Source organism: Erythrobacter sp. (assembly GCF_038133525.1).
Lineage (GTDB): Bacteria > Pseudomonadota > Alphaproteobacteria > Sphingomonadales > Sphingomonadaceae > Qipengyuania.
The window spans coordinates 7,742-55,125 of the sequence record NZ_JAYPTL010000018.1 but is presented as its reverse complement, the minus strand read 5'-3'; the positions used below and the strand labels follow the sequence as shown (position 1 = coordinate 55,125).

Below are 47,384 nucleotides of genomic sequence, written 5' to 3'. Positions count from 1 at the left end.
CTGGTGATGCTCCTCGGGCTCGTCGCCGCGATCACCTGGGTGCTGTTCTGATGGAGTTCCCCATCCTTTCCCTGATGCTCGCCGTTCCGCTGGCCGGGGCGATCGCTTGCCTGTTCCTCAACGCGCCGACTGCGCGCATGGTTGCGCTGGGTGCCACCCTGTTCGACCTTGCGTTGGGTATCCTGCTGTGGATGAACTACGACATCGGCGGCGCGCAGTGGCAGTTCACCGAACGCGCCGAAGTTTTTGCCGGGTTTAGCTATGCCCTCGGTATCGACGGCATCGCGCTGATGCTGATCATGCTCAGCGTCTTCCTGATGCCGATCTGTATCCTTGCCAGCTGGGACAGCATCACCAAGCGCGTTGGCGAATACATGAGTGCCTTCCTGTTCATGGAAGTGCTGATGCTCGGTGTGTTCATGGCGCAGGACCTCTACCTGTTCTACATCTTCTTCGAGGCCGGCCTCATCCCGATGTACCTGATCATCGGCGTGTGGGGTGGTCAGGACCGTATTTACGCGAGTTACAAGTTCTTCCTCTACACCCTGCTCGGCTCAGTGCTGATGCTGATCGCGATGATGTGGATGGCGAACACCGCAGGTACCACCGACATCCCGACGCTGATGAATTATGACTTCAGCCCGGCAGCGCAGACGTGGCTGTGGTTGGCATTCTTCGCCAGCTTTGCGGTGAAGATGCCGATGTGGCCGGTGCACACCTGGTTGCCTGATGCGCACGTTCAGGCGCCTACCGCTGGCTCCGTCATCCTGGCCGGGGTGCTGTTGAAGCTTGCCGGTTACGGTTTCATCCGTTTCAGCTTGCCGATGTTTCCCGAAGCAAGCGCGCAGTTCGCATGGCTCATCTTCGTGCTGTCGATGATTGCAGTGGTCTACACCTCGCTGGTGGCGCTGGTGCAGGACGACATGAAGAAGCTGATCGCCTATTCGTCCGTCGCGCATATGGCGATCGTGACCGTCGGCCTCTTCGCATTCAACGTGCAGGGGATCGAGGGTGCGATGATGGTCATGCTCGGCCACGGCCTGGTTTCGGGCGCGTTGTTCCTCTGCGTCGGTGTGATCTACGACCGGCTGCACACGCGCGAAATTGCACGCTATGGCGGGCTCAGCATCAACATGCCTAAGTATGCGTTGTTCTTCCTGCTCTTCACAATGGCCTCGGTCGGGCTGCCGGGGACCAGCAACTTCGTTGGAGAGTTCCTGGCGCTTGCGGGCATCTACAAGGTTTCGACCCTGGTGACGCTGGTTTGCACCACGGGCATTATCCTTGGCGCGGCTTACATGCTCTACCTGTATCGCCGCGTAGCCTTCGGCGCGCAGGTCAATGAAGATGCCGCGCGCATGACCGATCTCAACGCCCGCGAATGGGCCATGCTCGCCCCGATTGCGGCTGCTGTGCTGTGGATGGGCGTCTATCCGGAGAGCTTCCTGGCACCCATGCGACAGGACATTGCCACGCTCGAGGCCCGCATCGCACGCGCTGCGCCCTCGTTCGATTCCGCCAACGAAGTGGGTGAACCACGCGAGCACAATGCGAATTATGTCGCCGCCGCGCATGGTGAAGAAGCATCCGAAGAGGGAGCGCACTGATGGCTTTGCTAAGCTCCCTGTATTTCACGGCAGTCGAGATTACGCTCTCGCTTACCGGGCTTGTCCTGCTGCTGGTCACCGCCTGGGGCGGGGCACGGGTGGTGCGTCCGGTCACAATAGTCGCTGTCGCAGCTCTATTCGCTGGTGTAATCTTTAGCGCCGACCTGCTGACCAACCCTTCGTTCGAACTGGGCGGAGACGCCTTCGGTGGGCTGTACCGCGTCGATGGCTTCGGCAGCTTTGCCAAGATTCTGATCTATCTGGCCTGCATTGCCTGCCTCATCGTATCGGGTTCCTATTTCAAGGAACGCGGGGCCTGGCGTGGGGAATACCCCGTCTTGATGCTGTTCAATGCCGTCGGCATGGGCATGATGGTCTCCGCGGCCGACCTGATGACTCTCTACATCGGGCTCGAGATGTCGAGCCTGTCGAGCTACGTGCTTGCCAGCTTCCTCAAGCAGGATTCCCGCTCAAGCGAAGCAGGCCTCAAATACTTCGTCCTGGGTGCACTGGCTTCGGGCATCATCCTGTACGGTATGAGCCTGGTCTACGGCTTCTCCGGCACGACGAACTACCTGGCGATCCGCGCTGCTTTCGATGGCGGGCTTTCGACCGGAGCACTGTTCGGGGTTGTCTTCGTCCTTGCCGGCTTGGCCTTCAAGATCGCGGCCGTGCCGTTCCATATGTGGACGCCTGATGTCTATGAGGGTGCACCGACCCCAGTGACCACATTCTTCGCCAGCGCGCCCAAGGTGGCCGCCGTGGCGATGTTGGTTCGCATGGCGATGGACCCCTTCGGCGGTCAGGTCGATAGTTGGCAGCAGATCGTGATCTTTGCCGCCCTTGCGTCCATCGTTGTGGGCGCGCTGGGTGCAATCGGCCAACAGAACCTCAAGCGCCTGCTTGCCTATTCCTCGATCAACAACGTCGGCTTCATCCTGATTGGTCTTGCTGCCGCGACCCCCGATGGGGTTGCGGGCGTGATGACCTATCTTGCGATCTATGTTGCCATGACGGTTGGTAGCTTCACTGCGCTGCTGATGCTCCGCGACCCACAGGGCAACCCGCTCGAAACCTTTGCCGATATCTCGGGCCTGTCGACCAAGAGGCCTGCCCTGGCCTGGTGCCTTCTGGCGCTGATGTTCAGCTTGGCGGGGATTCCGCCGCTGTTCGGCTTCTGGGGCAAGTTCGTGGTCTTCCAGGCGGCAGTTCGCGCCGATCTGATTGCGCTGGCCGCTATCGGTATTGCCGCCAGTGTGATCGGCGCGTTCTATTACCTCAAATTCATCAAGGTAATGTTCTTCGACGAGCCTACCCGCGAAGTCGAAGCCAAGAGCCCGCTGGGCCATTGGGTCGTGCTGGCCCTTTGCGCGGCGTTTATCTCACCGCTGGGGTATTTGCTCACGATCCCGCTGGGTGACTGGGCCGCGCGCGCCGCAGCGGCATTCGCTATCCTGGTGTGATCCGCACCGTCACAGAGACCGGTTCGACCAATACCGACCTCGCTGCCGCATTGCGTGCGGGCGAGGCATTGGCCGAGGGCTACTGGCTTGTTGCCGATCGTCAGGTTTCGGGGAGAGGGCGGCAGGGCCGCACATGGTTCGATGGGTCGGGCAACTTCATGGGCTCGACCTTGGTGCGGATTACGTCGCACGATCCCAACCCGGCTACACTGGCCCTCGTCGCAGGGCTGGCAGTCTATGAAGCGGTCGTTCCACTGCTTGCAGAACCTACGGCTTTGCAGCTCAAATGGCCGAACGATCTGATGCTGGGCGGCGCCAAGCTTGCGGGGATCCTGCTCGAGCGCGAAGGCGATGCGATTGTTGTCGGGATCGGCGTAAACCTTGCTCGCGCGCCCGATTTACCCGATCGGCGCACGGTCGCCTTGGCGAACTTGGGACCTGCTCCTGATCGCGACCTGTTCGCCGCGGGCCTCGCCGCAGCATTTGATCGTGAACTGGAACGCTGGCGGACTTACGGGCTCGGGCCTGTCGTGCGCAGATGGGAAAGCGTGGCGCACCCACAGGACACTCTACTAGAGGTGCATCCGCCGGGCGAGGGTATGATCAAGGGTGCTTTTGCCGGTCTTGCACCGGATGGTGCCCTGTTGCTGCGCTTGGCGGATGGCTCCAGTCGTGCCATCCACGCGGGCGACGTGATGCTTGCAATCGAGGAGAGGTGAGGGATGCTGCTCGCAGCCGATGTCGGCAACACCAACGTGGTCTTTGCGCTCTATGACGGGCGCGAGATCAAGGCCCGCTGGCGGATCGCTACCGATCCCCGGCGTACTGGCGATGAGTATGCCGTGTGGCTTCTCCAACTGCTCGAAATAGAAGGCTATTCGCGCGACGATGTGAAGCAGATCATCGTCGGTTCGGTTGTGCCCCGCGCGGTCCACAATCTGACGGTGCTCGCGGAGAAATACTTCGGCGTATCCCCGCTGATTGCAGGGCAGGGGCAAGCTCAATGGGGTATCAATATCGACGTCGATCTGCCCAGTTCGCTTGGTGCGGATCGGGCGCTCAATGCCATCGCCGCGCATGAGCGGTATGAAGGCGATCTGATCATCGTCGATTTCGGCACTGCCACAACTTTCGATGCGGTCGACTTCAATGGTGCCTACAAGGGCGGCATCATTGCTCCGGGTATAAACCTGTCGCTCGACGCCTTGGTTGGGAACACCGCCAAGCTCCCACGTATCGCGATCGAGAAGCCGCGGAGCAACAGCGTAATTGGCACCAATACCGAGGACCAGATGCTCATCGGTGTGTTCTGGGGCTATGTCGCGATGATGGAAGGATTGATTGCCCGGATGAAGGCCGAGATTGGGCGCCCCAGCAAGGTGGTGGCGACAGGCGGCCTGGCGATTCTGTTCGACCTGCACACTGATATCTTTGATGCGGTCGATAGCGACCTTACCCTCGATGGCCTCGCCATCCTGGCGGAGCGGTCTGCTTGAAGAAGGATTTCACGCCGGAAGACGAACTGCTGTTCCTGGCCCTTGGGGGTTCGGGAGAAATCGGCATGAACGTCAATCTGTATGGCTGTCAGGGGCGCTGGCTGATGGTCGATCTTGGCATGACCTTTTCCGGTGACCAGTATCCCGGGGTCGATCTGGTCTTTGCGGATCTTGAGTTCATCGAGGAGCGCGCCGGACAGCTGGAAGCGATCGTCCTCACCCATGCGCATGAGGATCATATCGGCGCGGTACCCTATTTTGCTGCGGATCTTGGTGTTCCCATCTACGCCACTCCGTTCACCGCCGATCTTGTCCTGCGAAAGCTGGAAGAGGCGGGCATCGCAAATGATATCGAGCTGATCGTGATCGACGACGACCACGGCAGCTTCGCAGTCGGTCCCTTCGAGATCACCTATATCCCGCTTGCCCACTCGATCGCCGAAGGCAATGCGCTGCTGATCGGCACTCCGCATGGCCGCATCTTTCATACAGGCGATTGGAAGCTCGACGAGGATCCGATCATCGGCGTGCCGACCACTGAGGAAGAACTGGCGGCGATCGGCGATGAAGGCGTCCTCGCGCTGGTGTGTGACAGCACCAACGTATTCAATCCCGTGGCTAGCGGTTCGGAAGGCGCAGTGCACAAGGGCCTTCTTGAAGAAGTGCAGAAGCACACAGGTAAGAGGGTGCTCGTTACAACCTTCGCCAGCAATGTTGCCCGATTGCAGACTCTGGGTGATGTTGCGCGTGAGACAGGTAGGCAGGTGTGCGTGGCCGGCCGCTCCCTTGATCGCATTATCGAAGTGGCCCAGGCGAACGGCTACCTTCAGGAATTCCCCGAACTCGTCGATTTCGATACGGCCATGGGCCTGCCTCGCGGGGAACTGTTGATACTGGCCACAGGTGGTCAGGGCGAACCCAGGGCCGCACTAGCCCGGATTGCCGAGGAAAACCACCCGCTTGAACTGTCGAGCGGGGACGTTGTGCTGTTCTCGAGCCGACAGATCCCGGGGAACGAAATATCGATTGGCGTGGTTCAGAATCGCCTGGCCGCGCGCGGGATCACGATGGTGACCGACCGGCAGAGCATGATCCATGTTTCTGGCCATCCGGGGCGGCCGGAGCTCGAAGCTCTTTACAGCTGGCTGAAGCCCGAGATCCTGGTACCGGTGCATGGCGAGATGCGCCATATGCAGGAACAGGGGCGCCTTGGATTGGCGAGCGGCATACCGGATCAGGTTGTGCAGCAGAACGGCGACATCGTGCGGTTGGCTCCTGGTGCCCCAGGCAAGATTGCCGAGGTGAGGGCGGGGCGTCTGGTCCTCGACGGCGACATCATCGTCCCCGCAGATGGAGATGCGATGACCATGCGTCGCCGCATCATGCGCGATGGCGTTGTCATCGTCGCGCTTGATGGTGACTTGAATCCAAAGATCGACAGCCTCGGACTGCCGCTTGATGAGGATTATCCCGACTTTGTGGCTGAAGCGCGAGCGGATGTGATAGAGGCGATCCGCAAGCTAAGAGGCCCAGCACGAAAAGACGAAGCTGCTATTCAGGAGGCGGCCCGGCTTGCCGCCCGTCGCGCGGCGCAGCGTTGGTGCGGCAAACGCCCCCAGGTGCGCGTCATAATGCCAAACTTGTGAGGTGAAGCACGATGCAATGGACCAGCGTTCTTGCGATCTACTTCCTGTTCCTGGTCTTCAGTGCTTTCGTCCTGCTGCCATTTGGCGTCCGGACCCATGACGAGGTTGGGGTCGAAAAGATTCCCGGTCAGGCTGACAGCGCACCGGTGAACTTTCGCCCCGGCCGCCTCATGCTTCGTGCCGTCGTGCTGGCTGCTGTTTTGACCGCAGCCTATGTCGCCAACTACCTCAACGGGTGGATCACCGCGCAGGACTTGATCTTCTGGGGGCCGACGGTCCGTTAGCCTATTGGCGCAGCCGCTCCAGTGCCTGTGCCAAGGCCACGTAGAGCTTGCCCATGTCACCTGACAGCAAGGTTACGCTAACCGCATGGCCATCGCGGGTGGATAGCATCGTGCGCAACATTGATTCAAAATCATGGATGTAGCGGCTGACATGTTCGCGGAAATCATGATCCGTGTCATAGAGTTCAGCGATCTCACGAGCCCTGGTGTTGTCGAGCAGCCTCACCGCGCGGCGGGTAAAGATCCCGCGATCGCCGCGCAGATAGCTTGCCCAGGCGGTATCGGTGACTTCGGTAGAAAGTGCCTTGGCAATATCGATCGCGTTCGAGTTTAGGCTCTCGGTGATGAGAGCGACGCGCCGCGAGAAATCATTGTCGACTTCCTGCATCGCCCGAGAGCGGGCATGTGCAATCCGGCTTTCCAGATTCCCCGTCAGTTCGTTCACCTTGGCAAGTTGATCACGCAGCTGCCGCGTTACTTCGCGCCCGGCTTCGCTCGATCGCGCGGTGGCGCTATCCAGCTTGGCCAGGGCTTGTTCGGTGTGCGCAGCAAGCGCGTGATCAATGGCTTGGGCACTCTGTTCACCGACCTTAGCAGCGATTCCGGCGATCCGTTCGGATTGTTCTGACTCGATTGCCGTGAGCGCTTCGCGAGCGCTGGTTTCCAGGGCTGTGATCGCCGTCTGCAATTCCTTTTGGGCGCGCGTGGCGACAACATCGTTTTCATAGCTTAGCGCTGCAACGCTGGCCCGCAGCCTTTCCATCGCTGCTACTTGCTCGGCTGCAGTTTCCCCGAAGCGCGCCTGGAAGCCGTCGACCTCTTCCATGACGGTCTTGGCGCGATCGTCCGCGCTTTCGATCGCCTTGGCAGCGCCTTCACCGGCGGAGCGGGCCTGATCGAGTAGGCTGTGAACCGCAGTTGCGCGTGCTTCGATCGCAGCCAGTCGGTTCTCACTCGCCTGCATCGCTTCGGGCAAGGTTTCGCGGCTCTGCTTGGCGCTCGCCTGGATCAGTTCAAGCAAGCGAACGCTGGCGTCGGTAAGAGCGGAAACCGCCGCGTCCGTGCCGTCGATTGTCTCACGCGTCTCACCCAGCTTGCCCGAAAGATCCTCGATTCCCTGTGCGATTGCGTGCGATGCATCGCGACCCTGTTCCTTTGCCTTGGCGAAGGTCTCGCCAAGTTGGGCAATCCGCTCGCCAAGCGCATCGCCTTCTCGGACCAAGGCTGCAGCACGGTCGAGGTGAGCTGCCCTGCGTTCGTCCAGGGCCTTATCCAGGGCCACCAGTCGATCGCGCATGAGCGAAAGGGCAGCCTGCTCGGCCGCGTCCAGATTGGCGCGCCGCTGGATCGCTTCTGCATCGAAGGTCCGATTGCGCTCAGCGATCCGTTCGTCGACCGCCTCGGCTTCTTCGAACAGCGCCTTCAGTTTTGCATTGGCGGCGGCCAATGCGGATTCGTCGATTTCCCGGATCTCCTCGATCGCTTCTTCGAGTCCTTTGCGCATAACTTCGATTTGGTTCGTCCACGCGGCGATGGCTGCACGTTCGCCGCCACGGACCGAGCTCGCAATGGAGGCCGCCTCGCTGCGAAGCGAGTCGAGCCTTTGCTGGAGCGCAGCGACTGCCGAGTCTTGCTCTGTCGCCGCGACGCGACTGGCTTCTTCCAGCTCTGCGCGAAGCGCATCGGCTCTGGTACGGATCGCAGCTAGGGCATCGACTTCACGGCCGTCCAATTCTGAACGGAAGCTCTCGCTGCTTTCGCGCAGGGCAGCGAAGCGCTGTTCTGCGACTGTTCCCAAATGATCTGCCTGCTCACCGAACGAAGTAAGGGCGTCATCAATTCTATCGCGCAGCGAAGCTACTTGCCGTTCGCTAGCGCCGCCGAAGTCGTTGAGGCGCTTGAAGCCAGCAATAAGCTCATCAAGCTGCGCCTTTGCCACGCGACCGGCCCCGCCGATCTGATTGGAGACGTCCTTTGCCGAGTTGGAAATGACGGGAAGATTGTCGCGCAGCCGATCCATATTCTCGAGCGCCGTACCGCTGACGCTTGCGATTGCGTCGATCTGGGACCCGTTGTCCTTAACCAGTTCTTGTAGGCGATCGGCATGTTGGGACAGCCTTTCAGTCGCCGAACGTCCCAGGAATTCGAGCTCGCGGGTTTGAGTCGTGAGAAACTCACGGGCGAGGCTCAATTCGCGATTGACCGTAACTAGCCGCGTTTCGAGACGTGCCGATTCCTCAGCAAGGCTGTGGGCAACCAGACCGAACCTCTTTGCTTCCCGACGCGAATTTCTTGTCGCGAGCATCCACAGCGAAACGATGAGGAGTACAGGCAGGGTCCAGGTTGTAATCCACCCGATCCACTGTTGCGGTGTTCCGCCAGAAAGCAGATCCTGCTGGTATGCCCATGCAAAGAAACCAGTCCACCCCGCGATGGCCAACTGGGCGAGGGCGGGAACAACCCAACCGAAGTTGCGCGGCTTGGGCTCTTCCCAGTATTCCTCTTCAACTGCTTCGAGTTCACCCGAGGTCTCGTCAGCAAGCATTTCAGAAGTTGTAACTTCGACTGCTTCCGTATCGGCTTCAGATTCGACTGCCTGGATCAGGGTGCGCTTTCTCATGCATGAAATCTATCACGATTCCTGACTCCTTACACCCACTTTAACCATAGTTATGCAGCGCAATGGTCGAGAACTGTACGGGTTGAGTGCCAGATGAACGGCGCGACTGGGTGTGGTGGTCCATCGGAGCGACAGTGGCCTGCGGGAAAGGGGGCCAATAGGGCTGGCAGATCAGTGTTCCGAACCGTAGGATTATGTTTCGTCCCCTGACGTCGATTTTCGGAGAGCGTTTTGCGCGTCGCCCTGTTGTCCACGCTTGATAGATTGACCGCACCGGGCCATCTGCGCGCGCCCTTTCGACAATTTGCGGGTTCGCGGATCGTTGAGCGGCAAATCGATCTTGCCTTGGCGGCCGGTTGCGAGACAATTGCTTGCCTGGTCGATGGTATTGGCAGGGAGGTGATCGAAGCCCAGCGTCGCGCCGAGCGCGGTGGGGCTCGCTTCGTTGCACTCCAGGACCCACGACCGCTATCCGGCCTGATTACGACCGCAGATGAACTCCTGGTTCTTTCGTCAGGTGTATTGCCGGACGAGGATGCGGTGTTGCGGCATGTTGCGCGACCGACGGTGCTCGTTTTTCCCGCGGAGATTGCGGTTTCGCGTGGATATGAGCGGATCGATGCAGAGTTCGCATGGTCTGGTGCAATGCTGATCCTGGGGGCAAATGTTGAGCGTCTTGCCGAACTGGCGCCCGATGCGGACATAATTTCGGCACTCTTGCGCATCGCGCTCCAATCAGGCGTTCGCATTCACCCCCTGGAGAAGAGGCTGATCGAAGAGGGGGCCTGGCATCTCTCCCCCAACGAGAACGAGCTTGCCGAGCGGGAAGCCCGGTGGATTGGTGCACATGCGACACCGGCCCCATTCACCGCACCGGGACTGGCAATTGCCGAGCGGATCGGAGTCCGGCTCGCGCGTGACATAATTGGTGGAAAGGGCGCGCGAATTCCGGCAATCGCGGCCGGGTTTTCGGGAATCTTGGCGCTGTCGTCCGGCATCCTTGGATATCCGTTGGCTTCGTTTGGATTCGGAGCCTTGATGGCCATGCTGGGAGTTGCAGGCGAGACAGTTGAACGAATTGCGCAGGCGGGGCAGATCGGTAGATCGCGTTCTGCGCTCACCAAGGCAATCGACTGGCTACTGGACCCGATCCTTGCCATCTTGATAGCCTTGGCATCACCCGAAGATACCGAATGGCTTCGTCTTTTCGTGCCGACGGTGCTGTTCGGCCTGTTGAGGCTGGCGCAGTTTCGCGGAAGCGGGAAATGGCGCGAGAGTTACCGCGACAGGGTCGCCCTTGCATTGCTAATGGTTCCCGCGGCTTTCCTGGGCATCGTTCAGCCCGTTGTCGCAGTTATGGTTCTGATTGTGCTTCTGTCGCTTTTTCGCCTGTCAGACCGTGCGGAATAACGACGAATTAACCATGTGGATGCTAATTCCCAGCCATGACTTTGTGGAACGCCGTGCCTGATACCGGGGACAAGGACCGAGTGGCTGCCCTGCGCGACGGGCTCGCGCGCGGGAACGCTATTCTGGCGCGTGTTGGACCGATCCTCACGCATTTGCTTGCAACCCCCGATACATCACTGTTTTCCGATGAGCTGGTCGCGCGGATCAGGGGCATGTGCCACGATCTTGCATGGCAAGTCCTGCGGGCTCAGGCGGAGGCGACGGGGGAGGCGGGGCGTGAGGCCTTTGCCGATCGCAATGGCGAGGCACTGGCCGAGCACTTCTTCAGCAGCCCCCTGATCCTCTCACATTGCCATGCTTTGGCTCTGGAATGGCAGCTGTCGGCACGCCTGGAGGCCCAGTATGGCCTGGATCCGGTGCTTTCACCCCTCTTGCAGCAGTTGATCGCGACGGCCGATACGAGCCAGTCGAGCGCCGCAATGGCAGCCTTGGCAGCACAGTCGCGCTTTGCAAAATCGCAACGGCGAATGGAATTGCCGCTCAGTTAACTGCCGGGCGACCTGTTTCACGAACTCTTGCTGGGCTGGAGGGCCTTCAACGGCCCACGCCGGTCGGATGCGATGATCCGGGCTGAAGCCAAGTTGCGCAACGGGTTTGATGAAAGTGCCGGCAGATTGGCGCTGCTTGCCCGTCTGGTAGCAGGCATGGGGGAGAGTGCTTCCGAAGCACTTGATCTCGAGCAGGCTGGCGTACCGTTGTTTTTGACAGCGCTAGCCGTTGGATCGCGGCAGTCGAGAGTTATGGCGGTCCTTTCGACCAATGAGAAACAGATCGTTCGTCTGGCGCTTGGCCTTCGTGCCGCAGGAATGGCCGGTGCAGCGATCGAAGCGCAAATATTGCGCCTTCATCGGTCGGCAGATCCAGTGCGTGCAGTAGACGCGCTCGATCAAGGTGATGCCCTGCAGATGATTGCCGAAGCCGGCACCTTGGGGATCGTCTGATATGGCCAGCGTCGGCACCCGCTACATCGCGCATGGTCGCACGGATACTGCTGGGCATCTGGTGGAGGCAGGCGATCCGCTTATCGGCTTGCAGGAGGCATGCGGAGGCAAATTGGGAAGCCCGATCGCTATCCCGGAGCTGCATGCCTTGGTCGAGAAAGCGGGCCATTATGGACTCCGGCTTGCGCGCCAGTTCAATGCGATCGATGGCGAAAACCGTATATCGGCTTGGGTCGAGGTCGCTCCGGAACTGAGCGATGAAGGCGCTCTCGAAGCGTGCTCTATCGACGTGGTGAGCTGGCATTCGGAAGAACTTCCGCCGGAGAACGAAATTGAATCTGCACGTCGACGTGTGGAGATTAATCGGCACCTTGCAGATTGTACTGCGCGCCTTGACCCGCGACAGGGGATTCTTTCGGTCGTCACCGAGGCGCCGGACCTAAGCGAATTTGTCGAAGCGACAAGGGAAGCGATCGGGCGGCCCTGGACCGATTTTGTGCGCCTGCCCGGGAACGCGCACGAACAGCCGCTGCATTGGCGTCTTCTGGATGGCGCGCATTGCGAGATAGCCGGTTCATCAAGACGATGGACCGCCCATCTCGAACCCCTGGGACAGGGGCAATCTGGCAGCGCAGGCTTCGTTCTATACCTTACCGCCGATACCCCCGATCCGGCACAGGCTGATTCTACTGGTGGTGGAGCGATCGAGGGCGCTTCCTTTGGTCGCGATTTGACGCCCGTCCTGCGTCAACCAATCAACCGCATAATCGCAAATGCGGAGACCATTCGTACGAAGCTGGCAGGTCCGATCGCCGATGAATATTCGAACTACGCGGCCGATATCGCGACTGCTGCGCAGCACCTCTTGGCGCTGATTGACGATCTGTCAGATCTTGAGGTGGTCGAGTCGGACCAGTTCGTAACGGCACCGGACCGCATCGAATTGGCTGATGTTGCACGCCGCGCCTGCGGTATTCTTGGAGTAAGGGCGCAAGAAAAAGGCATCACGCTGGTGCCTCCCGTCGAAGGTGAGAGCCAGTTGGCAATCGCCGAATTCCGCCGGGTGCTCCAGATCCTTCTGAACCTGGTCGGCAATGCGATCCGCTACTCGCCGGAGGACAGCCAGGTCTGGATAAGGCTCGATCGGATCGGGAATCGCGCTTTGATCACCGTGGCGGACCAGGGGCATGGGCTCGATGAAGCGCAACAACAGAAGGTCTTCGAGAAATTTGAACGCCTGGGCCGCAGCGGTGACGGTGGTTCCGGGCTGGGGCTGTATATCTCACGCCGGATTGCCCGGGCGATGGACGGCGACCTGACGGTGGAAAGCGCCCCAGGGCAAGGTGCGCGGTTTACTCTTTCCGTCCCCGCTGCGGATGAACTGCGCAGCGAAGGCCGTTGAGAGGCTGGCTAGGCACCCAATGAAAAGGGGCGCCGAAGCGCCCCTTGAACTCTGGTTGCAAAGGCGAGCTCAGCGCTTGCCGATTGGCACGTAATCGCGCTCGGTCGGGCCGGTATAGAGCTGGCGCGGCCGGCCGATAACCTGGGCGGGATCGGAAATCATCTCGTTCCACTGAGCGACCCAGCCGACGGTACGGGCGAGTGCGAAGAGCGCGGTGAACATGGTGGTCGGGAAACCGATCGCATTGAGGATGATGCCCGAGTAGAAGTCCACGTTCGGGAACAGCTTCTTTTCCTTGAAGTAATCGTCGCTCAACGCGAGCTCTTCCAGCCGCAGCGCGGTTTCGAAAACCGGATCATTGACGTTGAGTGCGTCGAACACCTCGCGCAGGGTCTTCTGCATAACCGTCGCGCGCGGGTCGTAATTCTTGTACACACGGTGTCCGAAGCCCATCAGGCGGAACGGATCGTTCTTGTCCTTGGCGCGCTCGATATAGTGTGGGATGCGGTCGGGCGATCCGATTTCCTGGAGCATGTTGAGCGCGGCTTCGTTCGCGCCGCCGTGCGCCGGGCCCCACAGGCAGGCAATACCCGCCGCGATGCAGGCGAACGGGTTGGCACCGGAGGAACCGGCGAGGCGCACGGTCGAAGTCGATGCGTTCTGCTCATGGTCGGCGTGGAGGATGAAAATCCGGTCCATCGCGCGTTCAATGGCGGGATGGATTTCATATTCCTCGGCGGGGACGCCGAAGGTCATCCGCAGGAAGTTGCCGGTGTAGCTCAGCGAGTTCTTTGGCTGCAGAAACGGCTGACCAACGGAATACTTGTATGCCATCGCCGCGATCGTCGGCATCTTGGCCAGCAGGCGGTGGCTGGCGATCTTGCGCTGTTCAGGATCGGCGATGTCGGTGCTGTCATGGTAGAAGGCCGAAAGTGCGCCCACTACGCCGCACATGATTGCCATTGGATGCGCGTCGCGGCGGAAGCCCTGATAGAAGCTGCGCAGCTGTTCGTGCACCATGGTGTGGCGGGTAATCGTGTAAGTGAAGTCGTCGAGCTCTTCCTGCGTCGGCAGTTCGCCGTTCAGCAGCAGATAGCTGACTTCCATGAAGCTGGAATGTTCGGCCAGCTGGCCAATGGGGTAACCGCGATGAAGCAAGATACCTTCTTCACCGTCGATGTAGGTGAGGGCGCTCTCGCAGCTTGCAGTTGATTTGTATCCGGGGTCGTAAGTGAATGCACCGGTCGCACCGTAAAGCTTGCGGATGTCGATCACATCAGGACCGACGCTCCCCTTCAGTACCGGGAATTCCTGGGCTTTTCCGCCCAGATCGAGAGTTGCCTGATTGTCGGCCACACGTGTCTCCTCAAACGTCTTTTGCGGTTCTCGGGGAAGGTCAGGCCTGCGCTTCGATACGAGCGAGCGCCTCTTCCCTTCCCAGCAGGACCAGCACATCGAAAATACCGGGCGACGTCGTCGTACCGGTAAGTGCTGCACGCATCGGTTGCGCGAGCTTGCCGAGCCCAACCCCAAGGTTCTCGGCATACGATTTCGTAGTGGCTTCGAGAGCCTCGATTGTCCAGTCATTTTGCAGTTGCAGCATTTTACCGAGCTCGCCCAATCGCTCGCGAGCTTCGGCATCGAGCAATGCCGCCGCTTTCTCTGTCATCTCAAGTGGACGTTTTGCGAAGAGAAATGCTGCACCTTCAACGAGTTCATTGATAGACTTCGCACGGACTTTGAGTACAGGCATGGCTGCGGTCAACAGCGCTATGTCCGCCTCAGGACCAATCCGTTCAGCGACAAGGCCGGCCAAGCGGGCGTCATCGGCTTCGCGAATGTAATGTCCGTTGAGATTCTGGAGCTTCTTGATGTCGAAACGCGCTGGGCCTTTGCCAACGCCGTCCAGGTCGAAAAGTTCAACCGCTTCCTCGCGGCTGATCTCTTCACGGTCGCCGTAGCCCCAACCGAGACGTAGCAGGTAGTTTACCAGTGCCTCCGGAAGGATGCCTTCCTCGTCGCGATAGGCCTCGACCCCGACCGCGCCATGCCGCTTGGACATCTTTGCTCCGTCTGAACCGTGGATCAGGGGAACATGCGCGTAGACAGGATCGGGCCAATTCCCTTCGATCTCGTTCATTGCGCGGATGATCGGCAGCTGTCGGAAGGCATTGTTGATATGGTCGTCGCCGCGGATGATATGGGTGACGCCCATATCGTGATCGTCGACCACTACGGCGAGCATATAGGTCGGCGTGCCGTCCGAACGGAGGATGATGTAATCATCGATCTCCGAATTCTGGACGGTGATGCTGCCCTGGACTGCATCTTCGATTGTGGTTGCACCTTCGATGGGAACCCTCAGTCGGATGACATAGGGCGCGCCCTCCGGCGCCTCAGCCGGATCGCGGTCGCGCCACCGCCGATCATAACGCAGGGGTTGCTTGGCCGCACGCTGGGCCTCGCGCATCTCTTCGAGCTCTTCGGGGGTGGCGAAGCACTTGTAGGCATGGCCAGCGGCAAGCAGCTGGTGCGCGACTTCGGCATGGCGTTCGGCGCGGTCGGACTGGAAGACAGGGGCTTCGTCGAAATCCAGCCCTAGCCAGGCCAGTCCGTCGATGATCTTGTCGATCGCATCCTGCGTGCTGCGTTTGCGGTCCGTATCCTCGATCCGCAGCAATACGCGACCGCCATGGTGGCGCGCGTAGAGCCAGTTGAACAAGGCGGTCCGCGCTCCCCCGATGTGCAGATAGCCGGTGGGTGACGGTGCGAAGCGGGTAACGACTGGCCCGGCCGACCCGGCAGCGGTGCTCACACTATCGCTTGCCATTGTCTCTCGCTTCCTTTCAAACACTTACATGGCGACGCAAGGGACGCCTTTGGTACCGTTGGGGGAGGCGGGCGATGCCGCCCGCACCATAGTGCGGCGCCCTTGGCGCATGCGCGAGCTCTTGTCCAGATTCGCCGACTGGATCGAGCATTCCCTGGCCACCTCGGAATTCGATCGTGGACCGTGGCTTGGCGTGGCACTGGCCACGGGAATAGCGCTATGGTTTGGCCTTGTAGATGAGTGGCAATGGGCGGCGGCGATCGTCGCCTCGCTGCTGGCGGCATCAGCAGCGTTCGCGATTTGGCGCGATCGAGCCGATCGTTCGTTGATCTCGACGGCGGTTGTGCTGGCCTCGCTCGCGGTTGCGCTCGGAATAGCAATTGTATGGTCTCGCTCCGAAATCGTCGGGGCCGAACCATTGGCTACGCCGCGCTTCGAGCAACTTGACGCGCGAATTCTGGAGCGGGAGGATCAACCTTCGGAAGGGCGCGTGCGCTTCACATTGGCGGCGCGTGATGCCGCAACAGGGCGAGCAGTTGCCTACCGCGTCAACCTGCCGCTCGAACTGGACGATGACGGTCTGCGGGAGGGTGCCCGGGTTCGCCTGGCGGTCCGGCTCTTGCCGCCGGCACCGCCAATTGTGCCAGGGGCGTATAATTTCGCGCGAAGGGCCTGGTTCGAGGGACTCGCTGCAACCGGTGCAGTCGTTGGCTCGGTCGAGATCCTGGAACCTCCAACGCCGGGTGAGGCGCATCTCGTGCGGATGCAGCGGGGGCTGTCGCTTCACGTGCGGAGCCGGATCGATGGGGCTGCGGGTGCCATTGCCGCAACCTTGGCAAGCGGAGATCGTGGCGCCATCCCGGTTGAGGATGAGGAGGCGATGCGCGATGCAGGGCTCACGCACCTCCTGTCGATCAGTGGCCTTCACGTGAGCGCGATCATTGCGGCAGCCTACCTTCTGACGCTCAAGGCGCTGGCTCTCTGGCCTTGGCTGGCATTGCGCGTGCGTTTGCCGCTGGTTGCTGCGGGTGCAGCCGCTATGACCGGCATTGGATATACCTTGCTGACCGGGGCCGAGGTGCCGACGATCCGTAGCTGCATCGGAGCGGTCCTCGTCCTGTTGGCGCTCGCACTGGGGCGCGAGCCCTTGTCAATGCGTATGGTCGCCGTGGCGGGGATCGGCGTGTTGGTGCTCTGGCCTGAATCTTTGGTGGGGCCCAGCTTCCAGATGAGTTTTGCCGCAGTGCTGGCGATCGTCGCTTTGCATGCCGCCAAGCCAGTACGGGAGTTTCTGGCGCCGAGGAACGAAGGTTGGGGCATCCGCTTCGGGCGGAAGATGGCAGTGCTGTTCCTGACTGGCCTGGTGATTGAGTTGGCATTGATGCCAATCGTGCTGTTCCACTTTCACCGAGCCGGCGTTTACGGGGCCCTTGCGAACCTCATCGCAATTCCACTCGTGACCTTCGTGTCGATGCCGCTGATCGGCCTGGCGCTCTTGTTCGACCTGGCGGGGGCGGGCGGCCCATTCTGGTGGCTGGCAGGTCAATCGCTCGATGCCTTGCTTGTCTTGGCACGGTTCGTGGCGAACCTGCCGGGTGCGGTAAAGCTTGCTTCCCCCGTTCCGATCGCCGCGCTGTTGTTTTTTGTCAGCGGAGGGCTCTGGCTTGCCCTGTGGCAGGGTCGGCGTAGGGTCTGGGGGCTGGCGCCGGCCGTGATCGCAACATTGTGGATGCTCACTGCACCGTCGCCGGATGTCCTGATTTCCCGCGACGGTCGGGACATCGGGATTACCGGGGAAGGCGGGCGCCTGCTGGTCCTGCGGCAAGGGCGGGGTGGCTATGCCCAGGAAAGCTTGCTGGAGATAGCGGCAAGTAGTGCCGAACCTCTGGCCTTGGCAGACTGGCCAGACGCACGTTGCAGCGACGACTTTTGTGCGCTGGAACTCGAACGCGGTGGGAGGACATGGCGCCTGTTGATTTCCCGCAGCCGAAATCTCGTCGAGGAGCGCGCTTTAGCTGCGGCATGCGAGAAGGCGGATATCGTGATCTCGGATCGTTACCTGCCGCGCGCTTGCCACCCGGCGTGGCTCAAATTGGATCGACGATTCCTGCAGCGTGAAGGTGGCGTCTCGCTATATTTGACCTCAGGCCACATCGACACGGTCGCACAATCGCAAGGCGAGCACGGGTGGTGGCGGCCACGCGAGGGTCCGCCCCGCAGGCCGCCATCGCCAAATCAGTGATAGCGCCGCAAGAGACCGGCGAGCTTGCCCTGAACCTTGACCCGATGGGGCTCGTAGATCTGGGGTTCGTAAGCACCATTGGCAGGATCGAGGCGAATGCGTCCGGCCTCACGCCGCAGGTACTTGAGCGTCGCTTCCTCATTGTCGACCAGCGCGACCACGATTTCGCCGTCGCGTGCGGTTTCGGTCCGCTTCACCAACGCGAAATCGCCGTCGAAAATACCCGCTTCGATCATCGAATCGCCAGAAACCTCGAGCGCGTAGTGCTCGCCCGGGCCGAGCAGGGCAGCCGGGACCGGCATGCTGGCTTGTCCCTCGATCGCCTCGATCGGTGCGCCTGCCGCGATGCGCCCATGCAAAGGCACCTCGATGATATCGTTGGCCGGTTCCGGCGCGATGGCCTTCGGAGAGATCGCAGCCGACACGGCATCGTTCGCAGCACGCGGCCGGGAGCCTCCGGTTACTGCATCTTCAGGCAGCTTGACCACTTCAAGCGCGCGGGCGCGGTTGGGCAGGCGACGAATGAAGCCACGCTCTTCCAGCGCAGAGATCAGGCGGTGGACGCCCGACTTGCTCTTGAGATCGAGCGCTTCCTTCATTTCCTCGAAACTGGGTGAAATGCCGGTCTCTTCCAGCTTCTGCTGGATGAAGCGGATCAGTTCGTGCTGCTTGGCCGTCAGCATTGATGCGATACTCCCGTGCCGCCGTTCACAATCGGTGAACGAATGCGGAACAATTAGGCAACCGCGAATCGTAAGTCAAGCAATCCAGCCATTTTCACGCTTTTTCGGTGGAACAAGTGTTCTCTATACGATCCGCTTGGGTGCGGAGCCCATTCAGAATTCCAGCCAATCAGCTGAATCCTGGAGCAGGTGGAACACAGTCCTGAATCTCACCTTCTACCTACCGAACGGTGTGAGGCGGCGAGGCACCTATCGCCAAAGGCTAGCGCATTGTGCTGGCGTAGGACAGGATCACCCAAGCAGCAGTGTGCGGGTAGCCATCGCGACATCGGCCTGACGCATGAGACTTTCGCCCACCAGGAAGCTGCGCACGCCTGCCGCGGCCAAGCGTTGGCAATCCGCATGGGTTGCGATCCCGCTTTCACCCACAAGCAAAGCGCCCTCGGGCGCAAGTGGGGCGAGCCGTTCGGTGGTGGCAAGATCGGTCACGAAGGTTCGAAGATCGCGATTGTTGACCCCGATCAGGCGCGAGCGAAGGCGCGCTGCGCGTACCATTTCAGCTTCGTCATGCACTTCGACGAGGACATCCATGCCGCGTTCGATCGCCGCCGCTTCGATTTCCGCCATCTGCCCATCTTCGAGCGCCGCGACAATGATCAGGATCGCGTCGGCGCCGATGGCACGGGCCTCGGCCACCTGCCACGGATCGACCATGAAGTCCTTGCGCAGGACCGGAAGATCACAGGCTGCGCGCGCTTCAACCAGGAAATCCTCATGGCCCTGGAAGTAGGGGGCATCGGTCAGAACCGAGAGACAGGTCGCCCCACCAGCGGTGTAGTCCCGGGCGTGCTGTGCAGGATAAAAATTCTTTCTGATCAATCCTTTGGATGGAGAAGCTTTCTTCACTTCTGCGATCAGTCCGAAGCCCTCTTGCTGCGCGCATTCCAGCGCCGCCCGGAATCCCCGCGGAGCCGTCTGTTGGGCGGCAAGTGCCTCAAGCGCGTCGAGTGAGTGAGTGGTCTTGCGCGCGGCGACTTCCTCACGCTTGGTAGCGCAGATCTCGACCAGCTTGTTCATCGTCTCACTTCGCCATTTCAATCCAGTTGGCCAGAAGCTCTGCGGCCTTGCCGCTGTCGATGGCTTCGCCAGCCATCGCTGCGCCGCTTTCCCAGCTTTCAGTGGCACCGGCAACCAATAGTGCGGCCGCCGCATTGAATTTCACGGTATCACGATAGGGACCGCTTTCACCTGCGAGCAGTGCGGCGAGCGCCTTCGCATTATGTCGTGAATCGCCACCGCGTATCGCCTCGAGAGGGGCATGCTCGATCCCGGCTATGCCCGCATCCACCCGCTTCATCTCGAAATCATGACCGACGACATCGGCCATTTCATTTCCGCCCGCCAAACTCAGTTCGTCCAGACCCTCGTCGCCGGAGACGATGAAGGTACGCTCGGTACCCAAGCGCGCAGTCGCGTCGCCGTAGATCGAGACATATGCGGGACGGGCAATGCCGATCAGCTGTCGCTTGATTCCTACCGGATTGGCAAGCGGCCCCATAAGGTTGAAGATTGTCCGTCGACCAAGCTTCTTCCGGATGGGCTGGATACGCCCCATCGCGGGATGGTGGTTTGGCGCAAATAGGAAGCAGATGCCGATTTCCGCGAGCGTCTTCTCTGCCGTCCGTCCTGCAGCGACCATGTCGAGCCCCAAGACTTCTAAAGTATCGGCCACGCCCGACAGCGATGAGATCGCGCGGTTGCCGTGACGCGCAACCGGAATGCCACAGGCGGCTACTACCAGACCGACCGCGGTCGAAACGTTGAGCGTATGGTGCCCGTCGCCGCCGGTACCGCAAACATCTATGGCGTTTTCAGGCCCGGCCACTGGAATATAGCGCGCCCGCAGCGCGCGTGCGGCACCTGCAATTTCTTCGGCAGTTTCGCTACGCTCGGTTATTGCCAACAGGAAGCGGGCGATTTCCTCATCGCTGGTCTCGCCATCGAGGATCCAACCGAAAACCTCTTCGGCTTCAGCTTCGGTAAGATGGGGTTCCGCGGCGGGTAGTGTCTTCATGCTGGGAGCTTCGCGTCGATCCCGCACAAGGCGAGGAAGTTGGCCAGCAGTGCATGGCCATGCTCGGTCGCGATGCTCTCAGGATGGAATTGCACGCCGTGGATTGGCAATTCGCGATGGCGGAAGCCCATCACGCTACTGCCGTCGAGGCCCGGGGTGTCGCTGGTGGCATTGACCACGAGACTGTCGGGAATTTCCTCGACCACCAGCGAATGGTAGCGGGTCGCCGTGAAAGGCGACGGCAATCCGGCAAAGACGCCGCTGCCGTCATGCGTGACCGGTGACGTCTTACCATGCATCAGCCCGCCGCGTACCACATTGCCACCAAAGTGCTGCCCGATCGACTGGTGCCCCAAGCACACGCCGAGGAGGGGTTTGCCTGCATCCGCGCATGCCGCCACGAGGTCGAGGCTGACGCCAGCCTCGTTCGGGGTGCACGGGCCGGGCGAGATCAGGAATCCCGCAGCGCCGCTGGTGATCGCTTGCCCTGCCGAAATGGCATCATTGCGCACAACCTCCACACCCGCGCCCATCTCCATCAGGTAATGGACGAGGTTGAAGGTGAAGCTGTCGTAGTTGTCGATGACGAGGATGGTACGGCGGTTGGTCATGGTGGGGTCAATGGGCGCGCGACGCCGCGCTATCAAGCAAGTTAAGCTCGCCGTGGCGTCACGCGGGCTTGCCAGCAAACCTGTCACTGGCGCGGATCAGGCCATCGGTGATGCCCGGTTCGGTATAGAGATGGCCGCCATCGGGCACGATCTGAAGCTCGACCTCCGGCCATGCCTGCTTGAGATCCCAGGCAGAGCGGGGTGGGGTGCAACAGTCGTGGCGTCCCTGCACGATGATCCCCGGGACGTCTGCCAGCTTCCACGCATTATCGAGCAGCTGACCTTCCTCAAGGAAACACCCATTGCGGAAATAGTGGTTCTCGATCCGGGCCGTAGCGACCGCGTTTTCGCCCTCTGCCATGTGATCGATTGTTTCGTCTTCGGGCAGCAGAGTGACCGTCGCACCTTCCCAGCGATTCCAGGCGGCCGCCGCTGCCTTGCGTACTTCGGGATCGGGATCATCGAGCAGTTCGCGATAGGCTTCGATCAGGTCGTCCTGCTTGTCCTCGTCGATGTGGCCGATGAAATCGTCCCACGCCTCGGGGTAGAGCTCACTGGCGCCGAAGCTGCACAGCCAGTCGTTTTCGATCTGGCGACCCAGGAAGATGCCGCGCAGAACCAGTTCGCTGACCCTGTCCGGGTGTGTCTGGGCGTAGGATAGTGCGAGCGTGGAGCCCCAACTGCCACCAAAGACCAGCCACTGTTCGTGCCCGCACATTTCGCGCAGCTTCTCCATGTCGCGCACAAGATGCCAGGTTGTGTTGTGGAGCAGCGAGGCGAAAGGAGTCGAACGCCCGCAGCCGCGCTGGTCGAACAGCAGCACGTCGTAAAGGTCAGGATCGAACTGGCGGCGCTGGCCAGAGCTGCATCCTGCACCTGGGCCACCATGGAGGAAAACCGCCGGCTTGCCGCCCGGCTTGCCGACCTTTTCCCAGTAGATCGTGTGCCCGTCACCGACTTCGAGCATGCCGGTCTCATAGGGTTCGATTTCTGGATAGAGTGTGCGGCGATCTTGCGTCATTCGCTGTCCTTTTTCGTCACGATGACGATGGGCCCAATCGGTTCACCGGTGTCCAGACGGTCGGTCGCAGGATTCCACAGCTGCGAAACCGTTCCGTCGAGATAGAGCGCGTCCTTCACCTTTAGCTCGTCGCGGTAGAAGCGTGCGAGCTTGCCGAAGGAGATCGGCGCGTTCGAGATGACGAAATGTGCACGGCCCTGCTCATCGACGCCGACCGCGTTGCGTACGAGCTTTGATGGGCCATCATGGGTGATCTCGGGATGGATCTTGCCGCCGATGACCAGCATCGGCCCGGACTGCGTGCCGAACTCGGGGCGATCCTTGACGTTGGCCAGGAATTCCTCGGTCGTGCGCACATGCCATTCGCCGCCAGTACCGTAGAAGACCCCATTAGGCTTCATGTGGAAATTGCCTTCGCCGTCGGCTGTGTTGAGTTCTTGCAGGCGCTCTGAGTTCTCGACGAAATAGCCAACCGGCGTTCCGTCTTCATCAAACATGCCCGCATTCATCGCGAAGGCGATGCCCTGTCCGTTATGTGCAGCGGCAAAGGTCGTGAGGCTGCGATAGGGGGCCTCTCCGCTCGGCCCCAGATCCATGGCGATTGCGTGCCGGGTGGGGATCGCGACGCAGTCGGTTAGCGGTGCGTCCTCGAAAATAATCGAACGGCAGGCGCTTTCGACCGAGCTTGCCACGGTCTGGGTCGGCACTGGCGTGGGTGTTTCGCCCTTGCCATCGATGCGCGTGCGCGTGACTGGTTCGCCCTCGGGCTGCGGGTTGCAGGCGGCAAGTGCAAGCAGGGCGAGGGCGGCGAAACGTGCGGTCATTGCCCAAACCCCGGTTCTTGCGCCAACCGCACCGCTTCGCGCGCAGCAGCCAACAGGGCACCGGCCTTGGCCTCGCATTCGCGCTGCTCATAGGCGGGCTCGCTGTCGGCGACGATGCCAGCGCCGGCCTGCACGTGCATGGTCCCATCCTTGATTACTGCGGTGCGCAGCACGATGCAGCTGTCGACCGAACCGTCGGGGGCGAAGTAGCCTACCCCGCCAGCATAGGGCCCGCGCGTTGCCGGCTCGAGTTCGGCGATGATCTCGCATGCACGGATCTTCGGTGCGCCGCTGACCGTGCCCGCAGGGAAGCCGGCAAACAGCGCCTCAAGCGCATCCTTGTCGCTTGCGAGCCGCCCGACGACATTGCTGACGATATGCATGACGTGGCTGTAACGTTCGACGGTGAAGCTCTCGGTGACGGTGACAGTACCGGATTCGGCGACCCGACCGACATCGTTGCGGCCAAGGTCGAGCAGCATCAAGTGTTCGGCACGTTCTTTTGGGTCAGCCAGAAGCGATTGTTCGGCGAGCCGATCCTCGGCAAGCGTGGCCCCGCGCGGACGCGTACCTGCGATCGGGCGGATCGTCACTTCACCATCGCGCACACGCACGAGGATTTCAGGGCTTGATCCTACAACAGCGAAGCCGGGGAGATCGAGGAAGTAGAGGAAGGGGGAGGGGTTCACCCGCCGCAGCGATCGGTAAAGTGCCATCGGTGGCAGCTCGAAGGGGGAAGTGAAGCGCTGCGAAAGCACAACCTGGAAGATATCGCCTGCTGCGATGTAGTCCTTGGCTCGTAAAACCATCGCCTCGAAATCGGACGCTGCCATGGTCGGCGACAGTTCCGGCTCTGGGTGATCCTGCGCATCCAATCTTGCCACGGGCAGCGGCGAAGCGAGCTTGCGCAACACCTCGTCGATACGCTCACCCGCGAGTTCGATCGAGCCATCGGGCCATACCGGGGCGATGCAGAAGAGCGAGTCGCTCAAGCGGTCGAATACCAGGATTACAGTTGGTCGAACGAACAGCATGTCGGGCAGGTCGAGCTCGCCCTGCGGTGCGCGCGGCAGCGATTCAACAAGTCCGATGGTTTCGTAGCCGAAATACCCCACCAGGCAGGCTAGCGCCGGGGGTAATGCTTCTGGCACGTCGCAGCGGCACGAAGCGGAGAGGGCGCGCAGCGCCTCGATGGTCTCGTTCTCGCAGGGCTCGAAAGCCTCGCGATCCTCGCGCCAGCGGTGATTGACGGCGGCCTGCGCGCCTGTCGCCCTGAATACCAGATCGGGATCGAGCCCGATCAGACTGTAGCGGCCGCGTACCTCGCCTCCCTCGACCGACTCGAGAACGAAGTCGCCGCGACCTTCCTCGAACAGCTTCAGTGCTGCGCCTACCGGTGTTTCCGTATCGGCGACGACCTTGCGCCACACCAGTGCAGGCTTGCCTGCTGCCAATGCGGCATGAGCTGCCTCAACCCCTTCAAGTGTCGGTGCCAAGCGCGCCTCAGTTCCCGCCGATGAGCTGCTTGCGCACGGCGGCGATGGCTGCCGGGTTGCGTTCGACGCCCATTTCGGTGCGGATCGCGGTCCGCAGCAGTTCTCCGTACTCGTCGCCCACCAACTGCGCCATCTGGCCGCGAGCCTGGGTGACCAGCGGATCGTTCCGGTCCAGCTCATCCATCGTGATAGCGTCCAGATCGACAACGAAGAAACCAAGCTTCTGAGCCGCTTCGAGTTTCTTGGCCGTGCCCTGGGCCATGCTGAACATCAGCGCCAGCGGCGGAGGAATACGACGCTCCCGCTGGGCGGCCAACTGTTCGCGGGTCAGATCGATCGAATCGACTGCGGGCAGCGGGACCTTTTCAGCGGCGAGTGCGGCAGCGAGAGAAGTGCCACCCCGTACGCGCTTCAGTACACGGTCGGCCGCAGCCTGTGCGGCCTTCAGTCCTTGCGACTGCCGCCAGTTTGCTTCGACCGCTTGCTTGATCTCGGCAAACGGTGCCGTTGCCGCCGGCGTGATATCCCCCACGTCGTAGATCAGGTAGGTTTCCCCGCCAGCGATGGGTGCGATCTCCGGTTCTTCTTCGTCCATCTGGAATGCGGTTTTCAGCGCTGGGGCGAGGACCTGCGAAACCGTTTCACCAGCCGTCTGGTATATCTGGCCATTGGCCAGTGCAGGTTTGGTGGTCTGGAGTTCGAGACCAAGATCCTTGGCAACTTCGGTAAGCGTCGCACCGTCGCTGAGCTGGTCTTCGACCTCGATCGCCAATTCGGCAAGGCCGCGTGCGCGCTTTTCTTCGCGCAGCGTTTCAGTGATTTCCCCGCGCGCCTGGTCGAGGCTACGTGCCGAAACTGACTTTATCGCATCGATCCGCGCGACGTGCCAGCCAAGCGCGCCGCGGGCTGGCGCTGAAATGGCGCCCTCCGCAGCTGAGAAATAGGCATTCGCTACCGCCGGCGACGCTTGGGTGGAGAGAGCTTCACGGGTCGTGGCGGTAAGCTTCGCAACACGCAGGCTGGCCTCGCGCGCGACCGTTTCGAACGACGAACCTGCCGCGATACGTTCCCGGATGGACTTGGCAGCCGCTTCAGTTGGCACGATCAGCTGGGTTATGTCACGCGTCTCTCTCGCCGCGTACTTGGCTGTGTCTTGCTTGTAGCGGGCTGTAATCTCCGCCTCGGTCGGAATGATCCGGTCACCCAGATTGCTACTGTCGAAGGTGGCATAACGAATGATCCGGCGTTCCGGCCGAACGAATTCGGATCGGTGCGAATCGTAATAGGCCATGAGCGTATCGTCGGGCGCGCCCGTGGGCGGGGCAAAGGCGACCGCAGGAAGCAGCGCGATTGATCCCTTGCGCCGTTCCTTGAATAGCTGGGCATAGCGATAAGCCATTCTTTCGGGGATGCTTGCTCCCAGCCCGGCGGGCACGAAGAGCTGCTGTGCGAGTAGTCGCGTAGCGAGGTCGTCGCGTGCTTGGGTGTCGGTAATGCGCTGCTGCGCCAGAACCTGGCGATAGGTATCTTCGCTGAAGTTCCCGTCGGGACCACGGAATGCGGGAATCAGGCGAATTTCGCTGTTAACGAGATTGTCGCCTACACGGATGCCATATTCATTTGCGAATGCCCTCAGAGCGAAACGGTCGATCAAAGCATCGAGTGACTGATCCAGCCCCTTGTTGGCGATGAATCGAGGCATCGTCAGTGTTGGATCTTCCTCGCGCATGCGATCCAGCCCGTTGTTGACCCCGCGCAGCAAATCGGCGGTGCCGATCTTCTCGCCACCAACCACGGCTACGCGGTCGCCACCTGCTACGCCGCCAAACGTTGATCCCCCCGAAATGTCGCCGAGCGCGAATGCGAAGCCGATCAGGCCGATGAAACCAAGCACGATTGCCAGGCCGATCTTCGACTTGAACATGTTGCGGAAAAACTGAAGCATGCTGACGGGGGGTCCCGATTGTTGGTTCTGACTGAGGCATGGCGGAGGTAACGCCATCACCGGAGAGCGCGCTTTATCCGGCCTGCGACCTCGCGGCAACAGGTCGCAAAGGCTTTTGACGCACAAACAAAGCTTGGCTACCGGGGCGCCAGAAAACGCCCATATGTAGGGCAATCAAGTTTAGTTACCGCAGGAAGAACCAATGGCCATTAGGCCCTATATCGTTGGAAACTGGAAGATGAACGGTACCCGCGCGATGCTTTCGGAAGCACGCGCGATTGACCGGGCAGCTCAGCGTTACATGAAGGTAGAGGTGGCCGTGGCGCCGCCATATACCTTGATTCATGCCGTCCATCGCGAGGCCGAGCAGATCGGCGTAGGCGCTCAGGATTGCCATCCTGGGAACGAAGGCGCCCATACTGGGGATATCTGTGCTTCTATGATCGCCGATGCGGGGGCGAAGTTCGTCATCCTCGGCCACAGCGAGCGCCGCCAGGACCATGGCGAGACTAACAAGCTCGTCAATGCCAAGATCGAATCGGCCCTGGATGCCGGGCTTCGGGTGATCCTGTGTTGCGGTGAGACCTTGGAAACTCGCGATGCCGGCGACGCGGAGGATTTTGTCCTGCGCCAGCTGAAGGTTGCCTTGCCTGCATTTGCCGACCCCTCAGAACGCCTGACTATCGCCTATGAACCGATCTGGGCCATCGGGACCGGTCGAACCGCCACGGTCGAAGATATTGCCGCGATGCATGGTGCGATCCGCAAGCTGCTCGACGAAACTTATGGCGAAGAAGCTTCTTCGGGTGTGCGCATCCTCTATGGCGGCTCAGTCAAACCGGAAAATGCACGTGAAATCCTCTCGACTCCGGAAGTCGGTGGCGCGCTCGTCGGCGGTGCCAGCCTTTCGGCTGAGAGCTTCCTGGGCATCGTCGTCGCTGCTTCTGAGAGCGAAGACGCTTGACCTGGCGCAGCCTTGTCGTTTTGCCGTTCTACTACTAGATGCGCGTCTCACGCAGAATTTCCGATTCAAGAGTAGCCAGACCCGATGTTCCTATTCCTTACCGTCGTCCAGGCGATCATCGCCGCCGCTCTAGTCGGCGTCATCCTGATGCAGCGCTCGGAAGGCGGCGGGCTGGGAGTGGGCGGCAGCCCAACCGGCATGCTGAGTGCGCGGGGCGCGGCTGACTTCCTGACGCGGTCGACCCGGTGGTTGGCAACGGCCTTTGTTGTGTTGTCGATTGCGCTTGCGGCAATTGCCGTGAGCAATTCAGGCAGCGATGGAGTTGAATCGACGCTCGACCGCACCGTGGCCCCTGCCGCGCCGGTCGATCCACTGGGCGCGGCGACCACCAGCGATACCGCTCCCTCGGAAGGTTCGGCAGCCCCGGCCGGAGCCGCCGATCCGCTGTCAGACGCGACCGAATAACCATTCCATCAGCGCGAATTGTGGATTGCGCCGCCTGCGCGGGGCAATTCGTTCGGCTTTGCGCTTGCCTCGACTCCATTCATCAGCTTAAGGCCCGACTCCCATGGCGCGGTATATTTTCATCACCGGCGGCGTGGTCTCCTCGCTTGGCAAAGGTCTCATGGCGGCATCGCTTGCTGCCCTCCTCCAAGCGCGCGGCTACAAGGTCCGCATTCGTAAGTTCGATCCCTACCTGAACGTCGATCCAGGGACGATGAGTCCCTATCAGCATGGCGAAGTCTATGTGACCGACGACGGGGCGGAGACCGACCTCGACCTTGGGCATTACGAGCGCTTCACGGGCGTATCGGCCCATCAGGGCGATAATGTCACCTCCGGGCGAATCTATCAGCAGATCATCGCCAAGGAGCGGCGCGGCGACTATCTGGGTGCGACGGTCCAGGTCGTCCCGCATGTTACCGATGCGATCAAGGAATTCGCGCTGGCGGACCAGGGCGATCACGATTTCATCCTGTGCGAGATCGGTGGCACGGTAGGTGACATCGAAGGCTTGCCCTTCATGGAAGCCATCCGCCAGCTGAGGAACGAGCTGGAACCGCTCCAGACGCTGAGCGTCCATGTGACACTGGTGCCCTACATCAAGGCTGCGGGCGAGCTAAAGACCAAGCCCACACAGCACTCGGTACGCGAACTCGCCAGTCTCGGGATCAAGCCGGATGTGCTTCTGTGCCGCGCCGAACATCCCATCCCGGACAGCGAACGGCAGAAGATTGCCAACTTCTGCAACGTTCGGAAGGAAGCAGTCATCCCGGCACTCGATGCGCCATCGATTTATTCGGTGCCCCTGCAGTACCATGCTGAAGGGCTCGATACGGAAGTCCTGCGCGGCTTCGGGATCACCGACGCGCCCGACCCGGATCTGTCGCGCTGGTACGATGTGGTTGATCGCCATTCGAACCCCGAAGGCGAGGTGACGATCGGCGTGGTCGGCAAATATGTCGGCCTGCAGGACGCATACAAGTCGCTGAACGAGGCGCTGGTGCATGGTGGGATGGCCCACCGGGTCAAGGTCAACATCAACTGGATCGACGCCGAGGTGTTCGAGCAGGCCGAGAGCGATATTGCCGCCCAGCTTGAGCCGATGCACGCGATTCTAGTGCCCGGCGGATTTGGTGAACGCGGCAGCGAAGGCAAGATCGCTGCAGTTCGCTTCGCGAGGGAACGCAACGTTCCGTTCCTCGGGATCTGCCTTGGTATGCAGATGGCCTGTATCGAGGGAGCTCGGGCTGCCGGCTTCGAAAATGCCAGTTCGACCGAATTCGGGGAAACCGATCACCCCGTGGTTGGTATCATCACGGAATGGATGACCGAAGAGGGTCTGCAAACCCGTGAAGCTGGGGGCGACCTGGGCGGAACCATGCGGCTTGGTGCCTATGATGCGAAACTGGCGGCGAATAGCCATGTCTCGAGCATCTATGGGGGGGCATCCGTTATCTCGGAGCGCCACCGCCATCGCTACGAGGTCAATTCAGCTTTCGTCGATCCGCTGGAAAAACAGGGACTGATCTTCTCGGGCATGTCGCCCGACGGCTTGTTGCCAGAGATCGTCGAACGCCCCGATCACCCTTGGTTCGTGGGGGTACAGTTTCACCCCGAACTGAAGTCCAAGCCATTCGATCCGCACCCTCTTTTTGCCGGATTCATTGGCGCGGCGCTTGAACAGGCCAGGTTGGTTTAGGCTTTTTTTGTAAAAAGCTTCTAGTGCAAGTATCTGATTAGATTGAGATCTGGGCTTAAGTACTTGTAAGAGCGCGACAAGTCCGACGATCAATGCGATATTCTGGTTTATCTCTCGACATAAATGGTGCAGTTTGTTTTTGGCTCACCCGTAAAAGGGTGGACTTTCGAAACACTTGCATCGCCGAGTGGGATGGGCTTGCCTCGAAGCCGGTTGTCTTCTGCGACCCGGACGACCGTTTTTGGGGGCTTGGCGGCGGTAAACGTCGCGGGGGTGGAACCTGAGTTCCACCCCCTACGTTTTTCATACAGTCCTCTGACGAAAACGCTCGTCAGGCGGCCTTCGTGTCGCCGTCGTTGTCCTTGACCACTTCGAGCGTTGCCTGGCCACCGATCGCAATCTTCTTCGGCTTCATCGCTTCAGGCACTTCGCGAACGAGATCGATCACCAACAGACCGTCGGCGAGATCGGCGTTCTGTACGCGAACGTAGTCGGCAAGTTCGAAGCGGCGTTCGAAGCCGCGATTGGCGATACCGATATGCAGCATTTCGCCTTCGACATGCTCGTCGCGCTTGCGGCCCTGAACCACCAGAAGGTTCTGCTGCGCGGTAATGTCGAGGTCATTGGGGCGGAAGCCCGCTACAGCGAGGGTGATGCGATATTCTTCTTCGCCACGGCGCTCGATGTTGAACGGTGGGTAATTGTCGCCACCGGCATTGCGCGCCTGGCGCTCCATCAGGTCGAACAGGCGGTCGAAACCGACGGTCGAGCGGCGATAGGGGGTAAAATCCATACGATTCATCGTTGCAAATCCTCTAATGAGCAATTTGTACTGGTCAGGCCCGTGCTCGGCACCTCACCGCCTTTGCGAATGCTCAGGCAACTCCTAGATAGGGTAGGCAAAAGCGCTTTCAAGATTGCCACTCCAACGCTAGCGCGGAGTCGTAACAAGAGGAAATTCCATGACTAATCCCCCCGTCGTCATCTACACCAAGTTCGGTTGCGGTTATTGCCACAGGGCCAAGCGGTTGCTTGCGCAGAAGGGCGTCGACTACACCGAGCACGACATTACCATGGGCGGACCGAAGCGTGCGGAAATGCTCCAGCGCGCACCCAATGCCCGGACGGTGCCGCAGATATTCATTGGCGAAACCTATGTCGGCGGATCGGATGAGCTTGCTGCGCTTGAGCGTGCGGGCAAGCTGGATCCGTTGCTGGCGGGCTGAATGACACGCGTCGCCGTTCTCCAGATGACCGCGGGGATTGACCCGCATGCCAACGCGGCCGTGCTCGCAGATGCAATTGCGGACGCTGCCGGGGAGGGGGCGGCGATGCTCTTCACACCGGAGATGTCGGGATTGCTCGATCGCGACCGCAAGCGAGCAGCGGCATCGATCGTGGCGGAAGAAGACTCGACACCGCTTCAGCGGGCCCGCGAAGCGGCGGCGCGAGCGGGAATTTGGGTAGCGCTTGGGTCGCTTGCCGTCAGGCTGGAAGACGGGCGCTGGGCCAACCGCGCCTTCCTTATCGATGCCGCAGGCAATGTCGCTGCTCGCTATGACAAGATGCACATGTTCGACGTCGATCTCGCAACAGGCGAAAGCTGGCGAGAATCGAACGCCTATGCGGCGGGTGGCGAGGTGGTCACGGTGGAAGGCACGCCGATCGGTCATCTGGGGCTGACGATCTGTTACGACTTGCGATTTCCCGCTTTGTTTGAGGAGCTTGGGAATCGTCATTGCGACGTCATCTCGATTCCCGCTGCCTTTACCGTCCCAACGGGGAAGGCGCATTGGCACGTCTTGCAGCGCGCCCGTGCCATCGAAGCAAGCGCCTTTGTCGTGGCTGCGGCGCAGGTCGGTGAGCATGCCGACGGACGGCGCACCTATGGTCATAGCCTGGTGATCGACCCCTGGGGTGAAGTTCTGCTCGATATGGGCGGTGACGAAACGGGGATCGGCTTCGCAGAGATCGACTCCGCGCGGATCGCCGAGGTCAGGGCGCAGGTGCCGAGTCTTGCCAACCGCCGCCCGATCGCCAAATAGGCAGATGCAATGATCGTTTACGACCTTTCCTGCAGCGAGGGCCACCGCTTCGAAGGCTGGTTCGGTTCTTCGACCGACTTTGCCGACCAGCAGGCGCGCGGCCTTATGTCTTGTCCGCAATGCGGGTCCGAAGACGTCACCAAGGCGCCTATGGCTCCGGCGGTTCCAGCCAAGGGAAACAGCAAACCCAATCAACCTGCTCCCACGCAAATGGCGCGCGGAGAAATGCCAGCAGAGGTCAAACAGGCATTGAAAGCGCTGGCAGAGGCACAGGCCAAGGCACTCGAATCGAGCACCTGGGTTGGCGAAGACTTCGCCGAGCGTGTCCGCTCAATGCATTATGGAGAAGTCGACGAGGCTCCGATCCATGGCCAGGCGACCAAGGATGAGGCGGCCGAGATGCTTGCCGAAGGCATCGCGGTGGCACCCTTGCTATTTCCGGTCGCGCCTCCCGACGAACTCAACTGATTGCCTCACGAGTCCGAGCCGCTATACGGGGCCCGGAAGCGCCCGTAGCTCAGCAGGATAGAGCACCAGATTCCTAATCTGGGGGCCACAGGTTCGAATCCTGTCGGGCGCACCACTATTCCCCGAACTTCCGCCCGAATGTCGCCAGCAGGCTCAATGTCAGCGACATCCCGGCCAGAACGATGCAGGTGCCGCCCCAACCAAAGGCGTCGAAAGCGGCAGTTCCAGCGAAGCTCCCGATACCACCGCCGACAAACATCAGGACTACGTAGATCGTCGTCAGTCGCGTGCGGAGCTCTGGCCGAAGGGTCAGGAATGTCATGCGCGAGGTCACGTCGATTCCCGGGCCGACGAGATTGGCGATGAACAGGGGCACCAGCAATGTGGCGAGCGAGCCGCCCAGCGGCCAGAACAGGGAAATTCCCAAGAGCTGGATCAGGGCGAAGATCGCACGTGCCTTGCGCGGACCAATACGGTCAGCCCAGATGCCAAGCCGCGGTGTCGAGATGATGCTGACGGCTGCAATGCCGGCCAGATACCCGACTGTGTCGGTGCCATAACCCATGGATGGCGACGTCAGGTAGAGCGAAAGCGCCAGCCATAGCGCGATGAACTGACCGAAATTCAATGCCTGGATGACGCCCGCCAGCAATATCTCTCGGTGCTCGCGGACCATGGGGAATACCGACAGCAGCAGGGCAGGGTAGGAATGATGGGCCGCCGCATCGCGTTCACCCGGTTCCATCATGCGTGGTAGGAACAGCGTGACCAGCAGCATCAGGGATGTCGCGATCCAGTAGACGGTACGCCATCCGAAATGCTCTGCGACGACCCCTGCGCCAACCCGAGCCACAAGGATGCCGAGGATCGCCCCAGCGGCAATCAAGGCGGTGACCTGTCCCAGCCGTTCGGGCGCAACGCGCTTCGATGCGTAGGCTGGAAGCAGGTAGGGTGTGATGGTGAAGAAGCCCAACAGCGTCGATCCTGCCACGAATGGCAGGAAGCTTCCCGCCAATGTCATGAGCAGCATGGCGAGCGTCTGGCCCGACACGAAGAGGATCGCCAGGCGACGATTGGAGAAGCGATCGCCCAAGGGCAGCAAGAGGAAGATGCCGAGTGCCAGCGCCAGCTGGTTCAGTGCGGGGACCAGGCCGATCCGCGCATGGCTGACCCCAAAGTGATCGGCAACCTCACCGATTATCGGGTGAATGTAATAGGCATTTGCAACTACCACGGCGGCGACGGCTGCCAATAGCTGCTCCTGCCGCCGTGATAGATATGCCGTCATGCTCAAACGAGATGGCCGGCCTTGCGCGCCATGTCGATGATGCCTTGGGAGAGTTCCTGTGGTCGGTCTTCCTGGCTGAAATGGCCACATTTGCTCAGCATGGCGTGGGGCAGGCCCTTCGCACCCTCGATCCGAGTGTTGAGCGCAGGTGCCGCTGAACCGAGAACCGGATCGTCTTCCCCGAACAGGGTCAGGAACGGCGCAGTGAACCCGGCCAGGCCTTCCCATGCCGCCACGTTCTCGGCGATACCGTCCATTCCGTCCTCCACCGGGACGAGCTGGGGGAAGGCGCGGGCGCCGGCCTTGCTGGCTTCGTTGGGGAATGGCGCATTGTATGCTGCCACTTCGGCATCGCTCAGTGGGGTTTGCGTTGCGCGCTGAAGCAGGTCTCCGATCACGAAATCCGGGGACGTCCGGGCAAACTCGCGCCAGGCAAGGAATGCATCGGTGATCTTGCCACCGACCGGAAGCGCAGCGTTGCTCGCGACCACGCAGGTGAAGCGTTCGGGTTCCTGGCCAACCATGCGCAGGCCCAGCAGGCTACCCCAATCCTGGCAGAACAGCGCAGCAGGTCGCGGCTCCACCGCATTGCGCCACTGCTTCAACCAATCGACGTGGCGGGCATAAGTGTAGAACGAAATGTCGTCCGGCTTGTCGCTCTTACCGAAGCCGATGAGATCGGGGGCGAGCACGCGAAATCCCGCATCGACCAGGATGGGAATCATCTTGCGGTAAAGGAATGACCAGCTCGGTTCACCATGGAACAACAGGACAGGCGGGGCCGATTTGTCGCCTTCGTCCAGATAGTGCTGGCGCGCTGTAAGCCCGTCGCCAAGGTCGACCGTGAACCAGTTCTCGGCAAACGGGTAGTCTGGCAGGTTCGCAAAACGTTCAGCTGGGGTGCGCAAGATTTCCATGGGGGGCTCTCCTCGTCGACCGGGAATCCGGTCTCGAATCGAAACCCTAAGGAGTCTTCTTTCGCGTGTCACCTAACTGACTGACGGGCACCGTTTCCTTGAAGGTGTGTGTTATGTGCGGGAACGGGATTTCGATGTGCGATTCATCCAGCCCCGCTTTGATAGCGCGAATGACCTTGTCCCTGCTTTCCCATCCGGCCCGCGGGCTTGAACCCGCCCACCAGCGCACGAGGAAATCGACCGAGCTGCTGTTGAATTCCTGCGCAAAGATGTCGACACCCTTGCTGGCCAGCACATCCTCCACACCTTCGACGGCGCGACGGATGATGTCCGCCGCGTGATCGAGGTTAGTGTCATAGGATACGCCGACAGCGATCTGGTACCGCCGAAAATCCTCGTCGGTGAGGATCTCCACCGGGTTCTTGAAGAGTACGGAGTTCGGAACGACGAGAAGTTCGCCAGATTGCTTGCGGATATGGGTTTCACGCATGCAGATGTGTTCGACCTTGCCGGCAATCCCCTGACACTCGATAACGTCACCGATGCGCATCTTCTCGCGCACCATGATGAGGACGCCGGCAAGGAAGTTCTCGAAGATGTCCTGGAATGCGAAGCCGATCGCCACCGCGCCAATACCAAGGCCGGCGAGCATGCTGGCAAAGGTAAGATCGGGGAGCACGACCACTGCGGCGGCAAAGAGCCCGAAGATCCAGATCGCCAACCGTACAAGTGTGTCGAGCAGTGATTTCAGGCTTGCCCGCATTTCGGTGCGCCCAACCAGCATGTCGGAGATACGCACGGCGAAGCGCGCAACGATCCACGTTGCGAAGAGGATTAACAGGGCGATGCCAAGTGCGGGCAGGGTCTCGACCAGACCCTTGCCCATTTCTTCCAGCTGGCCACGTAGCGTGCCGATGTAATTCACGCGTGAGGAACTCCCTTTCGAGGCCAACGGTATGGCGGGAAGGTAGTTCCGAATTCCTCAGGAGGATTGCTTAGCCGATATTAGCCAAGACCGTGTTCCTTGCGGGCGATCTCATGCAGCCAGTCGGCGTGGCGCGGGGCCTTCTTGGTCTGACTCCATTCCTCGAGCATCACCGGGGCGACACGCTTCAGTTCGGCATATTGCTCGGCGGTGCCGATATCGGTCGCCAGTTCGACGCGGTGGCCGTTGGGATCGAAAAAATAGATCGACTTGAAGATGCCGTGATGCGTGGGGCCGAGTACATCGATGCCGAGGCTTTCGACATGCGCCTTCGCCGCGAGCAGTTCTTCTTCGGAACCGACACGGAAAGCAAGGTGTTGGACCCAAGCTGGGGTATTCTCGTCGCGGCCCATATCGGGCTGGTTGGGCAGTTCGAAGAAGGCGAGGACGTTGCCGTTACCCGCGTCGAGGAACACGTGCATGTAGGGGTCATATTCCCCGGTCGAAGGCACGTGGTCTTCCGCAAAGGCGGTGGTGTAGTCCATGCCCAGGACTTTGCCGTACCATTCGACGGTCTCTTTCGCGTCCTTGCAGCGATAGGCGGTGTGATGAATCCCGCCCAGTTTTACCGGGTGCGCGCTCATTCCGCTGGCTCCACTTCCAACACTCCGCGACGAATCTGGTCGCGTTCCATGCTTTCAAACAACGCCTTGAAGTTGCCTTCGCCGAAGCCCTCGTCACCCTTGCGCTGGATGAATTCGAAAAACACCGGCCCGACCTGCGCCTCGGCAAAGATCTGGAGCAGCAGGCGCGGGGTGCCACCTTCGGTTGTCCCGTCGAGCAGGATGCCGCGCATCTTGAGCTGGCCTTCGTCTTCGCCATGGCCTGGCAGTCGCTCAGATAGCATCTCGTAGTAGGTTTCGGGCGGGGCGGTCATGAAGGGAACGCCGAGCTGCTTGAGGTTGTCCCAGCAGCCGATAAGGTCGTCACAGATCAGCGCGATATGCTGGATACCTTCACCGTTGAATTCGCGCAGGAATTCTTCGATCTGACCCTTGCCGCCTTCGCCTTCCTCGTTGAGGGGAATGCGGATCTTTCCGTCGGGTGCGGTCAGCGCCTTGGAGGTCAGGCCGGTATATTCGCCCTTGATGTCGAAGAACCGGATTTCGCGGAAGTTGAACAGCGTCTCATAATAATCCGCCCAATACTTCATGCGGCCATTGTAGACGTTGTGGGTGAGGTGATCGATCAGCTTGAAGCCTGCGCCAACCGGATGTTTCTCAACCCCGGGCAGGTATTCGAAATCGATATCGTAGATCGACAGGCCATTGCCTTCCTCATTCTCATAGCGATCGATGAGGTAGACGATCGCGCCGCCGATGCCGCGGATAGCGGGGATGTGCAGTTCCATCGGGCCGGTCTGGACGGCAACTGGTTCTGCGCCACGCGCAAGCAACTCAGCATAGGCCTTACGAGCGTCACGCACACGGAAGCCCATGCCGCAGGCTGACGGGCCGTGTTCGCGGGCAAAGAACCAGGCGGCGCTGCGCGGTTCGTAGTTGAGGATCAGGTTGATCTGCCCCTGACGCCACAGTTCGACATCTTTCGATCGGTGGGTGGCGACGTGGGTAAAGCCCATCGCTTTGAACACCGGTTCGATCACGCCCTTTTCCGGAGCGCAGAATTCGACGAACTCGAAGCCGTCGAGACCGATGGGGTTTTCGAAGAGATCAGCCATTGTCACCCTCTGGAAGCTGGATTGGTTTCAAGGGAAACTAGTTACACCTGAAACCGGTTGGTGTCAAGGAAACCCCCGGGATTTGTTACGCATGGTTCCGATTGCGTGATGGACCGATGCTTGGCATCCTGCGAGGACAGAGGAGGGCCTGGCATGTTCAAGGTGAAGGGGATTAATCATATCGCGCTGGTCTGTCGCGACATGAAGGAGACCGTCGAATTCTACAGCGGCGTGTTGGGCATGCCGCTGGTGAAGACGGTACAACTGCCCGATGGCGGGCAGCATTTCTTCTTCGATTGCGGGGGCGGGGCGGCGGTCGCCTTCTTCTGGTGGAAGGACGGCCCTCCTGCAGCACCGGGTATAGCCTCGGTCAAAAGCTTTCCCTATGATTCAAAAACCGCGGTCGGCTCGATGAACCACATCGCTTTCGACATGGAGGAAAGCGAACTCGAAACGGCTGTCGACAAGTTGGAAGCCGCAGGCATTCCGCACACCCATGCGGTGGTCAACCATGACGACAGCCAGATGGGCGTTGCCCGCGATATGCATGACGGCGTGTTCGTCCGCTCGGTCTATTTCACCGACCCCAATGGGATCATGATGGAATTCGCCGCCTATACCAAGGCGTTCACTGCGGAAGACGTTCGCCACGAACCGGCAACGGTGGACGCCTGATGCCCCGCCTGCGCGAAGTCCCCCGCAACGAAGCCGATGCCGAAGTCGCACTCCCGCTTTACAAGCTGCTGTTCGGCGAACGCGATCCAGTGGTGGATCCGGGAACCGATACCGGTACGCCGGGAGATTGGTGGACCGTCTTTGCCAATTCCCCCGACACGCTGAAGCATGCGGCGCAAGGTTTCGGTTATTATCGCAACCCTGCGCGCCAGATCGATCCAGTCCTGCGCGAATTGGGGCAGACCTGGGCGGGTTACGCGGTAGGCAGCCAGTTCGTCTTCTCCCAACACTGCAAGAGCCTGCGCGGGCTCGGTGTCAGCGACGAAAAGATCGCGGCGTTGCCGACCTGGCAGACGAGTGATTTGTTCAATGCGCGTGAGCGGTTGGTCCTGGCTTATGCGGACCGGCTGGTAACGCATCGGGGGAGGGTGCCCGATGCGCTGTTCACTGAGCTGAAGGCGGAGTTCTCCGACATCGAGATTCTCGAGCTCACCTACATCACCTGTCTCTACGATATGCATGCGGTGATGAGCAAAGCGCTGCGGACCGAATTCGACGACCGCGACGACCCCATTGTCGAGGTTGCGGCGCCCGAGGATTTCTCGGCTCGCGACTTCCTTGATACGGGGCGCTAGAATCACATCGGAGGAAATTCGCACCGGGTCGCCGCTAAGCCTCTTGCGCGCGACTCGGCTTTGTGATTCTGTGTCACTATGCAGCGGGGCAAATCCATGGTGACATTGCGGAGGGCTAAGGCGACCCAGCACGGTGCGCTGGCAGCTCTGCTCGTCATGGCGGGTATCGCCATTGCCGGGCCTTCCGGGCTGTTGGCGTGGAGCGAGAACCTGCGCTTGCTTGATCAGCGCCATGCCCAATTGGCCAAGCTGGAAAAAGAGCGCAAGGCGCTGGCCAATCGCGTCGCGCTGCTCAATCAGGATCACGCCGATCCGGACATGGTGGGCGAGCTGCTGCGCAGCCAGCTCAACGTCGTTCACCCCGACGAGGTTGTGGTCAAGCTCGACGACTGACGCCCTAGCGCACAGGTTTCCGTAAGGGTTTTCGTATGCACCGATGCGCACACCGTTGCGCGGGGTATGCCGCTGTGCCTATAGGCCACGACATATTCCTCCCCGGAAGAACAAGGATTGGATGTCTTGGCCAAAGCCCCCAGGAGCAAGAAACCCGCAGCGAAGTCCCCGGCTGAGGATATCGCCTTCGTCCTCCATTCGTTGCAGGAAGCGCTCGAAAAACAGCGCCGCTACGATGCCAGCAAGGACGAGATGCTGCACTTCTATGAGCAGATGCTGCTCATCCGCCGCTTCGAGGAGCGTGCCGGCCAGCTCTACGGGCTGGGACTGATCGGCGGCTTCTGCCACCTGTATATCGGCCAGGAAGCCGTTGCGGTCGGCCTACAGTCAGCCCTCAACGACGGTCTCGACAGCGTCATCACGGGCTATCGCGATCACGGTCACATGCTCGCCTACGGCATCGATCCCAAGGTGATCATGGCTGAGTTGACCGGCCGCGAAGCCGGTATTTCGAAGGGCAAAGGCGGGTCGATGCACATGTTCTCGACCGAGCATAAATTCTATGGCGGCCACGGTATCGTTGGCGCGCAGGTTTCGCTGGGCGGTGGGCTAGCGCTCGCGCACCAGTACAACGGTGATGGAGGCCTTTGCCTCGCATATTTCGGCGATGGTGCCGCAAATCAGGGCCAGGTCTACGAGACGATGAACATGGCGGCGCTGTGGAAGCTGCCGATCGTGTTCGTGGTCGAGAACAACCAGTATGCCATGGGCACTGCGGTAACACGCAGCTCGGCTGAAACCGAATTCCATCGCCGCGGCACTGCATTCCGAATCCCGGGGATGGACGTCAACGGCATGGACGTGCTCGAGGTGCGTCAGGCAGCGGAGATTGCCTTCAAGCATGTCCGCGAAGGGCTCGGACCTGTGCTTATGGAATGCAATACCTATCGCTATCGCGGTCACTCCATGTCCGACCCGGCAAAGTATCGTACGCGTGAGGAAGTGCAGGACGTGCGCGAACACAAGGACCCGATCGAGGGTCTCAAGAAGATCCTGCTCGAGAATGGCTCGACCGAAGAAGACCTCAAGGCCATCGACAAGGACATCCGCAAGATCGTGACCGACGCCGCAGACTTTGCCGAAACCTCGCCAGAGCCGCAGCCTGGAGAACTCTACACCGATGTTCTGGTGGAGGAGTACTGAGCCATGGCTATCGAACTCAAGATGCCCGCGCTTTCGCCCACCATGGAAGAGGGCACGCTGGCCAAATGGCTTAAGCAGGAAGGCGATACCATCGCCGCTGGTGACATCATCGCCGAGATCGAAACCGACAAGGCGACGATGGAGTTCGAGGCGGTTGATGAAGGCACGCTCGGCCAGATCCTGGTGCCCGAAGGCACCGAGGGAGTGAAGGTTGGTACTGTCATCGCGATGATCGCAGGCGAGGGCGAAGATGCTTCTGCACCTGCGCCAGCTCCGGCAGCTGAGACCAAGCCTGCCCCTGAACCTGTCGAAGCTCCGGCTACGGCAACCTCCGCCCCCGTCCGCAAGGATGGTGTGCGCGATCCCGAAGTTCCCGAGGGTACCGCATTCACTGCCACCACCGTGCGCGAAGCATTGCGCGACGCCATGGCCGAGGAGATGCGCCGCGATCCGCGTGTCTTCGTGATGGGTGAGGAAGTCGCGCAGTATCAGGGTGCCTACAAGGTCACACAGGGCTTGCTCGACGAATTTGGTCCCAAGCGCGTGATCGATACGCCGATCACAGAATACGGCTTCGCCGGTATCGGTACCGGTGCCGCGATGGGAGGCCTGCGTCCGATCGTCGAATTCATGACCTTCAACTTCGCCATGCAGGCGATTGATCACATTATTAACTCAGCGGCCAAGACCAACTACATGTCGGGCGGGCAGATGCGTTGCCCTGTCGTGTTCCGCGGCCCCAATGGTGCGGCGAGCCGCGTCGGTGCACAGCATAGCCAGAACTATGGGCCCTGGTACGCCAGCGTTCCCGGCCTGATCGTGATTGCTCCCTATGACGCCGCCGATGCCAAGGGGCTGATGAAGGCCGCAATCCGTTGCGAAGACCCGGTGGTCTTCCTCGAAAACGAACTGGTCTATGGCCGCAGTTTCGATGTGCCAGACCTAGACGACTACGTTCTGCCCATCGGCAAAGCTCGTCTCATGCGCGAAGGGTCCGACGTAACGATCGTGAGCTATTCGATCGGGGTCGGCCTTGCGCTCGAGGCTGCCGATCAACTGGCGGGTGAGGGTATCGGCGCCGAAGTTATCGACCTGCGCACGCTGCGCCCGCTCGACAAGGAAGCGATCCTGACCTCGCTCGCCAAGACGAATCGCCTGATCGTCGCGGAAGAGGGCTGGCCGGTCTGCTCGATCGCTTCCGAAGTGATGGCGATCTGCATGGAAGAGGGCTTCGATCACCTGGACGCGCCGGTCCTTCGAGTGTGCGACGAAGACGTCCCGCTGCCATACGCCGCGAACCTCGAGAAGTTGGCGCTTATCGGCACACCGCGCATCGTCGCGGCTGCAAAGAAGGTCTGCTATCGCGATTGAGCGCAAGCGGACCTTCACAGTCCTATTCGTCGATCACGAAGATTGGCCGGCTGTAGCTCAACTCGGGCATCGTGATTGCCATGATCGGCATGAAGTTCGGCGGCGTGTAAGTGATTGTGAGGGTCTTTTCAAAAGTCCCGTCCACGCGCGGCGTGGCAACGGGATCAACCGCGATCAAAGGCGGTGTACCGCGAAGCGCGTAGGGTGGCGAAGCAGCGAGATTCTGCGCGTAGCTCTGCAGCGCAGCGTCGCTTACCTCATTCTTCTTCATATATTCGACGGTGGCGTATCGGGCGGTGTCGGACGCGATCGAGCGCATTGCGTTGTACGATTGCATGCTCGCACCGATCTGTATCACGCCGAAGATCATGCCGAAGACGACCGGTGCGAGAATGGCGAACTCGACAAGGGCAGAGCCGGTCTCGTCGCGCCAAAGCTTGGGAAGATAATGTCGCATCAAGACACCTGTACCCGGCGAGTGATGTCAAAATTGACCGGATTGCCGACGCCGAAGCTCGTCCAGACGGGCGTATAGGTGTCCCGCATGCGAATCTCGATGAACTCGGAGATTTCCGCACCTGTCGCGCAACTGGCCACCGAAGCGACCAGCGACGTGTCGGCATTGCAGCGGAACCTCTGGGTTAATGTTACCTTATCGGTCGCAAGCCCCGTAGATGCCTCCACGATCGATTCAATCATGTCCCGGTCTGACTGATTGTCCGGTGCGTTGGCCATCACCACCGCAGCTGCCTCGGCAGCGGCTGCCTGAAGCTCATTGTTGCGAGCAACGATTCTGCTCACCTCGAACCCGCCGAATGCGAGCGACGCGAGCACCGGGAGGACGAAGGCCGTCTCTATGACAACCGAGCCAGCCTTGTCGTGGATTAGGGAGCGAAGGCGATTCATCACGAAACCAGCCTAACTCTCGTACCGCCGCCGCCGACCACGACATCGTGCTTCGCACCTGGAGGGCAAAGTGTGGTGAGGTCGGTCGTGCCGCTTAACTGTAGCGTGTTTGAGAAGATCGAGAGGCACTCACTGCTTGCGCGCATGGTACCGGCAAGCTGCAAGTCGCTCTTGGGCAGGTAGATGATGCCATTGAGGTCAACGTTGGCGTTGCCGGTAATCTTGCTGTTGCTGGAACCAGACGAGCTAGGGTCTTCGAAAATCAGGATGCCTTCGATCTTGTCGGCCAGGTCCATCGAGACGCCGGCAGCGACCAGTTCGGTCGAGCTCATCGGTGTCAGGTTGATCGTTCCACCCGTGATCTGAATCTCGGCACCGTCTTTCAGCACGAACATCACGCCGGTGCCGGTAAGGCTATGGCCGGTGATCTTGATCTTGCCGCCGTTGATTACGTAAATTCCGCTCGACAGCACTGTATCGCACGAAATCTCGAAGTCGGAGTAGGTGCCAGGAAGCATCGCCCCGGCATTTACCGACGCCTGGACTTTGTTGGTGTAGACATATGCCGTTGTAGAAAGCTTTTCTTCCCAGATAGTGTCCGGGCCGTTGCCGGTCTTCTTGTAGAGACCGCTGCTGGCTTGCGCAGAAACATAGTCGTACGGCTCAGTGTTGAACGACATGTTCATCGTGTTCACGACACTCGTAGTCGGTGCGAGTGCACCCGCATAGACGATGACTCCGTTGCCCTCTGCTTTGGTCGCGTTCTGGCCTTGGAAGTAACGATACGTCGCAGTTTCTGTTGCGCGCTCATCGGCCGTCCAGTTGGCACTGGATGACCCACATGACAAAGTACGCGGTGTCGGATTGTCGGGCGGGCTGTATCCATCGAACGGATCAGTCAGGTCCTCGAGGTTCTCGACGATGTCCGAATTAGCGAACGCATCCATCCCGTCGCTGACGCCGCCGCCAGAGATGGCAAAGGTGATGTTCTGTGGGCCTGAGCTGCCGTTCGTACGCACTGCGTCACTTGCATTGGATCGCGCACCAACACCACACGCAGCATCGACTGTGGGACCACCATTGAGCCACAATGCCTTGCTGGCCGAAGGGTTCAGCGCATAGAGGCAGGGCGTGTAGCTTTCCAGATCCTCGAAGGAGGCCTGTGCATCGACCGCGATGACTGTGGAGCGACCCAGCATGAAGTTGGAGAAGGGAAGGTTGGTCGTGATCGAGGCCGTAACAACCACGCTGTTCTGCGTCTTCCCGTCGTAGTCCGCGACGGCCGATGTGACCGCCGGTGCATAAGTCGAGGTTGTTGAGAGGTTCGCCGTGAATTCCTGCAGTGCCCGAGTTTGATAATAGGTGCCGGAGTCACCGTTGCCGCGCGCCCAGGCTCCGGCAATGGCCGCCTGGTCGGCGGCATACTGCAGCTCTCGCTGGAACATGTAATACTGTGCCACGTCGATGCCCAGGCCAGCTGCCCCGAAGATAGCCGGAGCGGCCATGGCGGTCAGCATCATGGCGTTACCCGTCGTGTCCTTGCGAAGGCGACGCCAGAAACCTTGATTGTGCATCTCGAGAGACTCCGAAAGACAACTCTTGCGCAGGCTATCTACTCATTGCGTATCAAGGACATGTCGACAAACACGGTTAAGATCAGATAAATTGGGGTATATTCGGCGCGCTTCAAACTGGCGAAGTGATAGAGCTTCGAGCGCCCTTGATCGTTACAGGGTTGCACGTACCCGATGGTCGTGCCTGATAATAAAACACATAAAAACAGTGATATAATGGGCCTTGATCGTGCCAGTTGTGTGATTTTCGGCACCCTTGGCGATGAGAATCTTCTCGATATAGCCAGCCATTGGGACCGAGTTTTGAACCAGACCACGTTGGCCTGTTCACCGCTAACGCAAATGATGAACGGCGCGGCAACCTTTGGAGTCCCTGTCTGGGGTTTCGCCATGGACGGGCTGGCGGCATAGGGTGTGGGATGTTTCATGATGCGCAGACTTTCGGGCCCGAGCTAGAAGTGGCGCTCGCCTATGCGATGGGTCGTGATCGCCCCTTGCTGGCAAGTTTCCTAGGCTTCGATCACGCACTCGCGCGGGCACTGGCGGTGGCCAGCGAGCCGATAGTCGGGCAGCTTAGATTGGCCTGGTGGCGCGATGCGTTGATTGCGGAGCCAGCGGTTCGATCTCAAGGGAATCCCCAGTTGACCGAACTGTCGGCTCATTTCGGTCGGCATCTTGGCCATCTCGTATCGATGGTGGACGGATGGGAGGCTCTCTTACTGGCTGAGCCCTTGGACGTCGTTGCAATCGAGGCCTTCGCTACTGGGCGGGCCGAAGGGTGGCAAGTCATAGCCAATGCCTTGGGTTGCAAGGATGATGGCACCGCCGTTTACCAGGCCGGGCGATTGTGGGCATTGGCCGACCTTGCATCAAAGCTGGACGATCCGGGTGAGCGCGATCTCGTGCTCGGCTACGCGAACGATTTGGGCACCGGCTTGGCTCGGTTTTCTCGCAGACTCAGGCCTCTGGCCGTGCTCGCGGTGCTTTCGCAGAGGTCGATCAAGGAGCGAGGAACCGCCTTGATGAGTGGGCGGCGAAGTGCGTTGACCGCATTGCGCGTTGGCCTGTTTGGGATGTAAACCCCTAGAAACGCTCGGCAAAGGAATCGGCGGATGAAGGGCGTAGTCCTTGGCAGTGCGGTCAGCCTGACACTGGCTGGCGTTGGCTTGTTCTGGTGGTCTGGACGCGCGCAGATAGAAGATGCGGCACCACCTCCTCTGGTGGATCGGCCTGCTCCAGCGCAGAGCGACGTACCGGTCGCTGGAGCGGGAAATCTGATTGGCCCGGAGCCGCCCGAAGCCAGCGAACTGTCCAAGGAACAACAGCGCTTCTTTCGGTATGATCGCAACCGCGATTGGAGGATCAGCCGGACCGAGATGCTCTCGACCCGGACCGATGCGTTCCGAAAACTGGACAAGGACGGCAATAACTTGCTCGACTTCGAGGAATGGGCTGTGGCGACGGTCGACAAGTTCGAGGGGGCGGACGTGGATGGAGACAACCAGCTTTCGCCAGCCGAGTTTGCCAAGACCGCACCCAAACCGGTGAGGAAAAGGGCCTGTGCCTGTTAGGCGAGAACCGTTTCTTCCGAATTGAGCCACGCTTCGAGATCGGCCTTGGCCCGGGAGGTATAGGCCTCCTTGCGCACCTTCTTGCCGACTTCGTGTAAGGGCGGAAACAAGCCAAAGTTGACGTTCATAGGCTGGAAGGTTTCTACTTCGGCGTCGCCGGTGATATGCGCGAGCAAAGCACCGAATGCAGTGGTGCGCGGCAAGGCGCGCCAGCTTCGCCCGGCCAGTTCGGTGGCTGCCATGATCCCGCAGAGAAGGCCGATCGCGGCACTTTCCACGTAACCTTCGCACCCAGTGACCTGACCTGCAAAGCGGATGTGCGGCGCGCTCTTGAGCCTAAGCTGCCGGTCGAGCACCAATGGTGAGTTGAGGAAGGTATTACGGTGTAAGCCCCCGAGGCGCGCAAACTCGGCATTCTCGAGGCCCGGAATGGTCCTGAAAAGCTCGACCTGTGCGCCATGCTTCAGCTTGGTCTGGAAGCCGACCATGTTCCACAGCGTGCCCAGCTTGTTGTCTTGCCGCAGTTGGACCACGGCGTAGGGCCAGCGGCCCTGCGGAAACTCAGGTGTGGTATCGCGAGGATTGTCGAGCCCGACCGGTTTCATCGGCCCGAAGCGCAGGGTATCAACGCCGCGCGCAGCCATGACCTCGATCGGCATGCACCCATCGAAATATGGGGTATCGGCTTCCCACTCCTTGAATTCGGTCTTTTCGCCGTCGAGCAGGCCTTGGTGGAAAGCGAGATACTGCTCCTTGGTCATCGGGCAGTTGATGTAATCCCCTTCCGCGTTCGAGGCTTCGGTCCGCTTGTTCCAGCGCGACTGGATCCAGCAGACATCCATGTCGATGCTGTCGCGATGGACGATTGGGGCGATCGCGTCGAAGAAAGCCAGCCGGTCCTGCCCGGTTGCGCCAACGATGCTTTCCGCCAGCGATTGTGCCGTGAGTGGACCTGTGGCGACAATCGTCGGGCCTGAAGAGGGGAGGGCATCGATACGCTCGCGGACGATTTCCACATTGGGATGACGTGACAACGCCTTCTCGACCTCTGACGAGAACACGTCGCGGTCGACGGCCATCGCTGATCCGGCCGGTACCCGCGCAACTTCGCCGGCTCGCATGATCAGGCTGTCCAGCCGACGCATCTCGTGGTGGAGCAGTCCCACAGCGTTCTTTGCATCGTCGTCGGAACGGAAGCTGTTCGAGCAGACCAGTTCGGCCAATCCGTCGGTCTGATGCGCCGGGGTCACGCTACCGCTGCCGCGCATTTCCGACAGGCGTACGCGGAAGCCGCGCTGAGCGAGTTGCCAAGCGGCCTCGCTACCGGCGAGCCCGCCGCCGATGATGTGGATATCGTGGGTCATCAGGGGCGCCCTAATGCTTGCATGGGCCGTTCGACAAGGCCTAGCGTCCGGCCATGCCGCGCCGCGCCCTTATCAACCATCGCCCCTGGCTGCTCCTGAGCCTGCTTTTCGGAGTAACCTACTTCTTTGCATCTGAGGAGCCGATTGGCGGAATCTGGTTGATCTTGTGGAAGGGTGCGGGGGTCGGCTTCCTTGCCGTCTATGCGGCTTTGCGTGGCAAGGGTGTCGATGGCGCGCTTGTTGCATTGGCTATGGCGCTGGGTGCGGCCGGGGATATGGCGCTGGAATTGGACTTCCTTGTCGGCGGTACATTGTTCGCCTTGGGTCACTTCGTGGCGATTGGGCTCTATCTTCGCAATCGGCGGGCAAAGATCGCATCAAGTCAGTTGTTGGCGGGTTTGGCGCTCTTGGCTTTGACCCCGTTGATCGCCGCATCGATGGTCTACCCATTGCCCAACTGGGGTGTCGCAACGATCTACTCAGCGATAG

The 47,384-nt window shown here is 60.5% G+C and carries 47 protein-coding genes and 1 tRNA gene; 27 read left to right on the top strand and 21 right to left on the bottom strand.

Annotation, left to right across the window (positions count from 1 at the left end; genetic code table 11):
* Nucleotides 1-50: 50 nt before the first annotated feature.
* From AAFM29_RS06635 to AAFM29_RS06610, 6 genes are read left to right on the top strand one after another with little or no spacing between them, the layout of a single operon-like run.
* Nucleotides 51-1,607 carry an NADH-quinone oxidoreductase subunit M gene (locus AAFM29_RS06635; RefSeq protein ID WP_341712019.1) on the top strand — a complete coding sequence of 519 codons (1,557 nt, stop codon included), beginning with the start codon at nt 51-53 and terminating at the stop codon, nt 1,605-1,607.
* Nucleotides 1,607-3,070, top strand: a complete 1,464-nt coding sequence (gene nuoN, locus AAFM29_RS06630; RefSeq protein ID WP_341712018.1) for an NADH-quinone oxidoreductase subunit NuoN — start codon at nt 1,607-1,609, stop codon at nt 3,068-3,070. The genes AAFM29_RS06635 and nuoN overlap by 1 nt, the downstream gene beginning before the upstream one ends.
* The gene (locus AAFM29_RS06625; RefSeq protein ID WP_341712017.1) at nt 3,067-3,789 is read left to right on the top strand and encodes a biotin--[acetyl-CoA-carboxylase] ligase; all 723 of its coding nucleotides are present in this window, start codon (nt 3,067-3,069) and stop codon (nt 3,787-3,789) included. Before nuoN ends, AAFM29_RS06625 begins: the two co-directional genes overlap by 4 nt.
* Before the next feature lie 3 nt (nt 3,790-3,792).
* Nucleotides 3,793-4,566, top strand: a complete 774-nt coding sequence (locus tag AAFM29_RS06620) for a type III pantothenate kinase (RefSeq protein ID WP_341712016.1) — start codon at nt 3,793-3,795, stop codon at nt 4,564-4,566.
* Nucleotides 4,563-6,212: a ribonuclease J gene (locus AAFM29_RS06615; RefSeq protein ID WP_341712015.1), complete on the top strand. Its 1,650-nt coding sequence runs from the start codon at nt 4,563-4,565 to the stop codon at nt 6,210-6,212. The genes AAFM29_RS06620 and AAFM29_RS06615 overlap by 4 nt, the downstream gene beginning before the upstream one ends.
* An 11-nt stretch (nt 6,213-6,223) precedes the next feature.
* Nucleotides 6,224-6,496, top strand: coding sequence for a DUF1467 family protein (locus tag AAFM29_RS06610; RefSeq protein ID WP_341712014.1), 273 nt, complete (start codon nt 6,224-6,226; stop codon nt 6,494-6,496).
* A 1-nt stretch (nt 6,497) separates the two neighbouring features.
* Here the strand turns inward: AAFM29_RS06610 and AAFM29_RS06605 are convergent, their stop codons facing one another.
* The gene (locus AAFM29_RS06605; protein WP_341712013.1) at nt 6,498-9,116 is read right to left on the bottom strand and encodes an ATPase; all 2,619 of its coding nucleotides are present in this window, start codon (nt 9,114-9,116) and stop codon (nt 6,498-6,500) included.
* 246 nt (nt 9,117-9,362) lie between these two features.
* Here AAFM29_RS06605 and AAFM29_RS06600 point away from each other — a divergent pair, with 246 nt between their 5' ends.
* The 4 genes from AAFM29_RS06600 to AAFM29_RS06585 all read left to right on the top strand — a co-directional run bounded on the left by AAFM29_RS06600 (nt 9,363) and on the right by AAFM29_RS06585 (nt 12,929).
* A complete protein-coding gene (locus AAFM29_RS06600; RefSeq protein ID WP_341712012.1) occupies nt 9,363-10,526 on the top strand; it encodes a hypothetical protein in 1,164 nt (387 codons plus the stop codon).
* A 35-nt stretch (nt 10,527-10,561) separates the two neighbouring features.
* Complete coding sequence (locus tag AAFM29_RS06595) at nt 10,562-11,074, top strand: hypothetical protein (protein WP_341712011.1); 513 nt, start codon at nt 10,562-10,564, stop codon at nt 11,072-11,074.
* A 72-nt stretch (nt 11,075-11,146) separates the two neighbouring features.
* Nucleotides 11,147-11,527 (top strand): hypothetical protein, encoded by a 381-nt coding sequence (locus tag AAFM29_RS06590; protein ID WP_341712010.1) that lies wholly within the window; start codon nt 11,147-11,149, stop codon nt 11,525-11,527.
* 1 nt (nt 11,528) lies between these two features.
* On the top strand, nt 11,529-12,929 hold the full coding sequence (locus AAFM29_RS06585; protein ID WP_341712009.1) for a HAMP domain-containing sensor histidine kinase: 1,401 nt from the start codon (nt 11,529-11,531) through the stop codon (nt 12,927-12,929).
* 69 nt (nt 12,930-12,998) lie between these two features.
* Here AAFM29_RS06585 and AAFM29_RS06580 read toward each other — a convergent pair whose 3' ends face one another.
* Nucleotides 12,999-14,285, bottom strand: a complete 1,287-nt coding sequence (locus tag AAFM29_RS06580) for a citrate synthase (protein ID WP_341712008.1) — start codon at nt 14,283-14,285, stop codon at nt 12,999-13,001.
* Nucleotides 14,286-14,325: 40 nt separating this feature from the next.
* Nucleotides 14,326-15,759 carry a glutamate--tRNA ligase gene (gene gltX / locus AAFM29_RS06575; protein WP_341712007.1) on the bottom strand — a complete coding sequence of 478 codons (1,434 nt, stop codon included), beginning with the start codon at nt 15,757-15,759 and terminating at the stop codon, nt 14,326-14,328.
* A gap of 28 nt (nt 15,760-15,787) precedes the next feature.
* On the opposite strand from gltX, the gene AAFM29_RS06570 reads away from it, so the two are divergent.
* Nucleotides 15,788-18,001 (top strand): ComEC/Rec2 family competence protein, encoded by a 2,214-nt coding sequence (locus AAFM29_RS06570; RefSeq protein ID WP_341712006.1) that lies wholly within the window; start codon nt 15,788-15,790, stop codon nt 17,999-18,001.
* Here the strand turns inward: AAFM29_RS06570 and lexA are convergent.
* The 8 genes from lexA to AAFM29_RS06530 all read right to left on the bottom strand — a co-directional run bounded on the left by lexA (nt 17,995) and on the right by AAFM29_RS06530 (nt 26,655).
* Nucleotides 17,995-18,684 (bottom strand): transcriptional repressor LexA, encoded by a 690-nt coding sequence (lexA, locus tag AAFM29_RS06565; RefSeq protein ID WP_341712005.1) that lies wholly within the window; start codon nt 18,682-18,684, stop codon nt 17,995-17,997. The two genes, AAFM29_RS06570 and lexA, sit on opposite strands and share 7 nt — an antisense overlap.
* 291 nt (nt 18,685-18,975) lie before the next feature.
* Complete coding sequence (trpC, locus tag AAFM29_RS06560) at nt 18,976-19,761, bottom strand: indole-3-glycerol phosphate synthase TrpC (RefSeq protein ID WP_341712004.1); 786 nt, start codon at nt 19,759-19,761, stop codon at nt 18,976-18,978.
* 4 nt (nt 19,762-19,765) lie between these two features.
* Nucleotides 19,766-20,758: an anthranilate phosphoribosyltransferase gene (gene trpD / locus AAFM29_RS06555; protein WP_341712003.1), complete on the bottom strand. Its 993-nt coding sequence runs from the start codon at nt 20,756-20,758 to the stop codon at nt 19,766-19,768.
* Nucleotides 20,755-21,369 carry an aminodeoxychorismate/anthranilate synthase component II gene (locus tag AAFM29_RS06550; protein ID WP_173214709.1) on the bottom strand — a complete coding sequence of 205 codons (615 nt, stop codon included), beginning with the start codon at nt 21,367-21,369 and terminating at the stop codon, nt 20,755-20,757. The genes trpD and AAFM29_RS06550 overlap by 4 nt, the downstream gene beginning before the upstream one ends.
* Nucleotides 21,370-21,427: 58 nt before the next feature.
* Complete coding sequence (pip, locus tag AAFM29_RS06545) at nt 21,428-22,390, bottom strand: prolyl aminopeptidase (protein ID WP_341712002.1); 963 nt, start codon at nt 22,388-22,390, stop codon at nt 21,428-21,430.
* Nucleotides 22,387-23,214 (bottom strand): phosphodiester glycosidase family protein, encoded by an 828-nt coding sequence (locus AAFM29_RS06540; protein ID WP_341712001.1) that lies wholly within the window; start codon nt 23,212-23,214, stop codon nt 22,387-22,389. The genes pip and AAFM29_RS06540 overlap by 4 nt, the downstream gene beginning before the upstream one ends.
* Nucleotides 23,211-24,710 carry an anthranilate synthase component I gene (gene trpE / locus AAFM29_RS06535; protein WP_341712000.1) on the bottom strand — a complete coding sequence of 500 codons (1,500 nt, stop codon included), beginning with the start codon at nt 24,708-24,710 and terminating at the stop codon, nt 23,211-23,213. Before trpE ends, AAFM29_RS06540 begins: the two co-directional genes overlap by 4 nt.
* 7 nt (nt 24,711-24,717) lie before the next feature.
* Entirely contained in the window at nt 24,718-26,655 is a 1,938-nt protein-coding gene (locus AAFM29_RS06530; RefSeq protein WP_341711999.1) for a SurA N-terminal domain-containing protein, read from the bottom strand.
* A 202-nt stretch (nt 26,656-26,857) separates the two neighbouring features.
* On the opposite strand from AAFM29_RS06530, the gene tpiA reads away from it, so the two are divergent.
* The 3 genes from tpiA to AAFM29_RS06515 all read left to right on the top strand — a co-directional run bounded on the left by tpiA (nt 26,858) and on the right by AAFM29_RS06515 (nt 29,822).
* Nucleotides 26,858-27,619, top strand: a complete 762-nt coding sequence (gene tpiA / locus AAFM29_RS06525) for a triose-phosphate isomerase (protein ID WP_341711998.1) — start codon at nt 26,858-26,860, stop codon at nt 27,617-27,619.
* Nucleotides 27,620-27,703: 84 nt separating this feature from the next.
* Complete coding sequence (gene secG / locus AAFM29_RS06520; RefSeq protein WP_341711997.1) at nt 27,704-28,084, top strand: preprotein translocase subunit SecG; 381 nt, start codon at nt 27,704-27,706, stop codon at nt 28,082-28,084.
* Nucleotides 28,085-28,187: 103 nt separating this feature from the next.
* The gene (locus AAFM29_RS06515; protein ID WP_341711996.1) at nt 28,188-29,822 is read left to right on the top strand and encodes a CTP synthase; all 1,635 of its coding nucleotides are present in this window, start codon (nt 28,188-28,190) and stop codon (nt 29,820-29,822) included.
* Nucleotides 29,823-30,153: 331 nt separating this feature from the next.
* Here the strand turns inward: AAFM29_RS06515 and AAFM29_RS06510 are convergent, their stop codons facing one another.
* Nucleotides 30,154-30,624, bottom strand: coding sequence for an Hsp20 family protein (locus tag AAFM29_RS06510; protein ID WP_341711995.1), 471 nt, complete (start codon nt 30,622-30,624; stop codon nt 30,154-30,156).
* 160 nt (nt 30,625-30,784) lie between these two features.
* On the opposite strand from AAFM29_RS06510, the gene grxC reads away from it, so the two are divergent.
* The 4 genes from grxC (at nt 30,785) to AAFM29_RS06490 (ending at nt 32,450) form a co-directional block, all read left to right on the top strand.
* Nucleotides 30,785-31,048: a glutaredoxin 3 gene (gene grxC / locus AAFM29_RS06505; protein WP_341711994.1), complete on the top strand. Its 264-nt coding sequence runs from the start codon at nt 30,785-30,787 to the stop codon at nt 31,046-31,048.
* Nucleotides 31,049-31,867 carry a carbon-nitrogen hydrolase family protein gene (locus AAFM29_RS06500; RefSeq protein WP_341711993.1) on the top strand — a complete coding sequence of 273 codons (819 nt, stop codon included), beginning with the start codon at nt 31,049-31,051 and terminating at the stop codon, nt 31,865-31,867.
* A 9-nt stretch (nt 31,868-31,876) separates the two neighbouring features.
* On the top strand, nt 31,877-32,335 hold the full coding sequence (locus tag AAFM29_RS06495; protein WP_341711992.1) for a DUF1178 family protein: 459 nt from the start codon (nt 31,877-31,879) through the stop codon (nt 32,333-32,335).
* Between the two features lie 38 nt (nt 32,336-32,373).
* A tRNA-Arg gene (locus AAFM29_RS06490) sits at nt 32,374-32,450 on the top strand.
* Here AAFM29_RS06490 and AAFM29_RS06485 read toward each other — a convergent pair.
* From AAFM29_RS06485 to hppD, 5 genes are all read right to left on the bottom strand, one after another.
* Nucleotides 32,451-33,623 carry an MFS transporter gene (locus tag AAFM29_RS06485; protein ID WP_341711991.1) on the bottom strand — a complete coding sequence of 391 codons (1,173 nt, stop codon included), beginning with the start codon at nt 33,621-33,623 and terminating at the stop codon, nt 32,451-32,453.
* A gap of 2 nt (nt 33,624-33,625) precedes the next feature.
* Nucleotides 33,626-34,540 (bottom strand): haloalkane dehalogenase, encoded by a 915-nt coding sequence (locus AAFM29_RS06480; RefSeq protein ID WP_341711990.1) that lies wholly within the window; start codon nt 34,538-34,540, stop codon nt 33,626-33,628.
* A 46-nt stretch (nt 34,541-34,586) separates the two neighbouring features.
* The gene (locus tag AAFM29_RS06475) at nt 34,587-35,465 is read right to left on the bottom strand and encodes a mechanosensitive ion channel family protein (RefSeq protein WP_341711989.1); all 879 of its coding nucleotides are present in this window, start codon (nt 35,463-35,465) and stop codon (nt 34,587-34,589) included.
* Between the two features lie 80 nt (nt 35,466-35,545).
* Nucleotides 35,546-36,109 (bottom strand): VOC family protein, encoded by a 564-nt coding sequence (locus AAFM29_RS06470; protein ID WP_341711988.1) that lies wholly within the window; start codon nt 36,107-36,109, stop codon nt 35,546-35,548.
* Entirely contained in the window at nt 36,106-37,203 is a 1,098-nt protein-coding gene (gene hppD / locus AAFM29_RS06465; RefSeq protein WP_341711987.1) for a 4-hydroxyphenylpyruvate dioxygenase, read from the bottom strand. Before hppD ends, AAFM29_RS06470 begins: the two co-directional genes overlap by 4 nt.
* 153 nt (nt 37,204-37,356) lie before the next feature.
* On the opposite strand from hppD, the gene AAFM29_RS06460 reads away from it, so the two are divergent.
* The 5 genes from AAFM29_RS06460 to AAFM29_RS06440 all read left to right on the top strand — a co-directional run bounded on the left by AAFM29_RS06460 (nt 37,357) and on the right by AAFM29_RS06440 (nt 41,480).
* Nucleotides 37,357-37,878 (top strand): VOC family protein, encoded by a 522-nt coding sequence (locus AAFM29_RS06460; RefSeq protein ID WP_341711986.1) that lies wholly within the window; start codon nt 37,357-37,359, stop codon nt 37,876-37,878.
* Nucleotides 37,878-38,513, top strand: a complete 636-nt coding sequence (locus AAFM29_RS06455; RefSeq protein ID WP_341711985.1) for a carboxymuconolactone decarboxylase family protein — start codon at nt 37,878-37,880, stop codon at nt 38,511-38,513. The genes AAFM29_RS06460 and AAFM29_RS06455 overlap by 1 nt, the downstream gene beginning before the upstream one ends.
* 78 nt (nt 38,514-38,591) lie before the next feature.
* Nucleotides 38,592-38,906, top strand: coding sequence for a septum formation initiator family protein (locus tag AAFM29_RS06450; RefSeq protein ID WP_341711984.1), 315 nt, complete (start codon nt 38,592-38,594; stop codon nt 38,904-38,906).
* Nucleotides 38,907-39,032: 126 nt separating this feature from the next.
* Nucleotides 39,033-40,109 (top strand): pyruvate dehydrogenase (acetyl-transferring) E1 component subunit alpha, encoded by a 1,077-nt coding sequence (pdhA, locus tag AAFM29_RS06445; RefSeq protein WP_341711983.1) that lies wholly within the window; start codon nt 39,033-39,035, stop codon nt 40,107-40,109.
* Nucleotides 40,110-40,112: 3 nt separating this feature from the next.
* On the top strand, nt 40,113-41,480 hold the full coding sequence (locus AAFM29_RS06440) for a pyruvate dehydrogenase complex E1 component subunit beta (RefSeq protein WP_341711982.1): 1,368 nt from the start codon (nt 40,113-40,115) through the stop codon (nt 41,478-41,480).
* A gap of 22 nt (nt 41,481-41,502) precedes the next feature.
* Here AAFM29_RS06440 and AAFM29_RS06435 read toward each other — a convergent pair whose 3' ends face one another.
* Genes AAFM29_RS06435 through AAFM29_RS06425 form a run of 3 tightly spaced genes read right to left on the bottom strand, consistent with a single transcriptional unit; the run spans nt 41,503 to nt 43,906 of the window.
* A complete protein-coding gene (locus AAFM29_RS06435; protein ID WP_341711981.1) occupies nt 41,503-41,937 on the bottom strand; it encodes a TadE/TadG family type IV pilus assembly protein in 435 nt (144 codons plus the stop codon).
* On the bottom strand, nt 41,937-42,386 hold the full coding sequence (locus AAFM29_RS06430) for a TadE family protein (protein ID WP_341711980.1): 450 nt from the start codon (nt 42,384-42,386) through the stop codon (nt 41,937-41,939). Before AAFM29_RS06430 ends, AAFM29_RS06435 begins: the two co-directional genes overlap by 1 nt.
* Complete coding sequence (locus AAFM29_RS06425; RefSeq protein WP_341711979.1) at nt 42,386-43,906, bottom strand: pilus assembly protein TadG-related protein; 1,521 nt, start codon at nt 43,904-43,906, stop codon at nt 42,386-42,388. The genes AAFM29_RS06430 and AAFM29_RS06425 overlap by 1 nt, the downstream gene beginning before the upstream one ends.
* 228 nt (nt 43,907-44,134) lie before the next feature.
* Here AAFM29_RS06425 and AAFM29_RS06420 point away from each other — a divergent pair, with 228 nt between their 5' ends.
* Genes AAFM29_RS06420 through AAFM29_RS06410 form a run of 3 tightly spaced genes read left to right on the top strand, consistent with a single transcriptional unit; the run spans nt 44,135 to nt 45,531 of the window.
* On the top strand, nt 44,135-44,371 hold the full coding sequence (locus AAFM29_RS06420; protein ID WP_341711978.1) for a hypothetical protein: 237 nt from the start codon (nt 44,135-44,137) through the stop codon (nt 44,369-44,371).
* Nucleotides 44,372-44,379: 8 nt separating this feature from the next.
* Nucleotides 44,380-45,039, top strand: a complete 660-nt coding sequence (locus AAFM29_RS06415; protein WP_341711977.1) for a hypothetical protein — start codon at nt 44,380-44,382, stop codon at nt 45,037-45,039.
* A 33-nt stretch (nt 45,040-45,072) separates the two neighbouring features.
* On the top strand, nt 45,073-45,531 hold the full coding sequence (locus AAFM29_RS06410) for an EF-hand domain-containing protein (RefSeq protein ID WP_341711976.1): 459 nt from the start codon (nt 45,073-45,075) through the stop codon (nt 45,529-45,531).
* On the opposite strand, the gene trmFO is transcribed toward AAFM29_RS06410, so the two are convergent.
* Nucleotides 45,528-46,895, bottom strand: a complete 1,368-nt coding sequence (gene trmFO / locus AAFM29_RS06405; RefSeq protein WP_341711975.1) for a methylenetetrahydrofolate--tRNA-(uracil(54)-C(5))-methyltransferase (FADH(2)-oxidizing) TrmFO — start codon at nt 46,893-46,895, stop codon at nt 45,528-45,530. The genes AAFM29_RS06410 and trmFO overlap by 4 nt on opposite strands.
* 53 nt (nt 46,896-46,948) lie before the next feature.
* Here trmFO and AAFM29_RS06400 point away from each other — a divergent pair.
* Nucleotides 46,949-47,384, top strand: a 436-nt coding sequence (locus tag AAFM29_RS06400) for a lysoplasmalogenase family protein (protein ID WP_341711974.1), incomplete at its 3' end; no start/stop codon positions are given.

Excerpts from the sequence above, each read along its gene's own strand:
- AAFM29_RS06510 (WP_341711995.1), bottom strand. The coding sequence starts at position 30,624 with ATGAATCGTATGGATTTTACCCCCTATCGCCGCTCGACCGTCGGTTTC.
- AAFM29_RS06415 (WP_341711977.1), top strand. The coding sequence starts at position 44,380 with ATGTTTCATGATGCGCAGACTTTCGGGCCCGAGCTAGAAGTGGCGCTC.
- grxC (WP_341711994.1), top strand. The coding sequence starts at position 30,785 with ATGACTAATCCCCCCGTCGTCATCTACACCAAGTTCGGTTGCGGTTAT.
- AAFM29_RS06610 (WP_341712014.1), top strand. The coding sequence starts at position 6,224 with ATGCAATGGACCAGCGTTCTTGCGATCTACTTCCTGTTCCTGGTCTTC.
- AAFM29_RS06500 (WP_341711993.1), top strand. The coding sequence starts at position 31,049 with ATGACACGCGTCGCCGTTCTCCAGATGACCGCGGGGATTGACCCGCAT.
- AAFM29_RS06470 (WP_341711988.1), bottom strand. The coding sequence starts at position 36,109 with ATGAGCGCGCACCCGGTAAAACTGGGCGGGATTCATCACACCGCCTAT.
- AAFM29_RS06425 (WP_341711979.1), bottom strand. The coding sequence starts at position 43,906 with ATGATGCTGACCGCCATGGCCGCTCCGGCTATCTTCGGGGCAGCTGGC.
- AAFM29_RS06495 (WP_341711992.1), top strand. The coding sequence starts at position 31,877 with ATGATCGTTTACGACCTTTCCTGCAGCGAGGGCCACCGCTTCGAAGGC.
- tpiA (WP_341711998.1), top strand. The coding sequence starts at position 26,858 with ATGGCCATTAGGCCCTATATCGTTGGAAACTGGAAGATGAACGGTACC.
- AAFM29_RS06550 (WP_173214709.1), bottom strand. The coding sequence starts at position 21,369 with ATGACCAACCGCCGTACCATCCTCGTCATCGACAACTACGACAGCTTC.
- AAFM29_RS06430 (WP_341711980.1), bottom strand. The coding sequence starts at position 42,386 with ATGAATCGCCTTCGCTCCCTAATCCACGACAAGGCTGGCTCGGTTGTC.
- hppD (WP_341711987.1), bottom strand. The coding sequence starts at position 37,203 with ATGGCTGATCTCTTCGAAAACCCCATCGGTCTCGACGGCTTCGAGTTC.
- AAFM29_RS06460 (WP_341711986.1), top strand. The coding sequence starts at position 37,357 with ATGTTCAAGGTGAAGGGGATTAATCATATCGCGCTGGTCTGTCGCGAC.
- nuoN (WP_341712018.1), top strand. The coding sequence starts at position 1,607 with ATGGCTTTGCTAAGCTCCCTGTATTTCACGGCAGTCGAGATTACGCTC.
- AAFM29_RS06530 (WP_341711999.1), bottom strand. The coding sequence starts at position 26,655 with ATGCTTCAGTTTTTCCGCAACATGTTCAAGTCGAAGATCGGCCTGGCA.
- AAFM29_RS06440 (WP_341711982.1), top strand. The coding sequence starts at position 40,113 with ATGGCTATCGAACTCAAGATGCCCGCGCTTTCGCCCACCATGGAAGAG.
- AAFM29_RS06515 (WP_341711996.1), top strand. The coding sequence starts at position 28,188 with ATGGCGCGGTATATTTTCATCACCGGCGGCGTGGTCTCCTCGCTTGGC.
- AAFM29_RS06485 (WP_341711991.1), bottom strand. The coding sequence starts at position 33,623 with ATGACGGCATATCTATCACGGCGGCAGGAGCAGCTATTGGCAGCCGTC.
- secG (WP_341711997.1), top strand. The coding sequence starts at position 27,704 with ATGTTCCTATTCCTTACCGTCGTCCAGGCGATCATCGCCGCCGCTCTA.
- AAFM29_RS06420 (WP_341711978.1), top strand. The coding sequence starts at position 44,135 with ATGGTCGTGCCTGATAATAAAACACATAAAAACAGTGATATAATGGGC.
- AAFM29_RS06620 (WP_341712016.1), top strand. The coding sequence starts at position 3,793 with ATGCTGCTCGCAGCCGATGTCGGCAACACCAACGTGGTCTTTGCGCTC.
- AAFM29_RS06585 (WP_341712009.1), top strand. The coding sequence starts at position 11,529 with ATGGCCAGCGTCGGCACCCGCTACATCGCGCATGGTCGCACGGATACT.
- AAFM29_RS06455 (WP_341711985.1), top strand. The coding sequence starts at position 37,878 with ATGCCCCGCCTGCGCGAAGTCCCCCGCAACGAAGCCGATGCCGAAGTC.
- AAFM29_RS06635 (WP_341712019.1), top strand. The coding sequence starts at position 51 with ATGGAGTTCCCCATCCTTTCCCTGATGCTCGCCGTTCCGCTGGCCGGG.
- AAFM29_RS06605 (WP_341712013.1), bottom strand. The coding sequence starts at position 9,116 with ATGAGAAAGCGCACCCTGATCCAGGCAGTCGAATCTGAAGCCGATACG.
- AAFM29_RS06540 (WP_341712001.1), bottom strand. The coding sequence starts at position 23,214 with ATGACCGCACGTTTCGCCGCCCTCGCCCTGCTTGCACTTGCCGCCTGC.
- AAFM29_RS06450 (WP_341711984.1), top strand. The coding sequence starts at position 38,592 with ATGCAGCGGGGCAAATCCATGGTGACATTGCGGAGGGCTAAGGCGACC.
- AAFM29_RS06410 (WP_341711976.1), top strand. The coding sequence starts at position 45,073 with ATGAAGGGCGTAGTCCTTGGCAGTGCGGTCAGCCTGACACTGGCTGGC.
- AAFM29_RS06570 (WP_341712006.1), top strand. The coding sequence starts at position 15,788 with ATGGCGACGCAAGGGACGCCTTTGGTACCGTTGGGGGAGGCGGGCGAT.
- pip (WP_341712002.1), bottom strand. The coding sequence starts at position 22,390 with ATGACGCAAGATCGCCGCACACTCTATCCAGAAATCGAACCCTATGAG.
- AAFM29_RS06590 (WP_341712010.1), top strand. The coding sequence starts at position 11,147 with ATGATCCGGGCTGAAGCCAAGTTGCGCAACGGGTTTGATGAAAGTGCC.
- AAFM29_RS06595 (WP_341712011.1), top strand. The coding sequence starts at position 10,562 with ATGACTTTGTGGAACGCCGTGCCTGATACCGGGGACAAGGACCGAGTG.
- gltX (WP_341712007.1), bottom strand. The coding sequence starts at position 15,759 with ATGGCAAGCGATAGTGTGAGCACCGCTGCCGGGTCGGCCGGGCCAGTC.
- AAFM29_RS06435 (WP_341711981.1), bottom strand. The coding sequence starts at position 41,937 with ATGCGACATTATCTTCCCAAGCTTTGGCGCGACGAGACCGGCTCTGCC.
- trpD (WP_341712003.1), bottom strand. The coding sequence starts at position 20,758 with ATGAAGACACTACCCGCCGCGGAACCCCATCTTACCGAAGCTGAAGCC.
- lexA (WP_341712005.1), bottom strand. The coding sequence starts at position 18,684 with ATGCTGACGGCCAAGCAGCACGAACTGATCCGCTTCATCCAGCAGAAG.
- trmFO (WP_341711975.1), bottom strand. The coding sequence starts at position 46,895 with ATGACCCACGATATCCACATCATCGGCGGCGGGCTCGCCGGTAGCGAG.
- AAFM29_RS06480 (WP_341711990.1), bottom strand. The coding sequence starts at position 34,540 with ATGGAAATCTTGCGCACCCCAGCTGAACGTTTTGCGAACCTGCCAGAC.
- trpC (WP_341712004.1), bottom strand. The coding sequence starts at position 19,761 with ATGAACAAGCTGGTCGAGATCTGCGCTACCAAGCGTGAGGAAGTCGCC.